We start from the raw sequence: 56,549 nt of genomic DNA, 5'->3' as shown, positions 1-56,549 counted from the left end.
TCTGCCGGTTTCCGTCGGTTTCCGCTGTCAGTAGGCGCGCGCGACGATCGCGATATTGCCGTCCTGGTCGTCCGTCTGCGGCACCGATCCGTCGGCGGCGACAATGCAGCGCACCGAGACGCCCTGCTCGGCCAGCTTGGCCTCGCCCTCCGGGCCCAGCTCGGCCCAGGAGATCCGGCCCCAGCCGGTGGCGGCGGCCTCGACGGCCTCGTCGAGGTTGGTCACGTCCACCGTGCGGGCCTCGCGGCGCTCGCGGGACTGGCGCAGCAGCAGCGCCTGGTCCTCCTCCAGGACGCCGGGCACCAGCTCCGCCAGGCCGTCGATGGAGACCGGCTCCTTGCCACCGGGGATACGGCGGGCCAGCATCGCGGTGCCGTTCTCCAGGTCGCGCGGGCCGACCTCGATGCGCAGCGGCACGCCCTTGAGCTCCCAGTCGACGGCGCGGCGGCCGAACGGGGTGTCGGTGCGGTCGTCGACGACCACGCGGATGCCGGCGGCCTCCAGCCGGGCGCCGATCTCGCGGACCTTGGCGATCACCGCGTCGTCGCCCTTGATGGCGAGGACGACGGCCTGGACGGCGGCCAGGCGCGGGGGAACCCGCAGGCCGTTGTCGTCGCCGTGGGACATGATCAGGCCGCCGACCATACGGGTCGAGACGCCCCAGGAGGTCTGCCAGACGTACTCGCGCTCGGCGCCCTGGAGCTGGTAGGTGGTGTTGAACGCCTTGGCGAAGTTCTGGCCCAGCTCGTGGCTGGTGCCCATCTGCAGCGCCTTGCCGTCGCCCATCATGCCCTCGAGGGTGAGGGTGTTGATGGCGCCGGCGAAGCGCTCCTTGGCGGTCTTGCGGCCGAGCACGACATCGATGCCGAGCACATTGGTCATGAAGTCGCCGTAGACGTCCGTGTGGATCATCGAGGCGTAGTCACGGGCGTCCTCGTAGCTGGCGTGGGCGGTGTGGCCCTCCTGCCAGAGGAACTCGGTGGTGCGCAGGAAGATGCGCGGGCGCAGCTCCCAGCGGACCACGTTGGCCCACTGGTTGATCAGCAGGGGCAGGTCGCGGTGGCTCTGGACCCACTTGGAGAAGTACTCGTTGATGATCGTTTCGGAGGTCGGCCGGACCACGATCGGCTCGTCCAGCTGCTTGCCGCCGCCGTGGGTGACCACCGCGAGCTCGGGGGCGAAGCCCTCGACGTGCTCGGCTTCCTTGGTCAGGTAGGACTGCGGGATGAACATCGGGAAGTAGGCGTTCTGTGCGCCGGCCTTCTTGATGCGGGCGTCCATCTCCTGCTGCATCCGCTCCCACAGGCCGTAGCCGTACGGTCGGATGACCATGGTGCCGCGCACCGGACCGTTGTCGGCCAGCTCGGCCTTGTTGATGAGGTCCTGGTACCAGCGCGGGAAGTCGTCCGCCTGGGGGGTGAGAACGGGTGCCTTTGCCATGGGGCGAATGGTACGGGGAGCGAGGCCCTGACTTCGAATCCGTTCTGCGGGACCGGTCGGCCTCCGGAGCGCCCGGGCCCGCCAGGGGGCGCACGACCGCGACACGCGCGCACCACCCCGCACCCCTCTGGACGCCACGCCCGAGCCGCTGTTCGCTGGAGTGGGGCGGGACTTTGGGGGAGCCGTAGCAGCACACCGAAGGACCGGATGGGAGGCCGCGATGGCTTCAGCTCGGACGACCGGCACGACCGTACGACCCACGGGCGCACGCCCGCACGTCCCGCACGACCCACCGCGCGCGATCGCGTGGCCCGCGCGGGCGCGCGACTGGGCGGAGATCCAGGAACGCATGCTGGTACCGCTCTACGAAGCCGTCTACAGCCGGTTGGAGGTCGGCCCGGCGACCAGCGTCCTGGGCCTCGGCTGCCGGTCCGGCCTGGCGCTGCTGCTCGCCGCCGGGCGGGGCGCGCAGGTCTCCGGTCTGGAGCCGCAGGACGAGCTGCGCGAGCTGGCCCGGGGCCGCCGGCTGCGGGTCGGAGCCGGTGCCCGGCCAACGACGGCCCTCCCCCACTCGGCCTATTCGCTGGTGACCGTTTTCGAGCAGCTGCCCGGATCCGCCGACCCGGCCCGGGTGGTGGCCGAGGCGGCCCGGCTGACGCTCCCCGGCGGGCACGTGGTGCTGGCCGCCTGGGGCCCGCCGGAGCGCTGCGAGAGCGCGTCCGTCCTGGACGTGGCCCGCCGGATGGCCGGCCGTACCACCGCGCGTGACCCGTTCGAGCTGAGTCCGCCCGGCGCGCTGGAGGATCTGCTCGCCGGCGCCGGTCTGCACCCGGCCGGCAGCGGCCGGGTGAGCTGCCCGTTCGCCTACCCGGACCTGGACAGCGCGGTGCGCGGGCTGCTCTCCACCGGCCTGTACGAGGCGGCGGCGGAGTTCTCCGGGCTGCCGCTGGTGGCCAAGGAACTGGAGGAGGCGCTGGCCCCGTACCTGCGCCCGGACGGCTCGGTCCGCATGGAGAACCTCTTCCGCTACCTGGTCGCCGAGCAACCCCGGTAGCCCGCCGAGCGAAAGAGCCCGCCGCGCGAACGAAGAGGGCGCCCGCCACCCGGCGAGCGCCCTCACTCGAACGGCTCACGCCTGGTCGAGCGACTTCCGCGGCACCCCGGCGGCCCGGTAGGCCGCCTCCTCGTCCAGCGTCTCGGCCTCCAGCAGCGCCGCCGCCAGCGCGTCCAGCCGGGCCCGCTGCTCGGTCAGCAGCCGCACCGCCTCCTCGTAGCACTCGGCGACGATCCGCCGGGCCTCCTCGTCCACCGCGTCCAGCGTGGTCGGTGCGGCGGACAGCCCGTACGCGCCCTGTGGGTCGGCGGGGACGGCGGTGAGCCGGCCGACCCGCTCGCTCATGCCCCAGCGGCCTGCCATGCCCCGGGCGATGTTGGTGACCTGCTCCAGATCGCTCTCCGCGCCGGTGGTGATCACGCCGTAGACGACCTGCTCGGCGGCCATCCCACCGAGCGCGCCGATGATCCGGCCGCGCAGATAGGCCTCGGTGTAGGAGTAGCGGTCGGTCTCGGGGGTGGAGAGGGTGACGCCGAGCGCCCGCCCGCGCGGCACGATGGTGATCTTGCGGACCGGATCCGCGCCCGGCTGGAGCATCCCGAGCAGTGCGTGGCCGCTCTCGTGGTACGCGGTGCGCTCACGCTCGGACTGCGGCATCACCAGTGGGCGGACGGCGCCGAGCTGGACCTTCTCCAGCGCGTCCGAGAGGTCGCGCTCCCCCACCGCGTCCTGCTTCCGCTTGACGGCCAGCAGGGCGGCCTCGTTGACCAGGTTGGCCAGTTCGGCGCCGGTCATGCCGGGGGTGACCTTGGCCAGCTGGTTGAGGTCGGTGTCCCCGGCGAGCGGGACGGTCCGGGTGTGGATGCGCAGGATGGCGGCCCGTCCGTTCCGGTCCGGCGGGCTGACGGTGATCCGCCGGTCGAACCGGCCGGGGCGCAGCAGGGCCGGGTCGAGCACCTCCGCCCGGTTGGTGGCGGCGATGACGATGACGCCCTCGGAGCCGGTGAAACCGTCCATCTCGGTGAGGATCTGGTTGAGCGTCTGCTCGCGCTCGTCGTGGCCGCCCATGCCGCCGCTGCCGCCGCGCTGGCGGCCGATGGTGTCGATCTCGTCGATGAAGATGATCGCCGGGGCGACCTTGCGGGCCTCGGCGAAGAGCTCGCGGACCCGGCTGGCGCCGACGCCGACGATCATCTCGATGAACTCGGAGGCGGAGGCGGAGAAGAACGGCACGTTCGCCTCACCGGCGACGGCCCGGGCGAGCAGGGTCTTCCCGGTGCCGGGCGGGCCGGAGAGCAGCACGCCGCGCGGCATCTTGGCGCCGAGCCGACGGTACTGCTCGGGGTGTTTGAGGAAGTCGACCACCTCGGTGAGTTCGGCCTCGACCTCGTCGATACCGGCCACGTCGGCAAAGGTGGTGCGGGTGCCGGCGTCACTGGTGACCGGTTTGGGCGGGGCCTTGCGGCCGAGCGCGCCGGCGCCCATGCCACCGGCCATCCGGCGGGCGAGCAGCACCCAGATCAGGATCAGCAGCAGCATCGGGGCGAGCGAGATCAGCAGGTTGGCGAGGAAGCTGCGCTGCTGGACCACCGGCGAGGCGGTGACCTCGACGCCGTGCTGCTGGAGGGCGGTCCAGAGGTTGTCCCCGGCGAAGACCGGCCGCTGGGTGTCGAACTCGGTGTAGGTGCCCTTGGCGCCGTCCGGCTTGGGCTCGGCGCTCTTCAGGGTGCCCTCGATGGAGTCGCCCTTGGAGTAGATCTTGGTGACGTTGCCCTTGTTCAACTGGTTGTCGAACTCGGTGTAGGAGATCGTGGTGGCCCCGGCGTTGCCGAAGAAGGACAGCAGCAGGTCGGAGATCAGGAACACCACGAGCGCGGTGAGGACGAGGCCCGGCCAGCCGCCGGGCATCCTGCGGCGCGGAGGCGGCGGAGGCGGGGCGCCTTCGGACCGCCAGGGCTGGTCGGGGGTCTGGCGCGGCGGTACGGGATCGGTCACCCGTCGGACAATACGGACATCCGCTCGGGTGATCCAACCGCAACGCCGCGCCCGGACGCCGCTGAGCAGGCCCTACTCCCCCAGGCCGGGCCACTCCTCGGCGGTCATCGCGAACCGCTCGTGGTCCCGCCAGGCCCCCTGCAGGTACAGCATCCGCGGGGTGGATCCCTCGTGCCGGAAGCCCAGCCGCCGGGCCAGCGCGATCGAGCGCTCGTTGTCCGGCTGCACGTTGATCTCCAGCCGGTGCAGGCCGAGCCCGCCGGAGGCCTGCGGGGCGAAGCAGCGGTCCAGCACCAGCCGCATGCCCTCGGTCATCCGGCCGGTGCCGGCGAACGGCAGGTACGAGTCGTAGCCGAGCGCGCCGTTGCAGAACCGGCCCATCACGATGTTGGCGACGTTCACCTTGCCGACCAGCCCACCGCTGGCCCGGTCCACGATCAGGAAGGTCCGCAGGCCGGCGCCCTGGCGCTCCAGGAGTTCCGGCAGCCCGTCCGGCTCGACCGGGTTCCACCGCCCGATGTGGTCGGCGGACCGTCGGACTGCCTCGGCGTACGCAGCTTCGTCCCCTGCCCGCGGGGCCCTGATCGTCACTCTCACGGCACCATCATCGGACATACGAACGGCCCACCGCCCCGGCGGTACCGGGAGGCGGGCCGTTCGCGGCGCCCTGGTTCGGGGAGGCGGGCCGTTCGCGGCGCCTCGGTTCCGCACCGGCCGCAGGGTCTACAGCAGGTCCTTGAACTCCTTGGGCAGCTCGAAGTCGGCCGGGCCCTTGCCCGCGCCGAGGCCGAACGCGCCGCCGCCGTCGGCCGGGGCCTGGCCGGCCCCCGGGCCCAGGGCGCGGCGCTGGGCGGCCGCGGCCTCCTCCTGCGCGCGCTTCAGCGGGTTGCCGCTCTTGCGCTTGCCCTTGGCCTGCGGGGCCTTCTTGGCGGACTTCTTCGAGCCGCCGCCCATGCCCGGGATCCCCGGCATGCCGGGCATGCCCTTGCCGGAGGCCATCGCGGACATCATCTTGCGGGCCTCGAAGAACCGCTCGACCAGGTTGTTGACCTCGCCGACGCCGACGCCCGAACCCTTGGCGATGCGCAGCCGGCGCGAGCCGTTGATGATCTTCGGGTCGGTCCGCTCGGCCGGGGTCATCGACTTGATGATGGCGCCGACCCGGTCGACGTCCTTGTCGTCGATGTTGTTGATCTGCTCGCGGATCTGGCCCATGCCGGGCAGCATGCCCAGCAGCTTGGAGATCGAGCCCATCTTCCGGACCTGCTCCAGCTGGTCCAGGAAGTCGTCGAGCGTGAAGTCCTTGCCGCCGCCCTGCAGCTTGGAGGCGATCTTCTCGGCCTCGGCCTGCGAGAAGGTCTGCTCGGCCTTCTCGATCAGCGAGAGCACGTCGCCCATGCCGAGGATGCGCGAGGCCATCCGGTCGGGGTGGAAGGCGTCGAAGTCGTCGACCTTCTCGCCGTTGGAGGCGAACATGATCTGCCGGCCGGTGACGTGCGCGACCGACAGGGCGGCACCACCGCGGGCGTCGCCGTCGAGCTTGGAGAGCACCACACCGGTGAAGTCGACGCCGTCGAGGAAGGCCTGCGCGGTGGTGACCGCGTCCTGGCCGATCATCGCGTCGACGACGAACAGGACCTCGTCCGGGTTGACCGCGGCCCGGATGTCGGCGGCCTGCTGCATCAGCTCGGCGTCGATGCCCAGGCGGCCGGCGGTGTCGACGATGACGACGTCGTACTGCTTCTGCTTGGCGTACTCGATCGAGTCCCGGGCGACCTGCACCGGGTCGCCCACGCCGTTGCCCGGCTGCGGGCCGTAGAAGGCCACGCCCGCGCGGTCGGCGACGACCTGGAGCTGGTTGACGGCGTTGGGGCGCTGGAGGTCGCAGGCGACCAGCAGCGGGGTGTGCTTCTGCGTCTTCAGCCAGTGGCCGAGCTTGCCCGCGAGGGTGGTCTTACCGGCACCCTGGAGACCGGCGAGCATGATCACCGTCGGGCCGTTCTTGGCGAACTTCACCCGGCGCGTCTCGCCACCGAGGATGGCGATGAGCTCCTCGTTGACGATCTTGATGATCTGCTGCGCGGGGTTCAGCGCGCCGGAGACCTCGACACCGAGTGCCCGCTCCTTGACCTGCTTGATGAAGGCCCGCACGACCGGCAGCGCAACGTCCGCCTCCAGCAGCGCGATGCGGATCTCGCGGGCGGTGGCGTCGATGTCCGCCTCGCTGAGGCGGCCCTTGCCCCGGAGGTTCTTGAACGTCGCTGCGAGGCGATCGGAAAGGGTGTCGAACACGTCGTCGCGGGTCCTCTGCGGCATCGGTATCGGTACGGTCGTCGCCCCCCAGGGTATCCGGCCGCCCCGGGTACGGTCTCCACCCGGGTTCACCCGGTGTTCAGTACGCCGTTCGGCCGGTGCTCGGCCCGGAGTCCCGGCCGGTGCTCGGCCCGGCGTCCGGTCCTCGGACCAGCGCGGCCCGCACGGCCGCCGCCACCTCCCCGGCCCGCCGGGCCGAGAGCGGCCGGCCCGCCGCGTCGGTCAGGTAGAAGGAGTCGACGGCGTCCGCGCCGAGCGTGCTGACGTACGCGGTCCTGACCCGGACACCGGCCCCGTCCAGCGCCCGGCCGATCCGGTGCAGCAGGCCGGGGGCGTCATGGGCGCGGACCTCCAGCACCGTCGCGGTGGCCGAGGCCGCCGCGGGCGCGACCGCGACCAGCGGCGGCGGGGTGGGGATGCCGGGTCGGCGCGGGGTGGCCGCGTCGCGCTCGGCGAGCCGGCGCGAGACGTCCAGTGAACCGTCCAGCGCCCGGCGCAGATCGGCCCGCAGCCGGGCTGCCTCCGGCAGCTCGCCGAACTCGGCGGCCACCGTCCAGGAGAGCAGCAGCACCGCGCCCGCGCCGATCGGGTCCAGCTCGCGCAGGCCTGCCGAGCGGACGGTCAGCCGGTGCAGCGCGAGCACCCCGGCGACCGTGCCGAGCAGACCCGGCCGGTCCGGTACGGCCAGGGTCAGCCGGACGCCCATCGGTTCGGTGCCCGTCGGCCCGGCACCCTCCCGGCCCGGCCCCGGGACCTCCGGCCCGGCCTGGGCCAGCAGCGTGAGCGCCGGCCCGCCGGTCCGGGCGGCCTCCACCGCGAGCCGCTCCTGCTCCGCGGTCGGCTCGGCCTCCGCCCGGCCCGGCTGCCCGCCGGCCAGCTGGGCCGCGGCCCGGGCGGCCAGGCCGTCCACCAGCGAGGCCCGCCAGCTGCTCCAGGCGGCGGGGCCGGTGGCGGTGGCATCGGCCTCGGTCAGCGCGTGCAGCAGCTCCAGCCGCGCCGGGGTGCCGACCGCCTTGGTGATCGCCTCCACGGTGGCCGGGTCGTCCAGGTCCCGCCGGGTCGCGGTCTCCACCAGGGCCAGATGATGGCGGACCAGCACCGCCAGGGTCTCCGTGTCGTCCTCGTCGAAACCCATCCGGACGGCCACATCGCGGACGATCACCTCACCCGCCTCGCTGTGGTCGCCGGGCAGGCCCTTGCCGAGGTCGTGCAGCAGCGCGGCGACCAGCAGCAGGTCGGGTCTGGCCACCCGGCGGGTCATCGCGGCGGCCCGGACCGCCGTCTCCACCAGGTGCCGGTCCACCGTCCAGCGGTGCACCGCGTTGCGCTGCGGCCGGCAGCGCACCCGCTCCCAGTCCGGCAGCAGCCGGGTGATCAGCCCCTCCGCCTCCAGCGCCTCCCAGACCGGGATGCACGCCTCGCCCGCGCCCAGCAGGGTGACCAGTTGCTCGCGCGCCTCGTCCGGCCAGGGCACCGGCAGCGGACGGCACTCGGCGGCCAACCGGCGCACCGTCGCGTACGAGACGGTCAGCCCGTTCTGGGCGGCGGCGGCCGCGGCGCGCAGCGGCAGCGCCGGATCGGCGGCCGGGCGGGCACCCTGGGCGAGCACCGCCTCGCCGTCCTGCTCGACCACACCCTCGGCGAGCGGGCGGCGCCGGACCGCGCCCCGGGCCACCGCGCCGGCGCCGCGCCCGGCGCCGGTGAAGGGGAAGGAGAGCCGCGACGACCGCCGGCCCCGGGTGGAGCGGGCGGCGAGCACCCGGTCCACCGCCCGCCAGGTGACATCGCTCGCGTAGGCGACGGTGCGGGCGGCCTCGTACACCTGGCGCAGCAGGGTGTCGGCGTCCAGCACCCCGAGCCGCTCGGCCACCTGGTCCTGGTCCTGGAGGCTGAGCCGCTCGGTGGCCCGGCCGGTGGCCAGGTGCAGGGCGTCGCGTACGTCGGCCAGCCGCAGCGCGGCGGCGTCCAGACCGTCCCGGGGGGCGTCGGCCAGCCAGCTGGCGGCGATCGCGTCGAGTGTGACCACGTCGCGCAGGCCGCCCCTGGCCTCCTTGAGGTCGGGCTCCAGCAGGAAGGACAGCTCGCCGTGCCGCTCGGCCCGCTCCCGGGCGAGTTCGCGCAGCTCGGGCAGGCGCCGGGGGGCGCTCGCGCGCCAGTCGCCGAGGACGGCGGAGCGCAGGGCCTCGGTGAGCGCCGGGTCCCCGGCGATGTGCCGGGCGTCCAGCAGGCCGAGCTGGGCCTTGAGGTCGGCGGCGGCGACGGTCCGGGCCTGGGCGAGGGTGCGCACCGAGTGGTCGAGGGCGGCGCCGCTGTCCCAGACGGGGTACCAGATGCGCTCGGGCAGCTCCGGGTCGAGCGGGCCGTCGTGCAGCAGCAGCACGTCGAGGTCGCTGCGGGGCGAGAGTTCGCCGCGTCCGTAGCCGCCGACGGCGACCAGGGCGACGCCGGCCGGGGCGCCGGCCGCCGTGAGCAGGCCGCCCAGCCAGTCGTCGGTGAGCGCGGCCAGCGCGGTGCGGCGGGCGTCACCGGTGGGACCGGGGGCGGCCAGCAGCCCGGCCCGGGCGGCGGCGTAGTCGGCGGGCGGGCCGGTCCCCTGGTGCCCGTCGCCGGGTGAGGGGGGAGGAGAGGTCTCGGCGGTCATACGGGTCCCCGTCCGTCGTCCTGGGCTGATGCGCCGTCAGCGGACCGGCGACCACCGGGTGGTCGCGGGCCCGCCCGCGGGTTGATCGAGCTGAATGCTAGAGGGCGTCGGGGCCGCGCTCGCCGGTGCGGACCCGGACGGCCGTGTCGACCGGGACGCTCCAGACCTTGCCGTCGCCGATCTTTCCGGTCCGGGCGGCCTTCACCAGGACGTCGATCAGCTGATCGGCGTCCTCGTCCTCGACCAGCACCTCGATCCTGGCCTTGGGCACCAGGTCCACCTGGTACTCCGCGCCCCGGTAGACCTCGGTGTGGCCGCGCTGGCGGCCGTAGCCGCTGGCCTCGATGACGGTCAGGCCGTGCACTCCGAAGGCCTGCAGGGCGGCCTTCACGTCGTCCAGGCGGTGCGGCTTGATGACTGCGGTGATCAGCTTCACTGGGCATCGGCCCCGTTCTTCTCGGCGGCCTCGGCGACGGACTCGACCGCGGCGACCACGGCCGCGGCGGGGGCGGGAGCGGGAGCGGTCCTGGCCAGACCGGCGACCACGGCCGCGGCGGGCGCCGGGGCGGGGGAGGTCCGGAGCGGGTCGGCCACCACGACCGCGGCGGGAGCGGAGACAGCGACGGAGACCGGTACGGAGACGAAGGCGGTCCTGGCCAGGCCGGCGCCCATCGCGCTGAAGTCGTAGGCGGATTCGGCGTGCTCGGCCTGGTCGATGCCGGCGAGCTCGACCTCGTCGGCGACCCGGAACCCGACCGTGCGGTCGATCGCCTTGGCGAGCAGCCAGGAGAGCACGAAGGAGTACCCGCCGACCACCGCCACGCCCATCGCCTGCTTGCCGAGCTGTCCCGGGCCGCCGCCGTAGAACAGGCCCTTGGCGGTCTGGCCGACCGTGCCGGTGGCGAAGAGGCCGACCAGCAGCGAGCCGATCGCGCCGCCGACCGCGTGCACACCGACCACGTCGAGCGAGTCGTCGAAGCCGAAGCGGTACTTGAGGCTGATCGCGGCGGCGCAGACCGCACCCGCGACCAGACCGATCGCCACCGCGCCGAGCGGGCTGACCGAGCCGCAGGCGGGGGTGATGGCGACCAGGCCGGACACCGCGCCGGAGGCGGCGCCCAGCGTGGTGAACGCGCCGTGCCGCAGCTTCTCGTAGACCAGCCAGCCGAGCAGCGCGGCCGCCGTGGCGACCTGGGTGTTGACCAGCGCCATCGCGGCGACGCCGTTGGCGGCCAGCGCCGAACCGGCGTTGAAGCCGAACCAGCCGAACCAGAGCAGCCCGGAGCCGAGCATCACCAGCGGCAGGCTGTGCGGGCGCATCGGGTCCTTCCGGAAGCCGATCCGCCTGCCCAGCACCAGACAGAGGGCCAGACCCGCGACGCCCGCGTTGATGTGCACGGCGGTGCCGCCGGCGAAGTCGATCACGCCGTTGCGGTCGCCGAGCCAGCCGCCCTTGCCGCCGTCGAAGAAGAACACCCAGTGCGCGACCGGGAAGTAGACCACGGTCACCCAGAGCGCGATGAACAGGCCCCAGGCGGCGAATCTGGCGCGGTCCGCGACGGCGCCGCTGATCAGGGCCGGGGTGATGATCGCGAACATCAGCTGGAAGGCGGAGAACGCGGTGACGGGAATCGTCCCGGTGAGGTCGTTCAGGCCGATGCCGTGCAGGCCGAGGAAGTCCAAGTTGCCGATCAGGCCGGCACCCGCGTCGGGGCCGAAGCTGAGCGAGTACCCGTAGAGGACCCAGAGCACGCTGACGATGCCGAGCGAGAGAAAGCTCATCGCCAGCATGTTGAGCGTGCTCTTGGCCCTGACCATGCCTCCGTAGAAGAAGGCCAGGCCCGGGGTCATCAACATGACCAGGGCCGCACTGATGAGCACGAAGGCGGTGTCGCCCGCGCTGAAGCCGTCCGGCATCGGCGTCTCCTCATGGTGGAAGCCGCTCCACACCCGGGTTACCCGTGTACCCGGGGTGTCGGCGATGAGATGGAGCGTGCCGAAGGCCGGTTTCAGCCGGTGCGGCCCGTTGTTTCGCGGCCGTGACGACGGCGACGCGGGGGTTACGCCTGCGTGAACCGCGGCCGCGCCGGGCCTCCGGACCGGCTATCGTGCCGCGCGCGGCGGGCCCGGGCGGTGCGGCGCGCCGGGCGCCGTGTGCCCGTGCGCCATGTGCCGGACATACCGCCGGAGCCGCCGGACATGCCGCCGACCGTGACGGCGGCGGCCGTCACGGTCGGCGGGGCGGGCGGGGCCTCGACGGAGGCCCGTGGGGGGGTGGCCCGGCGCGGGTCAGACCACCGAGACGTACTCCGGAATGTCCTGGACCACCCGCTCCTTGAGCCGGCTGACCGCGTCCACGCCCCTGAACCGGGAGGCGGCGGCCTCGGTGGTCTTGCGCACCCGGGAGTTGAGCCGCTCCGAGCGCACCTTGGTGGCGATGTCCACCGCCTGCTCGGCCATCGCCGCGGCCTGCTCCGGCTCCTTCTGCAGCAGGTGCACGCTGGCCATGCCGATCAGGTTGAAGGCGTACGAGCGGACGTGGTCACCGTCCTGGCGGAAGAGGTCCACCGCGCGCTCCATCACCGGGGCGGACATCGAGGCGTACAGCTCGGCCTGGTCGGAGTGGTAGGCGAGGTCGCGGAAGGAGTGCGCGTTCTCGGCGTTCAGCTCGGCGGGCGAGAAGAACTTCAGCCAGTCCGGGTCGCCGTCGCCCTCGCGGATGTCGGTGAAGGTGTCCTCGGCCAGCCGGACGGCCCGGGCGCAGCGGTTCACCTCGCCGATGGTGGCGTAGGCGCGCGCCTCCATCGCGTACAGCAGCGACTGCTGGCGCGGGGTGGCGGTGTCGCGGCTGCCGTACTGGGCGAGGTGGATCAGCTCCAGGGCGTCCTCGCCGCGGTTGAGGTGGATCATCTGGCGGCTCATGTCGGTGAGGATGAGCGCGCCGAACGGGCGGTCGCCGGCCTCCTTGGCGGCGTGCAGCGCCAGCACGTAGTACTTCTGCGCGCTGGGGTGCATCCCGACGTCGTACGACATCCAGCCGGCCAGGTGGGCCAGTTCGGCGGTGAGCCGGAACAGCCGCTTGGTGGTCTGCTCGGGGTACGTCTCCTGGAGCAGGTCGGTGACCTCGTGGAGCTGGCCGACGACGGCCTTGCGGCGCAGCCCGCCGCCGTTCTGGGCGTCCCACTGGCGGAACATGACGGTGGTCTGCTCCAGCAGTTCCAGCTCGGGCTCGGAGAGCCGGCCGGTGAACGGCTCGCCGCCGTTGGCCGCGGTGAGGATCGGGGTGGGCACGCCGCTCGGGCCCGGGGCGAGCCAGCGCTGCATGGGCTCGATCAGCGCGGCACCGGCGGTCAGGGCGAGCGAGGTGCCCAGGAAACCCCGCCGGTTGAGCATCAGGTCGCTGCGGGAGTAGTCGCTGATCAGCTGAACGGTCTGGGGCGCGCTCCACGGCAGGTCGACGCCGCCGCCCACGGTGGAGACCGGGATGGCGGCGCGCAGGCCGAGGTCCTCGATGGAGACCACCGAGCCGAAACGCTCGGAGAACAGTTCCGACATGATCTTTGGGATAGGTTCTCGGGGCTGCTCACCGTCGAGCCAGCGGCGCACCCGCGAGGTGTCCGTGGACACATGGTGGGCACCGATCTGACGGGCCCTGCGGTTGACCTGGCGGGCCAACTCGCCCTTGGACCAGCCGCTGCGGCCGAACCACGTGGTCAGCTTCTCATTGGGTTGCTTCTCTGCCATGGGAATGTCCCCATCCCGCCCGGCCCCTGCTGAGGGGCCCCCGATCGTGTCCGCCCGACGGTTGCGGGCTCTTGCCAGACGTGCCGTATCCGAGGTTGCTGCCGTATCAGTTGTCGTACTGGTGCGCCATCGCCACGGACGGTTCGTCAGTTCTCCCAACTCCCGTCCGTAGATGGCCCGGAGCGGACTCCCCGACGATGTCCGTGTGCTGAACGTAATGCCCCGCCGGCTGCCCGAGGGAGCGGCCCTGGCGAAACGCCACCTTTCGCCACCCCCAGGAGTGAACCGAAGCCAGGCCCCGCACGCTTCACTGGAGAGGTCCGACCGTCCGGCATATGCAGGCCGCCAAGTCCGCCCCGGCACACCCCGAAATCATCGCAACCCACAACAACCACAGGCGAGTTTGACACCCGACTCCTCGCCGGCCGCCCCACCCTCCCGACGATCGGGCATCGACACCGCCGGCCACAAGGCGGCGCCCGAGGCACACCGTCGCAACAGGCGCACGCCGCGCGCTGCGCGCCGCTACCGCACCACGCACGACGCAACCATCACGCAACACACAGTCACTATCCCGTAACCATCGGCTACCTGAATCTGTTGGGGGAGGCATGGACAACCTGTTCGGCGAACTTCGGCTGGGACACCTGCGGCTGACACAGCTGGGCGCGCGCCGCCGCACCCGCGTCACCGCGTCCCGGGCCGCCGCGGAGTACACCGGCCGCTGGGGCTGGGCGGTCGCCGTCGGCGGCCCGGCCGGCTCCGGCAGCGCCCCGGCCCGCTGCCAGTGCGGCACCCCCCGCTGCGGCGCGCCCGGTCTGCACCCCGGGTCCGGCCGTCGGCCCGCCGGGCGGCCCGACGCGGACGACTCGGTCCTGTTCCCCACCGGCCGGGCCTTCGACGTCCTGGACGTCCCCGAGCAGGCCGGCCTCCAGGCCCTGGTCCGGCTGGAGCGGATGGGCACCCAGATCGGCCCGGTGCTCGCCACCCCCACCGGCCGGCTCCAGTTCCTGGTCGCGGCCGGCACCGCCCGCCGGCTGCCCGACCTGCTGTACCGGATGGGATGGGACGACGCCGCCCTGGACCTCACCTGCCACGGCGAGGGCGGCTATGTCGCCGCGCCGCCCACCGTGCTCCGCGGCCTCGGCCCGGTGCGCTGGCTGCGCCGGCCCACCCGCGACAACGCCGGCTGCCCGCCCGAGGCCCGGCTGCTGCTCGGCACGCTCGCCTACGCCTGTCACCGCAGCCGCGAGCGCACCGCCGAACCCGCCTGGCTCGCCTCCTGACCGGGCGCCGGGCGCTCCGCTCCCCCGGGCGCCCGGACCGCGCCGAGGACGTCCGGACGGGCTCGCCCTGGTCCGGACAGCGCCGAAGGGCCCGCCCCTCGCGGAGCGGACCCTTCTTCACCGAGACGGGGGTCAGTCCCCGATCAGCGCGTCGACGAACGCGCCCGGCTCGAACGGCGCCAGGTCGTCGGCGCCCTCGCCGAGACCGATCAGCTTGACCGGGACGCCCAGCTCCCGCTGCACGGCGACCACGATGCCGCCCTTGGCCGTGCCGTCCAGCTTGGTCAGCACGATGCCGGTGATGTCGACCACCTCGGCGAAGACCCGGGCCTGGATCAGGCCGTTCTGACCGGTGGTGGCGTCCAGCACCAGCAGCACCTCGTCCACCGGGCCGTGCTTCTCGACCACCCGCTTGACCTTGCCCAGCTCGTCCATCAGGCCGGTCTTGGTGTGCAGTCGGCCGGCGGTGTCCACCAGCACGGTGTCGGCGCCCTCGGCGATGCCCTCCTTGACCGCGTCGAACGCGATCGAGGCCGGGTCACCGCCCTCCGGGCCGCGTACGGTCCGCGCGCCGACCCGCTCGCCCCAGGTCTGCAGCTGATCGGCGGCGGCGGCCCGGAAGGTGTCGGCGGCGCCGAGCACCACCTTGCGGCCGTCGGCGACCAGGACCCGGGCCAGCTTGCCGGTGGTGGTGGTCTTGCCGACGCCGTTGACGCCGACCACCAGGACCACGGCCGGGCCCTCCGCGTGCCTGGTGGAGTGCACGGTGCGGTCGGCTTCGGTGCCGATCAGCTCGACCAGTTCCTCGCGCAGCAGGCCGCGCAGGTCTTCCGGGGTACGGGTGCCGAGCACCTTCACCCGGGTGCGGAGCCGATCGACCAGCTCCTGGGTGGGGGCGACGCCGACGTCGGCGGTCAGCAGGGTCTCCTCGATCTCCTCCCAGGTGTCCTCGTCCAGGCGCTCACGCGAGAGCAGCGTGAGCAGGCCCTTGCCGAGCGAGTTCTGCGAGCGGGAGAGCCGGGAGCGCAGCCGGACGAGTCGGCCTGCGGTGGGCTCGGGGACTTCGAGGGCCGGAGCCTCCTCGGCCTCGGCCGGCGCGGGGACGGCCTCGGCCTCGGGGAGCTCCACCTCCTCGACGGTGCGTCTGGGCTCCTCGGTCGGCGGCGCGGACTCGTCGCCGACCTGGGGCTCCTGCGGGGTCGGGGGCGCCGTGATGACCGGCGCCGGCGACTTCGGGGGCAGCTGCTGGCGTCGTCTGCCGGAAACGACGAGGCCGGCGATCGCGCCGATGGCGACCACGGCGATGACTACGGCAAGGATCACGTATTCCATAACCCCCCCAGTATCCGTGACCGGGACCCCGGCGGACCGCAGGCGGCGTAGGGCCAGTCGTCGAACTGGCCCTAGACCGATGCGGGTCGGACCGTCTTCGGCCGCTCCCGGTGCTCTCCCCCGGTCCGGCGGCCGGGAGGCGCCCCCTCGCGCAGGCGCTGGCTGATCACCTGGGAGATGCCGTCGCCCTTCATGGTCACGCCGTAGAGGGCGTCGGCGGACTCCATGGTCAGCTTCTGGTGGGTGATCACGATCAGCTGGGAGCTCTCCCTCAGCTCCTCCATGATCCCGATCAGCCGGCGCAGGTTGGTCTCGTCGAGCGCCGCCTCCACCTCGTCCATCACGTAGAACGGGCTGGGCCTGGCCTTGAAGATCGACACCAGCAGCGCCACCGCGGTGAGCGAGCGCTCGCCGCCGGAGAGCAGCGAGAGCCGCTTGACCTTCTTGCCCGGCGGACGGGCCTCCACCTCGACGCCCGTGGTCAGCATGGAGTCCGGGTCGGTCAGTACCAGCCGCCCCTCCCCACCCGGGAAGAGCCGGGAGAACACGCCCTCGAACTGGGCGGCGGTGTCGTGGTAGGCCGAGGTGAACAGCTGCTCGACCCGCTCGTCCACGTCCTTGACGATGTCCAGCAGGTCGCGCCGGCCGCGCTTGAGGTCGTCCAGCTGTTCGCCGAGGAAGCGGTGCCGCTCCTCCAGCGCCGCGTACTCCTCCAGCGCGAGCGGGTTCACCTTGCCGAGCTGCTGGTACGCCTTCTCGGCCGCCTTCAGCCGCTTCTCCTGCTCGGCCCGGACGAACGGGCGCGGCTCGCCCTGCTCCTGGCCCTCCGCCGCGCTGCCGTCGGCGTCCGGCGCCGCGGGCGTCGGCGGGACGAGCTGCTCAGGGCCGTAGGAGGCGAGCAGTTCGTCGCCCCCGATGCCGAACTCCTCCAGCGCCCGGGTCTCCACCTGTTCGATCCGCAGCCGCTTCTCCGCTCGCAGCACCTCGTCCCGGTGCCCGGCGTCGACCAGCTTGTCCAGCTCGGCCTTGAGCCCGCGCCCGTGCTCGCGGTGGTCCCGCAGCTCCGTCTCCCGTTCGGCGCGCGCCTGCTCGGCGGCCGCCCGCTCGGTGTCCGCGCGGGCCAGCGACACCTCCACGCAGGCCAGCAGCTGCCGGGCGCCCGCCGCGACGGCGTTCGCCACCCCGGCGTCGTGCTCGGCGCGCCGGCGGCGCTCGGCGGCCCGGGCGCGCGCCTCGCGCTCGGCCCGGGCGGCCCGGTCCAGCTGGTCCGCCCGGCCGGTGAGGGCGCGGACCCGCTCCTCGTGGGTGCGTACCGCGAGTCGGGCCTCCAGTTCGGTCTGCCGGGCCCGGGCGGCGGCGTCGGCCAGCCGCTGCTGCTCGGTGGTGTCCGGCTCGTCCTCCCCCGCGTCCGCCGACTCCTCGGCCGCCGCGAGCCGTTCGGCCAGTTCCTCGGCGCCGGCCAGCAGCTGCGCCAGGCCGTCCTCGGCCCGGGCGGCGGCGGCCGCCAGCCGTTCGGCCTCGCCGGCGGCGGCGCGGGCCTGCCCGCCGAGCCGGCCGAGCGCGCCCGCCACCTCGGCCCGGTCCTTCCCGGCCTGCCGCCGCCGGGCCGCCAGCCGCTCCAGTTCGGCGGCCGACTCCCTTCGCAGCTCCGTGAGTTGATCCAGCCGCTCGGCGGACTCCGCGCACTGGACGGCCAGTTCGGCGATCGCCCGGGCGGTCTCGTCCACCGCGGCCTGGGTCTCCAGCAGACTGGGCGCACCACCGGATCCGCCGTGCGCGAACCCCGCGCCGAGCCGGTCGCCGTCGACCGTGACGGCGGTCAACCCGGGCCGCTCGTGGATCAGTTGCAGCGCCTCGTCGAGCGAGCCGACCAGCACGGTCCGGTCCAGCAGGGCGCGCGCGGCCGACCGCAACCCCGGCGGGCCGTCGACCAGTTCGGCGGCCCAGCGGGCACCTGCGGGCAACTCCCCCACGGCGTGGTCGGGTTCGGCGGCTCCGGCGATCAGCAGGGCGGCCCGCCCGGAGTCCTCCTCGCGCAGCAGGCGCAGCGCCTCGGCGGCCGTAGCGGGCGAGTCGGCGGCCACCGCGTCCGCGGCCACTCCGAGCGCGGCCGCGACGGCCGCCTCGGCGCCGGGTTCGATCCGCAGCAGCGCGGCCGCCGGGCCCAGCAGACCGGTCAGCCGGTCACCGGCCGCGAGCAGGGCTCCGCTGCCGTCCTTGCGGCGCAGCCCCAGGGCGAGCGTCTCGTGCCGCGCGGTGAGCCCGGCCCGCTCGCGTTCGGCCGCGCCGGCCGCCTCGCGGGCGGCGGTGAGGTCGCCCTCGACCCGGGCGAGCCGTTCCCGGGCGGCCTCGTGCCCGGCGTCGGCCTGGTCGTCGTCCACCGCCAGCGCGTCGACCTGCTCGCGCAGTTCCTCGTACTCGCGCTGGGCGGCCCCGGCCCGCAGCAGCGCGTCGTCCCGGGCCTCGGTGAGCCGGCCGATCTCGGCCTCGGCCGCCGCCGCCTTGGACCGCGCGGCCGCCGACTGCCCCTGCAGCCGGGCCAGGCCCTCCCGGCGGTCCGCGATGGCCCGGGCGACGCCCTTCAGCCGGCGTTCCTCCTCGGCCAGCGCGCGTTCCAGCGCTCCCCTGGTCTCGACCGCCTCGGCCAGCGCGTACTGGGCCTCCGCCAGTGCCTCGGCCAGTTCGGCCTCCTCCTCCCGGACGCGCCCCGCCTCCCGCTCCAGTTCCTCCGGGTCGCGCCCGCGCCGCTCCTCGGCCTGCCCGCCGGCGGCCGCGTGCCGGGCCCTGGCCTCGGCCAGTCCGAGGGTGCCGCGGGTGCGTTCGGCGAGGGCGGAGAGCCGGTACCAGGTCTGCCGGGCCGTCTCCAGGCTCGGGCCGAGCTGCTGGATCTGGGCCTCCAGTACGGCTTCGCGCCGCACCGCGTGGGCGAGTTCCCGCTCGACGGTGGAGCGGCGCAGGGTGAGCGCCTGTTCGTCGGCGGTCTCCGCCTCGACGGCCCGGCGCAGGGTGAGCAGGTCGTCGGCGAGCAGCCGCAGCCGGGCGTCGCGCAGATCGGCCTGGATGCCCGCGGCCCGGCGGGCGATCCTGGCCTGTCGGCCGAGCGGGCCGAGCTGGCGGCGCAGTTCGGCCACCAGGTCCTGGACCCGGTTGAGGTTGACCTGCATCGCGTCCAGTTTCCGCAGCGCCTTCTCCTTGCGCTTGCGGTGCTTGAGGACGCCGGCGGCCTCCTCGATGAAGGCCCGGCGCCCCATCGGGTCGGCGTGCAGTACGGAGTCCAGCTGGCCCTGGCCGACGATGACGTGCATCTCGCGGCCGATACCGGAGTCGGAGAGCAGTTCCTGGATGTCGAGCAGCCGGCAGGTGGTGCCGTTGAGCGCGTACTCGCTGCCACCGTTGCGGAACATCGTCCGGGTGATGGTCACCTCGGCGTAGTCGATCGGCAGCGCGCCGTCGGAGTTGTCGATGGTGAGACTGACCTCGGCGCGGCCGAGCGGGGCGCGCCCGCTGGTCCCGGCGAAGATGACGTCCTCCATCTTGCCGCCGCGCAGCGACTTGGCGCCCTGCTCCCCCATCACCCAGGACAGGGCGTCGACGACGTTCGACTTGCCGGAGCCGTTGGGGCCGACCACGCAGGTGATCCCGGGCTCGAAGCGCAGGGTGGTGGCGGAGGCGAAGGATTTGAACCCGCGCAGCGTCAGACTCTTCAGGTGCACGCGCCGGTCTCCTCATCGCTCGCCCGGGCCCCCAGCGGCGACTGTATCCGGCCGGACCCGCCGGTTCCGTGCGCGGACACGACGCGGACACGACGAAGGGACGCCACTCAGGGCGTCCCTTGCAAGCTGCGTCCCTTTCGGGGCGGCTCGGTGCACAGCGGCGTCGATCTGTGAGGACCGGGCGGGACTCAGGTGAGAGCCGGCTCCCGCTGATCCAGATCGATGCTGTTGAGCAGCGAGTGCTCGTCAGCGACAGCGGTGAGAGCGTCGTTCTCGGCCTGCATCCGAAGAAGCTCGGATTCAAGGTCCTGGACGCGCTGCTGAAGCCGTCGCATCTCGGAAAGCATTCGCGGGTCGGGGCCGCCGACGTACCCGAGAAGCGCCTTTGCCATGATGAATGGTCCTCCACGCTGAGTGACCGAACCGGAACGGTACTGGTCTAGGGGGAAGGGTGACGCACGCGCGGCGCTCCACCGGCAGTGCTGGCTGGGCACTGCGGCACACGCACCGTGAGCTGGGCTCACCGGGGCGTGCACCTACCGGGAAAACGCGGTCGTGTGCGCGGGTTTCCAGCGTCTCACCAAAGACTGTACGGGTCAACACGATCACCGCACGCTACCGCGCCCCTGTCACCTGCATGGCGGTGCTGTCACGCCAGACGGTCTCGGGCCGGTCCACCGCGTACTCGTGGATCATCGTTCGCTGCGGAGTCAACCACGAGTCTGCCCGGATGGCAACCGCATGACACCGAAGGTGGTCGGTTGTTTCGGGCGGCCCGGTGGGAGGCCCGGCCCAACCGCCCTGCCCGGCGGCCGGTTCGGCGGTCGGCTCAGCGGATCTCGAAGCCCTCGTAGCCGCTGCCGACGGCGGTCCAGATCTCGGTGACCCCGGTGACGGCGCCGGGGGTGTCGGGGCCGCGGAGCAGGGCGAGCAGTTCCTCGCAGTCGACGGCCGCCCCTTCGGCCACCACCTGGACCCGGCCGTCGCCGAGGTTGCTCGCATAGCCGGTCAGGCCGATCTCCAGCGCCCGCGCCCTGGTCCACCAGCGGAAGCCGACCTGCTGGACCTTGCCCCGCACCCAGGCGGTCGCCCGGACCGGTTCATCGCTGTGCGCGTCACGACCGTGCATGCCCCAGACCCTATCCGGCGCCCTCGCGGCCTGCCCGGTCAGGGCTCCACGGGCCCTTCCACCGTCCAGCCCGGGCTGTGGATCTCCATCTCCAGCTCGCCCCGCCGCCCCTCCTCGCCGCAGGTGCGGCAGACCCAGGCCGGGTCGTAGGGGTGCGGCTCGTGCCCTTCGGGGGCGTGCTCGAAGATCACGGGCGGCTCGGGGGCGAGCCAGCGGTCGCCCCAGCCGAGCAGCGCCTGGGTGAGCGGCGCGAGGTCCCGGCCCGCCTCGGTGAGGTGGTACTCGTAGCGCGGCGGCCGCTCGCTGTAGGCGCGGCGCTCCACCACGCCCGCCTCCTCCAGGGCGCGCAGCCGCGCGGTCAGCCGGTCGCGCGGGGCGCCGGTGTTACGGGCGATCCGGTCGAAGCGGTGGTTGCCGTAGAACAGTTCGCGGACGGCGAGCAGCGCCCACTTCTCACCGACGACCTGGAGGGCGGCGGCGATCGAGCAGGGCCGGCCGGGGAGGGCCGAAGGAGTGCGGGAGGTCACCCGGCCAGCCTGCCACACCGGGTTGTGTTCTCAAACTCAATCGGCCGGCGCTCCCGGCCGGCCTCCGGCAGCACGACGGCCCCGCCGTCACCGGCGGGGCCGTCCGTGGTCGACCGGGTGGCGGCTCAGAATCCTCCGCCGAAGTCCCCGCCCCCGCCGAAGTCCCCGCCGCCCCCGAAGTCCCCGCCGTCGAAACCGCCGCTGTCGAAGCCGCCGCCGAAGTCCTCGGAGCTGAAGTCCGCACCGGAGTAGTCGCCGCCCTCGAAGGACGAGCCGGCGTCCATCATCGGCGCGGCCGCGTAGGCCGGGCCGCTCATCATCGAGCCGAGCATGGTGCCGACCAGCAGCCCGGGCAGCAGCCCGCCGCCGAAGCCGCCGAAGTAGCCGCCCGCCCACGGCGCGTACGCCGGGCCGGCGTTCCAGTACGGCTGCGGGCCGTGCTCGGTCGGGACGGTCCGGATGTCCGGGTCCTGTCCGGCGGCGAGCCGGGCCGCGTCCGCCTGGCAGACCGGGACGGTGCGCGCCGCGCCGCCGGCCGGGGCCCAGTCGGCGTCCCGCACGGACGGGCCGTGCCGGGGGTCGAAGAAGCACGGCGGACGGCGCTCCGGCAGCGACCGCTTCTCCCGCCGGGCCGCCAGCGTGGCCAGCGAGAACCGGCCGTCCTCCAGCGCCTCGGTGACCGGCTTGACGTCCTCCGGCCCCTTCGCCTCGTCCATGCTCCGCTTGGCCCGCTCGTACGAGTCGAGGGCGTGCGCGTAGTCGGCGCGCTGGGTGTCGTCGGCGTCCGCCGCACCCGGGCTGAAGTCGAGCCGGTCCAGCTCCTCGCCGAAGGCGGTGATGTCCTCGTCCACCACCTGGCGCAGCTGGGCCAGGTCGGCCAGGCGCTGCTCCTCCTTGCGCCGCTTGGCCCGGCGGAAGAGCAGGAACACCCCGGTGCCGGCCAGCGCCAGCAGGGCCAGCGGGACGACGATCGCGGCGGTCGAAACGCCGCCGCTGTCGCTGTCGCCGTTCACGCCGTGGCCCTTGACCTGCGGGGCGGCGGTGTCGACGAAGTCGTTGAGGACGGCGTCGATGTCGCCCGGGTGGGAACGGAAGGACGCGCCCGCGATCCGCTCCGCGTTCACGCTCGGCAGCGCGGACTTGTCGGAGCGGGCCTTGAACTGGTCGCCGCTCCAGATGCCGTAGGTGCCGGTGATGCCGGTCTTGGTCCGCAGGTCGGTGAAGACCGTCGTGGCGCCGTACGGATCGGCGGCCGGAACCACCGCGATGAAGATCGGCTTGTCGGCCTTGCGGATCTTCGCGGTCAGGGCGTCGGCCTGGCTCTGGCCGAACCGGCTTTCCATCGCCGGGTCGACGTACACCCGGCCCTGCTTGAGAGCGGCGGCGGCATCGTCCAGCCCGCCGGCCGCCGAGGCGGTCGGCGCCAGCAGGAGCAACAGCCCGAGCACCGCCGCCACGAGGGCCAGCGGCCCGGCGCCCCGGGAACGTCGTCGAGCAAGGGTTCTCATGCCTTGACGCTACCCCGGCCGGCCTCCCGGCACGGCATACCCTTCGCGTACGGGGACCGCCGCGCACCCCCATCGTCCGCCGGGGGCGGCGCCCTCCTCCGGGATGATGTTCCCCCCGGCCGCCCCTGAGCCTGCCCGGGGGCGGGAACCCGGGCCCCGGCCCGGTCGTACGTCCCGGCGGGCCCACCGTGGTCACACCCGTCCTGACGCTACCCCGGCACCAGGCATAGTGGTGCCGGACCACCTGTCCCATGACCTTCTCTTGACCACTTCTCTCGATCGGAGCACTCGGTGTTCATCGGCCTCGTCACCGCCGTGGCGGCCTCCGCCTGTTACGGCACCGGCTCGGTCCTGCAGGCCGTCGGATCACGTCGCTCCGCCCGGGAGGAGGCCGCCCGGGGCTCCGCGGCCGGAGTCACCGAGCACGGCGGGCCCAGCCTCTCCTCGACCGCGAAGGCCGCGGTCACCTGGGAGTTCATCGTCGGCACCGTGCTCGACCTGATCGGTTTCGGGCTCGGGGCGCTGGCCGCCCGGCTGCTGCCGCTGTTCCTCTCGCAGACCATCATCAGCGCCAACCTGGTGATCACCGCGGTGCTGAGCATCAAGCTGCTCGGGATACGGCTGAAGCAGCTGGAGTGGGCGTCGATCGGCGTGCTCTGCTCGGCGCTGGTGCTGCTGGCCGTCTCGGCCGGCCCGGAGGGCGGCCACCACGCGTCGATGGCCTTCCACTGGGGGCTGCTGGCGATCACCACCGTGCTGCTGGCCGGCGGCGGACTGCTGGTGCGGCGGATGGGCGCCAACGGCGCGATCGTCGCCGGTCTGCTCTCCGGCCTCGGCTTCGGCGCCCTCGGCGTCGGCGTGCGCATCCTCAACGGCGTCGACCCGTTCGAACTCGGCAGGCTGCTCTCCGACCCGGCCCTGTACGCGATCCTGGTCGGCGGCCTCGGCGGGATGTACGTGCACACCGTCGCGCTGCAGATCGGCTCGGTGAACGGCGCGACCGCCGCCCTGGTGGTCGGCGAGACCGTCCTGCCCGGCGCGGTCGGCGTCCTGTGGCTCGGCGACTCCTCCAAGGCCGGCCTCGGCTGGCTCGGCGTCCTCGGCTTCCTGCTCGCCGTGGTCTCCGCCGTCGGCGTCGCCTACTTCGGCCAGGACACCCACGGCGCCCTCGGCGACACCGCCGCCGAGCCCGAACTCACCAAGCACTGACGGCTCGGAGCGCCCTTCAGCCCCCGCTGCGGGCCCGTGGCACGCGCTGGCAGCGGGGGCAGAAGTAGCTGGACCGGTTCATCCAGGCCGCGCGGCGGATCGGGGTGCCGCAGCGGCGGCAGGGCTCGTGCTCACGGCCGTAGGCGTCGAGGTCGCGGGAGAAGTAGCCGCTCTCGCCGTTCACGTTGACGTAGAGGCTGTCGAAGCTGGTGCCGCCGACGGCGAGGGCGGCGGTCATCACGTCCCGGGCGTGCGCCAGCAGTACGGCGGCCTGGGGGCGGGTGAGCGAGCCGGTCGGGCGGTCGTAGTGCAGCCGGGAGCGCCAGAGCGCCTCGTCGGCGTAGATGTTGCCGACGCCGCTGATCAGGGTCTGGTCCAGCAGGGCCCGCTTGACCGTGGTGCGCCTGGCGCGCAGCGCGGCCACGAAGGCGGCGTCGTCGAAGCGCGGGTCGAGCGGGTCGCGGGCGATGTGCGCGAGGGAGACCGGGGTCCCCTCCGGGTCGCCGTCCTCGGCCTCCTCCACCGCGAGACCGCCGAAGGTCCGCTGGTCGACGAAGCGCAGTTCGCGCCCGCCGTCGGTGAACCGCAGCCGCACCCGCAGATGCGTCTCGTCGGGCACCGCCGGGTCCTGGACGAGCAGTTGGCCGCTCATCCCGAGGTGGCCGAGCAGTGAGAATCCGGTTCCGGCACCGGAGAGCGGCACCCAGAGGTACTTGCCGCGCCGCTGCGCGCTGCCGAGCGTGGTGCCGGTCAGCCGGGCGGCGAAGTCGGCCGGCCCGGCGGGCTGGCGGCGCACCGCGCGCGGGTGCAGCACCTGGACGCCGGCGACGGTCCGGCCGGCGACCCAGTTCGCCAGCCCTCGGCGGACGACCTCTACCTCGGGGAGTTCGGGCACGTGAACTGGCCTCCTGCGACGGGGATCTGCAGGAGGAAGGCTACTGCGAACTCAGGCGCCACCGGGCAGGCGGTTGGCGTACTTCTCCTTGATCGCCCGCCAGGCGCTCTCCGCGGCCTTCTGCTCGGCTTCCTTCTTCGAGCGGCCGACACCGGTGCCGAAGTCCTCGCCGGCCACCCGGGCAGCGGCGGTGAAGGTCTTCTCGTGGTCCGGACCGGACTCCGCGACCACGTACTCCGGGACTCCGATACCCGCCGAGGCGGTGAGTTCCTGAAGGCTGGTCTTCCAGTCCAGGCCGGCCCCCAGCTGAGAGGACTCCTCGATCAGCGGGTCGAACAGCCGGTGGACGAACTCGGTGGCCGCGTCCAGGCCCTGGTCCAGGTAGACGGCGCCGATCACGGCCTCGACGGTGTCGGCGAGGATCGACGACTTGTCGCGACCGCCGGTGCCCTCCTCGCCCTTGCCGAGCCGGATGAAGACGCCGAGGTCCAGACCCCGGCCGACGTCCGCGAGCGCGCGGGAGTTCACCACCGCGGCGCGCAGCTTGGCGAGCGTGCCCTCGGGGACGTCCGGGTGGACGCGGTAGAGGGTGTCGGTCACCACCAGGCCCAGCACCGAGTCGCCGAGGAACTCCAGGCGCTCGTTGGTGGGCAGCCCACCGTTCTCGTACGCGTACGAGCGGTGGGTCAGGGCACGTACCAGAAGGGCGCGCTCAAGTGTGTACCCGAGGCGCCCTTCCAGGACGTCGTATTCGGTCGAAGCCGGCCCGCCGGCCTTTCCGCCGCCCGAAGGACCCTTCGGGGCGATGGCCGCCTTGCGGGAGGGATTACCGTCCGACATCGATCCGTGCACCCCGCCGATCAGACCGAGAGGACCTGGCGGCGGTTGTACGTGCCGCAGCTCGGGCACGCGATGTGGCCGAGCTTCGGCTCGTGGCAGCGGTCGCACGCCACGAGGGCCGGAACGACGGCCTTCCAGTTGGAACGGCGGTGGCGCGTGTTGCTGCGCGACATCTTCCGCTTCGGAACAGCCACGGCTACTTCTCCTGGTTCTCGGCGGCACCCTCACGGGTGTCGCTGTTCTTGATCCCGTCACCCTCGTCGCCGGGGGCGGCGGAGAGTCCCTGCAGAGCCGCCCACCGGGGGTCGGCGGCCTCGTGGTGGTGCGCCGGGTCGTCGCTCAGGCGCGCTCCGCATTCGGAGCACAGGCCCAGGCAGTCGTCCTGGCACACCGGCTGCAGCGGCAGTGCGAGCACCACCGCGTCACGCAGCACCGGCTGGAGGTCGAAGAAGTCGCCCTCCAGACGGTAAGTCTCTTCGTCCGAGTCCTCGTCGAGGTCCTCGGCCCCGGCGGTCCGGGCGCGGTGGCGCTCGTCGGACTCCGGGTAGTAGTACAGCTCCTGGAAGTCCACCTCGAGGTCGTCCTCGACCGGCTCCAGGCACCGTGCGCACTCGCCCTCGACCCGGGCCTCGGCGGTGCCGGTCACCAGCACACCCTCGACCACGGACTCCAGGCGGAGCTCCAGCCGGATCTCGCTCTTCTCCGGGACGCCGATCACATCGATGATCCCGAGGCCCTCGGGGGCCTCCAGGGTGCGGGACACCTTGCGCAGCGAGCCCGGGCGACGTCCCAGCTCGTGCGTGTCGAACACGAGGGGGTCGCGGTGGTCGAGGCGGTTCAAGGTGTCCTGACTTCCTGAGGAGACTGAGGTGCGGCGCTGCTCATCGGATGATGCGCGGGCAGACCGACGGCCCGACACGGAGAGGCCGGAGTGGTCAGACTACCGGAGTCTCCCGTCAGGCCCAACTTCGGTCCCGGCCGGGCTCCCCGCCGGGGCCCTCGCCGGGCACCCCGTGAGGCACCCGGCCGGGCGGCCGGGATCAGCGGCCGCCGAGCTCCCTGAGCCTGGTCATGTCGATCATGCTGGTGTCGAAGAAGCTGGTCTCGTCCAGCCCCTGCTGCTGCTGCGGGAGCTGCGGCGGGGCGGCCGGCGGCGGCGGGTAGCCGCCCCCGGCGGTCTGCTGGGGCTGCCCCCACGCGTCGTACTGCTGGGCGGCGAAGCCCTGCTGCTGGGGGTAGCCGTCCGTGCCGTCCGGCTGCGGGTTCCCCCAGGCGTCCTGCCGCCCGGCCGGGTAGCCCGGCTGCTGGGGCGGCTGGGGCGGCTGCTGCGGGTAGCCGTACTGGGCGCCGTAGGGGTCGCCCTGCACGGCCGGGTCGAAGCCGCCGCCGTAGACCTCGGCGTACTGCCCGCCCTGCTGCTGGGCGGCCGCGTACTGGTCCGCGCCGGGGGTCTGCCAGCCGGCCGCGGCCGGGGTCTGCTCGGGCCAGGTCTGCTGCTGCGGCACCTCTTCGCGGTACCAGGGGATCTCCTCGCCGTCGGCGTCGGCGGCGAAGCCCGCCGCGACCGCCTCGGCGCGGTTCTTGGCCTGCTGGGCCTGGTCGGCGGCGGCCAGGTAGGCGCCCAGCTCGTCGATCGGGGCCTTGCCGAGCAGCTTGTCGCGGCCCTTGCCGACGGCCGCCAGCGTCTTGCCGAGGACGGCCTCCAGGGTGGCGAGCTTCACATCGACGTACTCGTCGACCTCGGGGCTCGGGCTGATCCGCTGCTGCGGCCGGAACTCCTCGCCGTCGCTCTCGCCCTCGTACTCGGTCTCGAAGACACTGGCGTCGCCGCGCAGCTTGGTCCGGCCGCGGCCGACCGCGCCCAGCGTCTTGGTGAGCACGACCTCGAAGTTGGCGAGCTTGCTGTCCACGTAGTCGTCGGCCTCGCTGAGCTTGGCCTCGACCTCGGCCCGCGCCTCCGCGAGGATGCGGTCCGCCTCGGCCTGGGCCCGGCGGACCACCTCGGTGTCGGAGATCAGCGAACCGCGCTCGGCGTGCGCGCCCTGGATGATCCGCTCCGCCTCGGCCTGCGCCTCGGCCACCACCTGCTCGTGGTCCGCCATCACGGACTGCGCCTGGGCCAGTTCGGCGGGCAGGGCCGCCCGCAGGCCCTGGAGCAGACCGACCAGCTCGGCTCGGTTCACCACGCAGGAGGCCGACATCGGCATCGCGCGGGCGTTCTCGACGGCCGCGACGATCTCGTCGACCTTGTTCTGCACGTCCACGGGGCTTCGTCTTTCCGTGTGCCGCCGACGGTCCGGCGGAGGCAGGCCCAGCGCGGTGGACCTCACCGCAGGGCAGGAACACAGACTTTACGGCCACCGCCGCGCGAGGTCACAACGCCCGGACCGGACCGCCCGCCCGGACCGGGGACAACTCATGACGAACCGGCAGAAACGGACTCCGAGCGGACGGGCGGGCGAACGGACGGACGAGCGGAAAGCCCGCGCGTTACTGCGCGGCCCTGCGCTCCGCGATCCGGTCGACCAGCCGGCGGTGCACCGTCTCCGGCAGCAGGTGCGAGACGTCGCCCCCGTACGAGGCGACCTCCTTGACCAGGGTGGACGACAGGAAGCTGTACGTCGGCGAGGTCGGCACGAACAGCGTCTCGACGCCGCTGAGGCCGTGGTTCATCTGCGCCATCTGCAGCTCGTAGTCGAAGTCGCTGACGGCACGCAGGCCCTTGATGATCGCCGGGATGTCGCGCTCCCGGCAGAAGTCCACCAGCAGGCCGCTGTGCGACTCCACCACGATGTTCCCGTACTGGGCGGTGGTCTCCTCGATCAGGCCGATCCGCTCCTCGATGGTGAACATGCCCTGCTTGTTCCGGTTGATCAGGACCGCGACATGCACCACGTCGTACAGCTTCGAGGCCCGCTCGATGATGTCGAGATGACCGTTGGTGATCGGGTCGAACGATCCGGGACAGACGGCGCGACGCATGGCGTGGGTGCTCCCTCATCGGGTGACGGCTGCTGCGGGCCTCGGCCCGTTACGAGTGTTGGCGAGCCTCGGCGGCGGCGCGACCGTACCAGAGCGTGCCCTCGCCGTAACGGCGCGAGCGCACCCCCTCGAAGCCCTCCGGCCAGCCGAACCCGCCACCGCGGGTGCTGCGCTCCACGGTGACGAGTGCGCCGTCCGCGAGCCAGTCCCCGGCCAGGAGTGTGATCAGCATCTCGCGCACCTCGTCGTCGGTGACGACGTACGGCGGGTCGAGAAAGACCAGGTCATACGGGACCTCCGGGGCCGGCCCCACGATCACCTTCTCGGCCCGGGCGGCCCGCACCTCGGCCCCCGGGAGGTTGACGATCCGGACGTTCTCCCGGATCACCCGGGCCGCCTGGCCGTCCGCCTCGACCAGCAGCACGTGCTCGGCGCCGCGCGACAGCGCCTCCAGACCGACCGCGCCCGATCCGCCGAACAGGTCGAGCATCCGGACCCCGTGCAGGGTCCCGCGCAGCGACTCCAGGGTGGAGAACATCGCCTCGCGGGCCTTGTCGGAGGTCGGGCGGGTGCCCCGGCCGGGCGGTACGGCCAGCCGACGGCCGCCGGCCGCCCCGGCGATGACGCGGGTCATGGTGGTGGGAGGTCCTTTCGTCGCTGCCCACCACGCTATCCCCTGCTCCGCGCTCGGCTCGCCTCCGGGGCGCTGGTGCCCGGTACCGCCGCCCTCCCTCCCGCGCCCCTTCGGCTCGCTCGCGTCGTCGGCCCCTCGACTCAGCCCGGTCCGGGGGGAGGGGCCGGGTGCTCAGCTTGCGTCGGGGACCGCGGTCTGGGCCGGAACGGCCGCGCCGAGCAGTGTCGGCGAGGCGTAGCGGGACCAGGAGAGGCAGCCGTCGGGCGGGCAGAACTCGGGGCGGCGCGGGTCGTGGCCGAGCTCGCGCAGCTTGGTGCGGACGGAGTCGGGCGTGCGGCCGAAGCGGGCGGCGATCCGGGCGATGGTCTCGCTGTCGTGGAACCGCCGGACCAGCTCCTCCTCGTGCTGCGGCACCCAGGGGGCGCCATGGCCGGGGTAGAGCTCGCGCAGCACGTCACGGTCGGGGATGGGCTCGGAGACATCGGCGACGATCGCCAGCGCCCGCAGCGCGCGGTTGAGCGCGATCCGCAGCGAGGCGACGTCCTCGACCGGCAGGCGGAGCCGGCCCGAGGCGAGCGGCGAGGCCGCCGCCCCCTCCCGCCAGCCGGTCAGGGTGAGGGTGACCTCGCGGTCGTCGTCGCTGGCGAGTTCGATCCGGAAGACCTTGTCGCCCAGCGGGAGCTCGTTGAGATGACGGAATGCCATGGCATGACCCCCAAATGTCGCGCCAGGTACGCACGTTGGGAGTGCGCCCTGAACAACTCCATTCTCTCCCGGGGGTCTGACAATCGACCCTGGACGAACGCGCTCAGCCCTTCTCCATGTAGGCCGCGCGGTCCTCGTCGATCAGGCTCTCCAGCGCGGTGCGCAGATCCGGATGGGCGGCCAGCCCGGGATCCTCGGCGACCAGCCGGGTGGCCTCGGTGCGGGCCGTCACGATGACGTCCTCGTCCTCCAGCACGGACAGCACCTTGAGCGAGGACTTCACCCCGGACTGCGCCTGGCCCAGCACATCGCCCTCGCGGCGCTGTTCGAGGTCGATCCGGGACAGCTCGAAGCCGTCCAGCGTGCCGGCGACCGCGTCCAGCCGGGCCCGGGCGGGGCTGCCCGTCGGCATGTCGCTGACCAGCAGACAGAGGCCCGCCGCGCTGCCGCGCCCGACCCGGCCGCGCAGCTGGTGCAGCTGGGAGACGCCGAACCGGTCCGCGTCCATGATCACCATCGCGGTGGAGTTGGGGACGTTGACGCCGACCTCGATCACGGTGGTGGCCACCAGGACGTCCACCGCGCCGGCCGTGAACCGGCGCATCACCTCGTCCTTCGCCTCGGGCGCCAGCCGGCCGTGCAGGATCTCCACCCGCAGCCCGGCCAGCGGCCCCTTCTCCAGCATCTCGGCGGTCTCGACCACGGACAGCGGGGGCCGGCGCTCGTCGCTGTCGGCGCCCAGGTCCTCCGGGTCGTCCGGCGCCGGCTTGCGCTTCTTCTTCGCGTTCTTCGGGTCGGTGGGTTCCTCGTCCCCGATCCGGGGGCAGACCACGTACGCCTGGTGGCCCTTGGCCACCTCCTCGCGGACCCGCTCCCAGGCACGGGCCAGGAAGTTGGGCTTCTCGACGGCCGGGACGACATGGGTGGAGATCGGCGAGCGCCCGGCCGGCAGCTGGTCCAGCACGGACGTCTCCAGGTCCCCGAAGACCGTCATCGCGACGGTGCGCGGGATCGGGGTGGCCGTCATCACCAGCAGGTGCGGCGGCTGTTCGCCCTTGGCCCGCAGGGCGTCCCGCTGCTCGACGCCGAAGCGGTGCTGCTCGTCCACCACGACCAGGCCGAGGTCCTGGAACTGCACCTTGTCCTCGATCAGCGCGTGGGTGCCGATGGCGACGCCCGCGTCACCGCAGGCCATGTCCAACAGCGCCTGCCGCCGGGCCGGAACGCCCATCGAGCCGGTCAGCAGCACCACCTTGGTGCCGAGGTCCGAGCCGCCGAGCATGCCGCCCTCGGCCAGGTCGCCCATCATCTCGACGATCGAGCGGTGGTGCTGCTGCGCCAGCACCTCGGTGGGCGCGAGCAGGACGGCCTGGCCGCCGGCGTCCACCACGGCGAGCATGGCGCGCAGCGCGACCAGCGTCTTCCCCGAGCCGACCTCGCCCTGGAGCAGCCGGTGCATCGGGTGGGAGGTGGCCAGGTCGGCGGCGATCTCGGCGGAGACGGTCCGCTGGCCGTCGGTGAGGGTGAACGGCAGCCGCGCGTCGAAGGCGTCCAGCAGGCCGCCCGCCCGGGGCAGGCGCGGGACGGCGGGCAGCGCGGAGTCGGCGGCCCGGCGCTGGGCGAGCGCGACCTGGAGGACGAACGCCTCGTCCCAGCGCAGCCGGCTCTGGGCGCGCTCGCGGTCGGCCTGGCTGCGCGGGCGGTGGACCAGCTCCAGCGCCTCGGGCAGCGGGATCAGGTCGTGCCGCTCGCGCAGTTCGGCGGGCAGCGGTTCGCCGACGTCGGCCAGGTGCTTGGTGAGCGCCGTCTCGACGCAGATCGACAGCTTCCAGCTGGGCATCTGGGCGCTGGCGCCGTACACCGGGATGAGCCGGCCGGCGAACTGCCGGGCCGCGTCGGACCCGGCGTCCTCGTCGAGCAGCTGGTAGTCGGGCGAGACCAGCTGGCGGGTGCGGTTGAAGACGCCGACCTTGCCCGCGAACAGGCCCTGGGCGCCGGTCCGCAGCTCCTTCTGCCGCCAGCCCTGGTTGAAGAAGACCAGGGAGAGCCGGCTGCGGCCGTCGGTGACGACGACCTCCAGGCGGTCGCCCTTGCGGCCGCGGAACGGGATCAGGGTGACCTTCTCGATCCGGGCCAGCACGGTCACGTGCTCGTCGATCTCCAGCTCGTCCAGGCTGGTGAGCTGGCCGCGTTCGACGTAGCGGCGCGGATAGTGGTGCAGCAGGTCCCCGACCGTGCGCAGCTTGAGGCTGTCGGCGAGCACCTTGGCGGTACGGTCGCCGACCAGTTTGGTCAGTGGTTCATCGAGAGCGCCCATCACGCCCTGTTTACACCACCGGGCCGACAGAACCACCGGAGCGGCGGTGCGTCAGCCCGGCGGACCGGCGGGCCGGCGGGCCGGCGGCTCACTCCACCCCGATCAGCAGCGGCGCGGACTCCTGGCCGCCGTGGAAGACCACCGCGTCGACCTCGGGGCGCCGGTGCCGGGCGTGCGCGACCAGCCGCTCGGCCAGGCCGGCGGGCGCGCCCTCGCCGAGGACCAGGGTGACGAGTTCGCCGCCCGCGCCGAGCATCCGGTCGAGCACGCTCTCGCCGACCTCGGCCAGCCCGGTGCCGATCACCGCGACGTCGCCGTCGATCAGGCCGAGCACGTCCCCGGCCTGGCAGACCCCGGCCATCGTCCAGGACTCCCCCTCGGCGAGGGCGAGTTCGGCGTGCCGGGTGGCACCGGCGGCGGACGTCATGGCCACCACGTCCTCGTCGAACCGGCGGCCCGCCTCGTGCACGGCCAGCGCGGCCAGGCCCTGGACCGGCGAGCGGGTGGGCAGCACCGCGATCCGTATGCCCTCCTCGCGCAGCTGGTCGGCGGCGGCCCCGGCGGCGGCCCGCAGTTCGGGGTCGTTGAGCAGCAGGACGACCTCGCGGGCGGCGGCCCGCCGGACCGCCTCGGCGAGTTCGGCGCTGGCGGGCGGGCGGTCCGGGTCGGCGCGCAGCACGGCGGCACCGGCCTGTTCGCAGAGTTCGGCCAGGCCCGCGCCGGAGACCACGGAGAGCACCGCCCGGGCGCGCTCCGCTCGCTCGCCCCGCTCGGCCGCGGTGCCGGAGCGTGCGGCGGCCTCGGCGAAGTGCGTGATCCGGATCTGGTGCGGGCGCCCGGCCTCGACCCCGGCCTCGACGGCGGCGCCCGCGTCGTCCACGTGGACATGGACGTTCCACAGGCCGTCGCCGCCGCCGACCACCAGCGAGTCGCCGAGCGCGCCGAGCCGCGTCCGGAGCGCGGGCAGCGCCTCGTCGGGCGCGTCCAGCAGGTAGATCACCTCGAAGGCGGGGTGGCCGGGGCCGGGCGGCCGAAGGTGCGCGCCCGCGCAGCTCTCGGCGGTCCGGACGTCCCCGCGCAGCGCGACCGGGCCCATCGGCTGGTGCCCGGCCACCGCGTCGGCGAGGGCCCCGAGCACGGCGACCAGGCCGCGCCCGCCGGCGTCCACCACCCCGGCCTCGGCCAGGACGGAGAGCTGCTCGGGGGTGTGCCGCAGCGCGTCGCGGGCGGCGCGGTGGGCGGTGTCGGCGACCTGGGCGAGCCCGCCGCCGACCCGGGCCGCCTCCCGGGCGGCCACCCGGGCGACGGTCAGCAGGGTGCCCTCGACGGGTTCCGCGACGGCCTGGTAGGCGGACTCGGCGGCGCGCTGGAGCGCGGCGCGCAGCTGCTCGGCGCCGCCGCCCCCGGCCAGGGTCTCGGCGGTGCCGCGCAGCCACTGGGCCAGGATGACGCCGGAGTTGCCGCGGGCGCCGATCAGCGCCCCCCGGGCCATCGCCCGGGCGGCCTCGGCGAGCCCGGGCTCCGGGTCCCCGGCCGGGTCGGTGAACCGGCTCTCCACCGCGGCCGCGGCCGACTCCACGGTCAGATAGAGGTTGGTGCCGGTGTCTCCGTCCGGGACGGGGTAGACGTTGAGTGCGTCGATCTCCTCGCGGGCCTGGCCGAGCGCGCGCAGAGCCAGCTGGCACCAGGTGCGCACGGCCGGGGCGTCGAGCGTGTGCAGCACCAGGTCTCCTCCGGATGGGACGCCGTGATGGCCTGAGAGTGAACGGCGAGGGGTGATACCGGCAGGTTATCGGGGGCCGGGGGGCGGCGCCGGGGGGCCGTGAGCGAAGCGATCACCCGCGTGGTCGTGGTAGTTTCGTCGAACGGAAGCAAGCGTTGTATGCTCTTCCGGTTGCCTGGAACAATCCGGGCTCACCCTTCGGTCCGGTCCGGTTCACGAGAGTGCTCCGCTGGTCCAGCGGGGTTTTCGAACGTAAATGATCTGAAGTCTTGGAGTGACTCCTGTGGCTGCCAACTGCGACGTCTGCGGCAAGGGGCCGGGCTTCGGCAACAGCATCTCCCACTCTCACCGCCGTACCCCCCGTCGTTGGAACCCCAACATCCAGACGGTGCGCGCTGTGATTGGGCGGACGCCGAAGCGGCTCAACGTCTGCACCTCGTGCATCAAGGCCGGTAAGGTCTCGCGCTGACGCGCAGACCGGTAAGCCGGTCCTCCAGTCAGCCGGTTCATCTTCGGATGAACCGGCTTTCTGTTTTTCCGCACCGTCATGGGCGGGCCCTCGGGCCCGCCCATGACGGTGTCAGCGCCAGCGCCAGGCGTGGTCGACCGGTCCGATCCCGGCGCCGAGCGCGAACCCGCCGGCGATCGCCCCGGTGATGTACTCCTTGGCGGAGGCCACCGCCTCGGGCAGCGACTCGCCCTTGGCGAGGCCTGCGGCGATCGAGCTGGCCAGGGTGCAGCCGGTGCCGTGGGTGTGCCGGTTGTCGAAGCGCGGAGCTCGGTACCAGTACTCCTCCCCCGCCCCGCCGTAGAGCAGGTCGGCGGCCTCGCCCTCCAGGTGGCCGCCCTTCACCAGCACCCAGCGCGGACCGAGGTCGAGCAGCGCCTTGGCCGCGTCGAGCATCTGCGCCTCGCGCTCGACGGTCCGGCCGGTGAGCTGCGTCACCTCGTGCAGGTTGGGCGTGGCGAGGGTGGCGACCGGCAGCAGTCTCTCCCGGACGGTGGCGACGGCCTCGGCGGCCAGCAGCGCGTCCCCGTGCTTGGAGACGCCGACCGGGTCGACCACCACCGGGGCGTCCACCCCGGCCAGCAGCTCGGAGACGGTCTCGACCAGCTCGGTCGAGGCGAGCATGCCGGTCTTCACGGCCTGCACCCCGATGTCGTCCACCACACTGCGGAACTGGGCCCGGACGGCCTCGGCCGGCAGCTCCCAGTAGCCCTGGACCCCGAGCGAGTTCTGTGCGGTGACGGCGGTGATGACGCTCATGCCGTGGACGCCGAGGGCGAGCATCGCCTTGAGGTCGGCCTGGATGCCGGCGCCGCCGCCGGAGTCGGAGCCGGCGACGGTGAGCACACGCGGAGGAGCGGTGGCGGGGGTGGGGGACGCAAGAGCCATGCGCCCAACCTACCCGGGCCGGTTCAGAGCACGGCTTCGGATTCCAGCCAGCGGTCCTGCGGCACGGTCTTGAGACGGGTGACGGCCTGCGCGACCGGCACCAGCTCGATGGAGTTGCCGCGCAGCGCGGTGAAGTACCCGAACTCGCCCCGGTGGACGGCCTCCACCGCGTGCCAGCCGAACCGGGTGGCGAGCACCCGGTCGCGGGCGGTGGGGGTGCCGCCGCGCTGGGTGTGGCCGAGGATGACCGGCCGGGCCTCCTTGCCGAGCAGGTTCTCCAGCTCGTTGGCGAGCCGGTTGCCGATCCCGCCGAAGGTCTGGTGGCCGTACTGGTCGACGGTGCCGTGGTCGAAGCGCATGGTGCCGGGCAGCGGGGCGGCGCCCTCGGCGACGGCGATGATGGCGAACTTCTTGCCCCGGGAGAAGCGGTCCTCGACCATCCGGGCCACCGCCTCGATGTCGAACGGCTTCTCCGGGATGAGGATGCCGTGCGCACCGCCCGCCATACCGGCGGTGAGGGTGATCCAGCCGGTGTGACGGCCCATCAACTCCACCACCATCACACGCTGGTGGGATTCCGCGGTGGTCTTCAGCCGGTCGATCGCGTCGGTCGCGACGTGCACCGCGGTGTCGAAGCCGAAGGTGACGTCGGTGGCGTCGATGTCGTTGTCGATGGTCTTCGGGACGCCGACCACCGGCAGCCCGGCGTCGCTGAACATCTTGGCGGCGGTCAGCGTGCCCTCGCCGCCGATCGCGATCAGCGCGTCGATGCCGATGTCCCGGGCCAGGGTCTGCGCGTTCTCCACCGCCCAGGCGATCCGGTCGCGCTGCACCCGGGCCGAGCCCAGGATGGTGCCGCCGAGGGTCAGCAGGCCGGTGACGTCGTCGTGCGAGATCGGCCGGGTGCGGCCCTCGATCAGGCCGAGGAAGCCGTCCTCGATGCCGACGATCTCGTCGCCGTGCACATCCGTGCCGCGGTGCACCACGGAACGGATCACCGCGTTGAGGCCGGGGCAGTCGCCGCCGCTGGTCAGGACACCGATGCGCATGGTGGCTGTGCTCTCCCGCTCCGCAAGTGGTTCAGACCACCCGCGCCGAAGGGCGGGCGGGCCCGGTCGTCCGCAAGCCTACGCGGTCCGTCCCCCCGTGCCCGTCCACCGCACTCGGGGAGCGTCCCGGACGTCGTCCCCGCCCGTCCCCGCGCCGTCCGCACCACCCGCGCCGGGGCGTCGTCCACCCGGCCGGACAGGTCACTCGGCGAAGTGGTCCCAGCCGCCGACCCGGTCCCAGGCCTCGCCGTCCACCGTCACCCGGCCGCCGCGGGCGGGCCTCGCCCGGCCGGCCACCACGCCCACCACCCGCCAGCGGGCGGGCAGTTGGGCCCCGCGCGGGAAGGTCGCCACGATCGCGTGGTCCTCGCCGCCGGAGAGCACCCAGACCAAGGGGTCCACCCCGACCGCCTGGCCGATGTCGGCCATCTGCGCCGGGACGTCGAAGTCGGCGGCCCTGAGGTCGATGTCCACCCCGCTGGCCCGGGCGACATGGCCGAGGTCGGCGACCAGCCCGTCACTCACGTCGATCATCGCGGTGGCGCCCAACTCGGCCGCGGCCGGGCCCGCGTGGTACGGCGGCTCGGGGCGGCGGTGCGCCTCGACGAAGGCCCGCGGGGAGCGGAACCCGCGCTGCAGCACGGTCAGTCCGGCGGCCGACCAGCCGAGCCAGCCGGTGACCGCGACCACGTCGCCCACCTGTGCCCCGGCGCGCGTCACGGGCGCACGCCCCTGAAGGTCCCCGAGCGCCGTGATGGCCAGCGTGATGGTGTCACCGCGCACCACATCGCCGCCGACCACCGTCGCACCGGCCACCTGGCACTCGTCGCGCAGCCCGTCCATCAGCTCGGTGGCCCAGGTGGTGGGCAGATCGGCGGGGGCGACCAGCCCGAGCAGGATCGCGGTCGGCACGGCACCCATCGCGGCCACGTCGGCGAGGTTCTGCGCGGCGGCCTTGCGGCCCACGTCGTAGGCGGTGGACCAGTCCCGGCGGAAGTGCCGGTTCTCGATCAGCACGTCCGTGGTGGCCACCACCCGGCCGTCCGGCGCCTTCACCACCGCGGCGTCGTCACCGGGACCGAGGTCGACGGCGTCGGTGAGCGGTACCCGGGCGGTCAGCTCCCTGATGAGGCCGAACTCGCCAAGCTCGCCCACGGTCCCCTGCATCTGCGTCCTCTCGCGTTCCAGCCGGAAGCTTGTCGCCGTACGGCACAAGCGGCCCCCGCGCGCAGCGTACGCCCTTCCAGAGCGCCGAGGTCTCCCCTCCTCGGCCCGCTGCGGGGTAGCGTGGTGATCAGACTGCCGGTGAGCCCGTTCCCACCCTCGCGCCTGACCGGGCGATCACGGCGGCGATCCCCGTAACCAGCCGCCGGGAGGTCCCCGTGGTACAGGCATACATCCTGATCCAGACCGAGGTCGGCAAGGCCACTCCCGTGGCCGCGGCCATCTCCGAAATCCCAGGTGTCATCCAGGCCGAGGACGTGACCGGTCCCTACGACGTGATCGTGCGGGCCGAGTCCGAGACCGTCGACGACCTCGGCCGGCTCGTCGTCGCCAAGATCCAGAAGGTCGAGGGCATCACCCGGACCCTCACCTGTCCGGTGGTGCATCTGTAGGCCCGGCTACCATCGGCGGGTGGCCAGAGAACTCCGTGTCCCCCGCGTCCTGGCGGCACTGCCGGCCCCCGTCCGGTGGCTGGCGGTGCCCGTCGCGCTGACCTGCACCGTGGTGGTGCTGCTCGGCAGTTGGAGCGCGCCCGAGAAGATCGAGGCGCCGACGCCGACCAGCCGCCAGGCCGAGTACTGCCGCGCGCTGGTCGCCGCGCTGCCGTCGACCCTGCTCGGCCACCAGCGCCGGGACCCGTCCCCCGCCTCACCGTTCGTCGCGGCCTGGGACACCAGCCCGCGCACCGTGCTGCGCTGCGGCGTGCCGCACCCCGAGGGGCTCACCGGCGACCGCCAGGCCGAGATGTCCCCCACGGTCAACGACGTCACCTGGTGGCCGGAGCAGCTGAACGACGGCGGCTACCGGTTCACCGCCACCCAGCGCGCCGCCTTCGTCGAGGTGACCGTCCCCGGCGGGGTCACCGCCAACCCGCTGGACGCGGCCGCCGCCCTCTCCGACGTGGTGAAGGCCAACATCCCGTAGCGACACGGTAGGTGCGAGGGCGGGCCGGGAGCTTCCCGGCCCGCCGTCGTCCGTCGTCCGTCGCCGGTCCGGACCGGCTACCGCAGGCCGGTCGAACGGCGCAGCGCCGCCTGGAGCAGCCGGTCGACCAGCTCCGGGTACGTCAGCCCGCTGGCCTCCCACATCTTCGGGTAGGCCGAGATCGGGGTGAAGCCGGGCATGGTGTTGATCTCGTTGATCATCCAGCTGCCGTCGTCCAGCAGGAAGAAGTCCACCCGGGCCAGGCCCTCGCAGCCGAGCGCCTCGAAGGCCTCGACCGCCTGGCGCCGGATCTCGGCGGTCTCCGGCTCCGGGAGCCCGGCCGGGATCCGCACCTCGGAGGAGTCGATGTACTTGGCGTCGAAGTCGTAGAACTCGTAGCCGCCGCCGACCAGGATCTCGGCCGGCACGCTCGCCCGCGGCCCGTCCTCGAACTCCAGCACCGCGCACTCGATCTCGCGGCCGGAGACACCCGCCTCGATGATCAGCTTGGGGTCGTGCCGACGGGCCTCCTCGATCGCCGCGTCGAGGTCGGCGAGGTCCTTGACCTTGGTGATGCCCATGCTGGAACCGGCCCGGCAGGGCTTCACGAACAGCGGCAGGCCCAGCTCGGCGGCCCGCTCGCGGACGGCGGCGCGGCCCGCCTCGCTCTCCCACTCGCGCGGACGGACGACGGTGTACCGGCCGACGCCCAGGCCGTGCGAGGCCAGGACGCGCTTGGTGAACTCCTTGTCCATGCCGACCGCGCTGGCGAGCACGCCGTTGCCGACGTAGGGCACGCCGGAGAGCTCCAGCAGGCCCTGCAGGGTGCCGTCCTCCCCCCAGGGGCCGTGCAGCAGCGGGAAGACCACGTCGACCTCGCCGAGCACCTTGGGAGCGGAGCCCGGCTCGCTCCAGACCACCTCGCGGCTGCCCGGGTCGAGCGGCAGCGCGACCCGGCCGTCGAGGGCCTCGGCCACGTGGGCGACGTCCGGCAGACGGCCGTCGGTGATCGCCATCCGGGCCGGTTCGTCGCTGACCAGCGCCCAGCGGCCCTCGTGGGTGATGCCGATCGGCAGCACGTCGTACTTCTCGCGGTCGATCGCCCTGAGCACGCTGCCCGCGGTGGAGACCGAGATGGCGTGCTCGGAGCTGCGGCCGCCGAAGACGATCGCTACGCGCGGCTTCGCGGACGGATTCGGGGAGGTCTGTTCGATGCTCATATCGGGTTTGAGACTACCGTGCGAAAGGTTTCCGGAAAGTGCGCCGCCCCGGAATCCCCGGCGCCCGGGCGCCGGGGACGGGGGTGGGGACGGACGGCGGGAACAGGCCGCGGGGACGGGCCGTCAGTGCCGTTCCGGCTTGGCCGACCGCGCCATCAGCGCGGCCAGCGCCTCCTGGGTGGGCCGCCCGTTGTGCACCACGTCCACCACGGCCTCGACGATCGGCATGTCGACGCCGTTGCGCCGGGCCAGGTCGAGCACCGACTCGCAGGACTTCACGCCCTCCGCGGTCTGCCGGGTGGCGGCGATGGTCTCCGCCAGCGACATGCCCCGGCCGAGGTTGGTGCCGAAGGTGTGGTTGCGCGACAGCGGCGAGGAGCAGGTCGCCACCAGGTCGCCCATCCCGGCGAGCCCGGCGAAGGTGTACGGGTCGGCGCCGAGCGCCAGCCCCAGCCGGGTGGTCTCGGCCAGCCCGCGGGTGATCAGCGTCGCCTTGGTGTTGTCGCCGAGCCCCATGCCGTCGGCCATGCCGACCGCCAGGCCGATCACGTTCTTCACCGCGCCGCCCAGCTCGCAGCCGATCACGTCGCTGTTGGTGTACGGGCGGAAGTACGGGGTGTGGCAGGCCGCCTGGAGGCGCTTGGCGACCGACTCGTCGGTGCAGGCCACCACGCTCGCGGCGGGCTGCCGGTTGGCGATCTCCCGCGCCAGGTTGGGGCCGCTGACGACCGCGACCCGCTCCGGGCCGACCCCGGCGACCTCGGCGATCACCTCGCTCATCCGCTTCGCCGTGCCCAGCTCGATGCCCTTCATCAGGCTGACCAGCACGGTCCGCGGGCCGAGCAGCGGCGCCCAGGCGGCCAGGTTCTCGCGCAGCGTCTGCGAGGGCACCGCGAGCACCGCGAACTCCGCGCCGGCCAGCGCCTCGGCGGCGTCGGTGGTGGCCCGGATCGACGCCGGCAGCTCGACCTGCGGCAGGTAGTCCGGGTTCACCCGGGTGGTGTTGATGGCGTCCACCAGCTCCTGGCGGCGCCCCCAGAGCACCACCTCGCTGCCGGCGTCGGCCAGCACCATCGCGAACGCGGTCCCCCAGGAACCCGTCCCGAACACGGCACATCGGGTCACTTGCCGGCCTCCTCGGTTCCGTTCGTGCGCGTGCCCGCGGCCCGTTGCCGCTCGGCCGCCGCGGCGGTGGCCCGGCTCCGGGCGGCCGCGCGCATGTCGTACCGCTCGGCCGGCGGCTCCTCGCCGCGGATGTCGGCCAGCACGGCGGTGATCGCCGCCATGATGTCCTCGGTGGCGTCCCTGAGCACCTGGGCGGTCAGCTCCTGGCCCTGGTACTTGCTCAGGTCCACCGCGGGCCCGGCCGCCACCGTCACCCTGTGGCGCGGGAACAGGTTGAACCTGCCCCGCCCGGAACCGCCCCTGCCGTACGGCGGGATGATCTCGTGCGCGCCCCAGTGCGCCACCGGGATGACCGGCGCGCCGGTCATCAGCGCGACGCGGGCCACCCCGCTCTTGCCGGTCATCGGCCACAGGTCCGGATCCCGGGTGAGCGTGCCCTCCGGGTAGAACTGCACACACTGGCCGTTGTTGACCGCGTCGATCGCCGCCCGGAACGCGGCCGCGGCGTCGGTGGACTCGCGGAACACCGGGATCTGGCCGGTCTTGCGCAGCATGAACCCGATGAACGGCACCGAGAACAGCGAGGACTTCCCCAGGATGCGCGGCGGGCGCCCGCTGTTGTACTGCCAGTGCGCGTACACCACCGGGTCGATGATCGAGTTGTGGTTGACCGCGGCGATGAAGCCGCCCTTCTCCGGAAGGTGCTCCCAGCCCCGCCAGTCGGGCTTCACCAGGGCGGTCGTCACCGGCTTCACCAGCACGGCCGCGAAGCGGTACCAGATGCCGTAATCGGCGTTGCCGAAGCCGGCGTACGAGCGGCGGGCCACCCCAGGTCCTCCTCATCCGGTGCGGCACCCGGGGTGCCGCAGTCATAACCTTCCGGTGCCGCGCACCGGCGAACCGCTGCCCGGAACCCGGGCGCGGAACAGTCTCGCCCGACCGCTCACCGCCTGTCGAGCAACCCCGCCAGCACATCCGGCAGGCGTGATCAAACGCACGTCCGCACAGCTGGGACGGCCTGGCGAGAGCTCCTGGACCGGCGTCACAATGACGCCGATGACCCAGGACACCGTACGCCCCAGCGGGCCCGTCGCGCCCCCCGCACCCACCGGCGGCTGGTCGCTGGTGCTGCCGCTCAAGCCGCTCGCGCTGGCCAAGACCCGGCTGGCCCCGTTCGCCGGGCCGCACCGGGCGGACCTGGCACTCTCCTTCGCCCTCGACACCGTCGCCGCCGCCCTGGCGACCTCCGGGGTGTCCCGTGTACTGGTGGTCACCCGGGACCGGGACGCCGGCGCCCGGCTGGCCGCGCTGGGCGCCGTCGTCGTCGACGACGAGCCCGGCGGCGGCCTCAACCAGGCGTTGACGCACGGTGCGTCGGCCGCGCTGGCCCTCGCCCCGCACGCGCCGCTGGCGGCGCTCTCCGCCGACCTGCCGGCCCTGCGCCCGGCCGAACTGGCCCGGGTCCTGCGCGCCGTCCCGCCGACCGGGCGCGCCTTCCTGGCCGACAGCCCCGGGCTGGGCACCACGCTGCTCGCCTGCGCCCCCGGCAGCCCGCTCTCCCCCGCCTTCGGCGACGGCTCCCGGGCCCGGCACGCGGCCGGCGGCGCCCGCGAACTGCGGCTCGCGGGCGTGGAGTCGGTCCGTCGGGACGTCGACACCGGCGCCGACCTCACCGAGGCCCTCGCCCTCGGTGTCGGCCCGCACACCGGCGCCCTCGCGGTGCGGCTCGGACGCCCCTGAGCGGCGCCCCCGGACCGCGTTCCCGGCCCCGGGCCGGGCTCCGGACGCCGCCCCGGCCTGTCGGTACCGCTCGCTATGCTGCTTCCATGCAGGCCACCGCGTTCACCTTCGACCCCGCCACCCGGGCCGGCTCCGTGCTGCTCGACGACGGGACCCCGGTGCCGTTCGACGCGGCCGCCTTCGACGCCGGCGGCCTCCGGCTGCTGCGCCCCGGCCAGCGGGTGCGCATCCGCACCGAGGGCTCCGGCGAGGCCCGCCGGGTGGTCTTCCTCACCCTGCAGACCTTTCCGGACCCGGCCGCCGGCTGACGCCTCCCTCTTTTTTTCCGCTGGTTCCCGCCCGTTCCCGCCCGCGCGCCGGTCACTGCGCGCCATCGGATGCTGACTGAGGGCCCGGAAAAACGGAAGAGCCGTGGCGGCCCGTCCACCCGGAATTCCGGGAGGGGGTACGCCACGGCTCTCGAAGGCCGTCCTGCGACTACTTCGCGCTGGTCTTGCGCGCGGTGGTCTTGCGGGTGGTGGTCTTCTTCGCCGGAGCCGTCTTCTTGGCCGTGGCGGTCGCCTTCTTGGCGGTGGCCGTGGTCTTCTTCGCGGCGGCGGTGGTGACCGTCTTCTTGGCAGCGGCCGTCTTCTTGGTCGCGGCGGCGGAGGTCTTCTTGGCGGCGGCCGTGGTGGCCGTCTTCTTGGCGGGAGTCGCCTTGGTGGCGGTCGCCTTCGTGGCGGTCGCCTTCTTGGCGGCGGCCGTGGTCTTCTTGGCGGCGGCCGTGGTGGCCGTCTTCTTGGCGGCGGCCTTCTTGGTCGCGGCCGGAGCGGCGGCAGCGGCAGCGGCCCGCTTGGTGGCGGCGCGCTTGGCGGCCGGCGTCGCGGCGACACCGCTCTTGCCCGGGGTGAGGGAGCCCTTGGGCGCCTTCTTCACCGAGGGGCCTTCCTTCGGCAGCTTCTTGGCGCCGCTGACCAGGTCCTTGAAGCCCTGGCCCGGACGGAAGCGGGGCACCGAGGTCTTCTTGACCTTGACCTTCTCACCGGTCTGCGGGTTGCGGGCGAAGCGCGCGGAGCGCTCCACCTTCTCAAAGGTGCCGAAACCGGTGACCGACACCCGGTCACCCGCCACAACGGCACGCACCATGGTGTCGAGCACTGCGTCGACGGCCTCTGCGGCAGCCTTGCGACCGCCCAGCTGCTCGGCCACCGCTTCGACAAGCTGAGCCTTGTTCACGTCTTCCCCTTCGGAAACGGGCGCCGGATGATTCCATCCGTTCATTTCGCACGTTAGGTATGTATCTGCGGACTTTCAATTACCAAACGCGCGAATCACCCTAGTGTCGCAATGGATTTGCGCGTCGGCGACCTCAGTCGACGGGCGGGCGCCCCTCGTCGAGGTCCTGCACAAAGCGACTCAACCGCCTTGCCGCCCCCGGAAGATCGCGCTTGGCGGTCTCGGTGACGATGAGGAGTTGACGGGTGAGAGCGGTCTTTGCATCGGCAGACACGTTCAGCGCATGCACGCGGGCGTGAGCTTGCTTCAACCGCTCGGCCACAAGCGCGTAGAGCGCTGCGACTTCCGGGTCGTCCGGCCCCTCAGCAGGTGAGGCGGCGGCGTCCGGCCGATCGTCAATTCGGCGTTCGGATCCCCGGCCCGTGGACTCCGGTGACGCGGGTTCGCCGCCCGCGTACGGAGGTTCATGGTGCCGGTGCATGTACTGATTGTGCCATCTACCCGCAGTTGTACTTGCGCGGGGCCCTCTGCGGCAATCCCAAATCGGCAATCGGGGGGCTGCTGCGGACCCGAACTCCTCGTTCGGAACGGCGGATGGCCCGCCCCCCCGAGGGGGGACGGGCCATCCGGCGGATCGTCAGAATGCTTGTTCTCAGCGGACTCTCAGGCAACCGGCAGAGTACGCGGCTTGAACGACGGCCGGGTCGCCTCGAAGGCCGCGATGTCGGCCTCGTTCTGCAGTGTGATGCTGATGTCATCCAGGCCGTTCAGCAGCCGCCAACGGACATTGTCGTCCAGCTCGAACGAGGCCGTGACGCCTTCGGCGCGCACCTCGCGGGCCTCCAGGTCGACGGTGATCTCGGCGGTCGGGTCGGCCTCGGTGAGCGCCCACAGCCGCTCCACCGTCTCCTGCGGCAGGACGACCGTGAGCAGGCCGTTCTTCAGCGAGTTACCGCGGAAGATATCGGCGAAGCGGGACGAGATCACGGCGTGGAAACCGTAGTTCTGCAGTGCCCAGACGGCGTGTTCACGGGACGATCCGGTGCCGAACTCGGGGCCGGCCACCAGCACCGTGGCGCCCTGGCGCTCGGGCCGGTTGAGGATGAACGACTCGTCCTTGCGCCAGGCCTCGAACAGCCCGTCCTCAAAACCGGAACGGGTGACCTTCTTCAGCCAGTGCGCCGGGATGATCTGGTCGGTGTCGACATTGCTGCGGCGCAGCGGCACGGCCGAACCGGTGTGGGTGGTGAACTTCTCCATGCTGCTCAGGCCTCCACAGCGACGTCGGCGGTCAGATCGGCGGGTGCGGCCAGTCGGCCGAGCACCGCGGTCGCGGCGGCGACCTGCGGCGAGACCAGGTGGGTCCGGCCGCCCTTGCCCTGCCGGCCCTCGAAGTTGCGGTTCGAGGTGGAGGCGCAGCGCTCGCCGGGGGCCAGTTGGTCGGGGTTCATGCCCAGGCACATCGAGCAGCCCGCGTGGCGCCATTCGGCACCGGCCGCGGTGAACACCTTGTCCAGGCCCTCCTCGACGGCCTGCAGGGCGACCCGCACCGAGCCGGGGACGACCAGCATCCGCACGCCGTCGGCGATCCGGCGGCCCTCCACGATGGCCGCGGCGGCCCGCAGGTCCTCGATCCGGCCGTTGGTGCAGGAGCCGACGAAGACGGCGTCGACCTTGACCTCGCGCAGCGGGGTGCCGGCCTCCAGGCCCATGTACGCCAGGGCGTTCTCGGCGGCGGTCCGCTCCTGCGGGTCGGCGAAGGACGCCGGGTCGGGCACGGCGGAGCCGAGCGGCGCGCCCTGGCCCGGGTTGGTGCCCCAGGTGACGAACGGGGTCAGCTCGGTGGCGTCGATGAAGATCTCGTGGTCGAAGACCGCGTCCTCGTCGGTGGCCAGGGTCTTCCAGTACGCGACCGCGGCGTCCCAGTCCTCGCCCTTGGGCGCGTGCGGACGGCCTTCCAGGTAGTCGAAGGTGGTCTGGTCGGGGGCGATCATGCCGGCCCGGGCGCCCGCCTCGATGGACATGTTGCAGATGGTCATGCGGGCCTCCATGGAGAGGCCGCGGATGGCCGAGCCGCGGTATTCCAGGACGTAGCCCTGACCGCCGCCGGTGCCGATCCTGGTGATGATCGCCAGGATCAGGTCCTTGGCGGTGACGCCCTCGGGCAGCTCGCCCTCGACCGTGATCGCCATGGTCCTGAACGGCGCCAGCGGGAGGGTCTGGGTGGCCAGCACGTGCTCGACCTGGCTGGTGCCGATGCCGAACGCCAGGGCGCCGAACGCACCGTGGGTGGAGGTGTGAGAGTCCCCACAGACGACGGTGGTGCCGGGCTGGGTCAGGCCGAGCTGCGGGCCGACCACGTGGACGACGCCCTGCTCGATGTCGCCCAGCGAGTGGATCCGCACCCCGAACTCGGCGGCGTTGCGGCGCAGCGTCTCCAGCTGTACCCGGGAGACCGGGTCGGCGATCGGCTTGTCGATGTCCAGGGTCGGGGTGTTGTGGTCCTCGGTGGCGATCGTGAGATCGGTGCGGCGGACCGTGCGTCCGGCCAGCCGGAGGCCGTCGAAGGCCTGCGGGCTGGTCACCTCGTGCAGCAGGTGCAGGTCGATGTAGAGCAGGTCGGGCTCGCCCTCCGCGCGCCGCACGACGTGGTCGTCCCAGACCTTCTCTGCGAGTGTCCGTCCCATCGGGTTCCCTCCAGCCGGCCGCGTTGCCGGCCTTCTCGTGTCGTCGAGGTCAGTGCTTTCGCCGCCCTGTGAGGCTTGCGCCGCGCGACCTGCACGCCGGATCGGTGTCCACCATGCGGACGCTCTGTCGAGGCCGCATCCTGGACGTCTCCCGGGCTGCTCTCTCCAGAGTGGCGCTTTTCCCGGAAGATTGAACTTGCGTCTCGCGGAATGAGACTGCAGTCTTAGGGCATGGACAACTCTAGCGGCGTCGGCGTTCTCGACAAGGCCGCTCTGGTGCTGAGCGCACTGGAGTCGGGCCCCGCCACGTTGGCGGGGCTGGTCGCCGCCACCGGTCTGGCGCGGCCCACAGCCCACAGACTCGCCGTCGCACTCGAACACCACCGTCTGGTCACCAGGGACATGCAGGGGCGGTTCATCCTCGGCCCCCGTCTCTCCGAACTCTCCGCCGCGGCGGGCGAGGACCGGCTGCTCGCCACCGCGGGCCCGGTCCTGACCCACCTGCGCGACGTCACCGGCGAGAGCGCACAGCTCTACCGCCGGCAGGGCGAGATGCGGATCTGCGTAGCCGCCGCCGAGCGGCTCTCCGGTCTGCGGGACACCGTCCCGGTCGGCAGCACCCTGCCGATGAAGGCCGGCTCGGCCGCCCAGGTCCTGCTGGCCTGGGAGGAGCCCGAGCGGCTCCACCGCGGCCTCCAGGGCGCCCGTTTCACCGCCACCGCGCTGAGCGGCGTCCGGCGCCGCGGCTGGGCCCAGTCCATCGGCGAGCGCGAGCCGGGCGTGGCGTCCGTCTCCGCGCCCGTCCGCGGCCCCTCCAACCGCGTGGTGGCCGCCGTCTCCGTCTCCGGCCCGATCGAGCGCCTGACCCGCCACCCGGGCCGGCTGCACGCCCAGGCCATCATCGAGGCCGCCAACCGCCTCACCGAGGCACTCCGCCGCGGCTGAGCGGCACCGGCGGACAACGGAAAGGGCCCGCACCGGAAACTCCGGTACGGGCCCTTTTCCGCTGCGCCCGGGAAAGTCACCCGGGGTCGGGGCGCCCCGGGAAAGCCACCGGGGAAGGCCGCTCCGGAAAACGCAAAAGCCCCGGATCTCCGGGGCTTTTATTTCTGGCTGGGGTACCAGGACTCGAACCTAGACTAAATGAACCAGAATCACTCGTGCTGCCAATTACACCATACCCCAACAAAGCATTCAGCCGATGGGCGAGCCCACCGGCCTTCCTGCTCTGGTACCCCCGACCGGATTCGAACCGGCGCTACTGCCGTGAGAGGGCAGCGTGCTAGGCCGCTACACAACGGGGGCTTTCTTGGCGATCCCTTGCGGGATCAGTACCCCCGACCGGATTCGAACCGGCGCTACTGCCGTGAGAGGGCAGCGTGCTAGGCCGCTACACAACGGGGGCTTGTACTGCTTCGGTACTGCTGGGCACTGCGGTTACTGCAAGGGTACTGCGCTGGGGTACCAGGACTCGAACCTAGACTAAATGAACCAGAATCACTCGTGCTGCCAATTACACCATACCCCACCGGAGTTCAACCCCCTGACGGGGTCTTGCTCGGCGCTGCTCCGCCTGCTTGGTCCTGACGAGGTTTCTGGTCCCTCGCCGTTCCCTCCCGGGCGGCGCAGAAAGAACATTACCCGATGCCGGGCGCGGCTCCAAAATCGATAACCGCAGGCCGGGCCGGGAACGCCGCGGGCCCGGCCTGAAGCCGGGCCCGCGACCTGCTCGGAGGCTGCCTCAGGCGGCCGGAACGGCCGCCAGGGCGGCGGTCAGCCGACGCAGCGTCTCGGGGCGCCCGAGCAGCTCCATCGACTCGAACAGCGGCGGGGAGACCCGCCGGCCCGTGACGGCCACCCGCAGCGGCGTGAAGGCGAACTTGGGCTTGATGCCCAGCCCCTCCACCAGCGCCTCGCGCAGCGCCGCCTGGATCGGCTCCGGGGAGAAGTCCTCCAGCGCCTCCAGTGCCTTGATGCTGGCCTCCAGCACCGGGCGGGCGTCCGCGGTGAGCACCTTGGCCGCGTCGTCCGGGTCGAGCGTGAAGTCGGCCGGGTCGACGAAGAGGAAGCCCGCCATGTTGACGATCTCGCTCAGCACGACCATCCGCTCCTGGGTGAGCGGTGCCACCTTGGCCAGCAGCTCCAGCTGCGCGGCGGTCGGCTCGGCCGGGAGCAGGCCGGGGGCCTGCAGGTACGGCACCAGCCGGCGGACGAAGTCCTCCGGGGCCAGCCGGCGCAGGTGCTCGGCGTTGACGTGCTCGCACTTCTTCAGGTCGAAGCGGGCCGGGTTGGCGTTGACGTCCGCGATGTCGAACGCCTCGACCAGCTGCTCCACGCTGAAGATGTCGTCGTCCGCGGAGAGCGACCAGCCCAGCAGGGACAGGTAGTTGAGCAGGCCCTCACGGATGAAGCCGCGCTCGCGGTACAGGTTGAGCGAGGCCTGCGGGTCCCGCTTGGAGAGCTTCTTGTTGCCCTCGCCCATCACGTACGGCAGGTGGCCGAAGCGCGGGGTGCTGCCGTCGCCGACACCGATCTCGGCGAGCGCCGCGTACAGCGCGATCTGGCGGGGGGTCGAGGAGAGCAGGTCCTCGCCGCGCAGCACATGGGTGATGTTCATCAGCGCGTCGTCCACCGGGTTGACCAGGGTGTAGAGCGGCGCGCCGTTGGCCCGGACGATCCCGTAGTCCGGCACGTTCTCCGGCTCGAAGGTGAGCGTGCCGCGCACCAGGTCGTCGAAGCTGATGGTGGTGTCGGGCATCCGGAAGCGCAGGATGGGCTCGCGCTTCTCCAGCTTGTAGACGGCGATCTGATCGTCCGTCAGGTCCCGGCAGTGGCCGTCGTAGCCGGAGGGCCGGCCGGCCGCGCGGGCGGCCTCGCGGCGGGCGTCCAGCTCCTCGGTGCTGCAGTAGCAGTAGTAGGCGTGGCCGGCCTCGTGCAGGCGGCGGGCGACGTCGGCGTAGATGTCCATCCGCTGCGACTGCCGGTACGGCTCGTGCGGGCCGCCGGTCCCCGGGCCCTCGTCCCAGTCGAAGCCGAGCCACCGCATGGCGTCGAGCAGCTGGTTGTACGACTCCTCGGAGTCGCGGGCGGAGTCGGTGTCCTCGATCCGGAAGACCAGCGTGCCGCCGTTGTGGCGGGCGAAGGCCCAGTTGAAGAGGGCGGTACGGACCAGGCCCACGTGCGGGTTCCCGGTCGGGGACGGACAGAAACGGACCCGGACGGTGGGGTCGGTGTTAGCCACGCTTGATCACCTTGTTGGTGAGAGTGCCGATGCCTTCGATGGAGACGGCGACCTGGTCGCCGACGTTGAGGGGGCCCACCCCAGCGGGTGTACCGGTGAGGATGACGTCGCCGGGCAGCAGCGTCATGGCCTCGGAGATGTGGACGATCAGCTCGGCGACCGAGCGGACCATCAGGGAGGTGCGGCCGGTCTGCCGCGGCTCGCCGTTGACCGTGCAGGTGATGGCGAGGTCGGCCGGGTCGAGGTCGGTCTCGATCCACGGGCCGAGCGGGCAGGCGGTGTCGAAGCCCTTGGCGCGGGCCCACTGGCCCTCGCGCTGCTGGACGTCCCGCGCCGTGACGTCGTTGGCGCAGGTGTAGCCGAGGATCACCTCGGGCACCCGGTCCAGCGGGACCTCGCGGCACATCCGGCCGATCACCACGGCCAGTTCGGCCTCGTAGTGGACGTCCGAGGAGAACGGCGGGTAGGCGATCGACTCGGTCGGGCCGATCACCGAGGTGGACGGCTTGAAGAAGGTGAGCGGGACGTCCGGGACGTCGTTGCCGAGTTCGGCCGCGTGCGCCGCGTAGTTGCGGCCGACCGCGATGATCTTGTTGGGCAGCATCGGGCTGAGCAGCCGCACGTCCTGGAAGCGGTAGCTCTCGCCGGTCGGCTGGGGCTGCCCGAAGGGGTGGCCGGCCAGGGCGTGGACGACCAGTGACTCGGGCTGGGCGGGGTCGCCCTCGACCACGCCGAAGGAGACGCTGCCGGCGGCAGGGCTCCCCTCCCGGACGGAAAACCTGGCAATGCGCACGGCTGGGCTACCCCTCGCTTCGTCGGCCGCCCGGGGCGCGCCCGGGCGCTGGTGGGCGCCGCGCCCGTTGGGCCCGGCCCCGCTCAATCGTCGTCCAGGCTATCGCGTGAGCCCCCGGCTGACCGCTTTGCCCCTGTTCAGCGCGGTTGCGTCCGGCCCGCGCCGGGCCTGCCCGGGGACGCCGAAGGGCGCCTCGGCCGCACGGTGGGGTGCGGCCGCGACGCCCTTCGGCGAAGCGGGTCCGGTCAGTCCTGCGGGACGGCGGCCACCGGCGCGACCATCAGCGTGGTGCGGCGCGGGTTGGCCGTGCTGGCCGGCAGCTCGGTGGAGTAGACGACGACCTGCTCCGCCCGGCGGGCGCCGGGGATCTTGCTGAAGTCCTCGACCGAGGCCAGCGTGGTCCGGCGCGGGTTCGCCGTGGAGCGGCAGGACAGCGTGGACTTGGTGGCGGCCTTCTTCGCCTGGGACATCGCGTCAGCACCTCGGGGTCGCGGCCCGGCGCGTCCACGGGGAATCGACGCCGGCCTGAGTGATTCGGGGGATTCTGGGCAGGCTGATCGGGGCCGTGCTCCGGATGCAGCCAGATTACGGATCTCTTTCCACAGCCACCGTGACCAAAGCTACACATTCACCTGTGATTTTGCTCACAAATTGAAGAGCAATTCTCTTATATCCGACATATCGCTGCATCAGATTTTGCCGACATACCGGAAATAACGGGCATTCGGGAAGCTCTGTGACTCTTGTTGATCTCGGGTCAGGTTGGCATGTATCCGGCGAGTGTCCGAAAAAGGCGGTATTCCGGTCCGGTTGGCACACAGTCAGTGAAGTCATGCGCGCGTTCGGTAGCGCCACGCGGGGTGCCCTGTCGGCCCTTGTTGGGATTCCGCCGCTGTGCTGGAATGCCACGGACCGTGGGTAGGGAGCAGTCCACCCCGGCGACCCGCTCTCCCGGACCGGCCGGGGTGCGGATGGAAACTCCACACCGTCCAGGCTGCGGCGACGCGGCGGGACGCCCGGTCCAGAGGTTGCGACGCCAGTGCAGGGACGTTTCAAAAGGGGTAGCGGCGCCGCGGGTGACCCGGAGTCGCGTGAGCCCACAGCAGGCCCCCAGCAGGCGGTAGCGCCCGGCGGCCCGGCCGAACCGGCCCTCGAGGCGCCCGGCCGGCCCGGCCCCGGTGGCCCCGACTCCGGCCACCCTGGCTCCGGTGGCCCCGACTCCGGCCGGCAGGAGGACGACGGGCAGCAGGACCGGAAGTCGACCCGGGACAAGCTCCGCAAGACCCTCACCCGCCGGCGCGCCAAGGGCATGAGCCGGCTGGCGCTGCGCAACTGGCGGATCCGTACCCGCCTGATCGCCCTGCTCGCCCTGCCCGTGCTCGTCGCCCTCGTCCTCGGTGGCCTGCGCATCCAGACCTCGCTCGAGGCCTCGCAGCAGCTCGCCCAGATGGCCAACCTCTCCGATCTGGCCAAGAAGGCGACCAACCTCGCCGACGCCCTGCAGAACGAGCGGGACATCAGCGCCGGGCCGATCACCCACGACCCGGCCGCCCCGCTCGACGACGACATCGTCGCCGCCCGCAAGAAGACCGACGATCTGAGCCGCACCTTCACCGCCTCCTCGGAGAAGTTCGAGAACCTGGAACTCTCCGGCGGCAAGGCGCTGCTCTTCCAGATCCGCAAGGACCTGAACTCGATCTCGGACGCGCGCAACACGCCGTACCAGAACAACCAGAACATCCAGTCGACGATCACGGCCTACGACGTGATCATCCGCGACCTGCTGTCGATCACCCAGGACATCGCGCTCGGCTCCAACAACAAGGACCTGGTCCGCGCCACCCGCGCCCTCCAGCAGTTCTCGCTGGCCAAGAACACCACCTCGCAGCAGCGCGCCCTGATCAGCGCCGCGCTCGCCAACCCGAAGGCCCCGAACCTCAGCCTGAGCGACGAGTCCTTCGGTATCCGCCTGCGCGCCTCCTACGACAACGCGCTCACCAGCTTCAACAACATCTACACCTCGCACGACCTGGACAACCTGCGCGGCCAGCTCAGCTACAACTCGGTGGTCGCCGACGCCGACCGCTACGCGCGCTCGATCCTCCAGCAGAGCGGTATCCAGCAGACCGACCCGGTCTCCTACAAGGACTGGTATGAGAAGGCCAGCGCCAAGATCACCGCCGAGCGGCGGATCGAGAGCAAGCTGATCGAGGACCTGGACGGCAAGGCCCAGGACCTCCAGTCCGCCGCCGACACCGAGGCCCTGATCATCGGTGCCGCCGTCGCCCTGGTGCTGCTCGTCGCCCTCGGTGGCGCCGGTCTGATCGCCCGCTCGATGGTGCGCTCGCTGACCAGGCTGCAGGCCGCGGCCGAGGACGTCGCCGAGCGGCGGCTGCCCGAGCTGGTCAAGACGCTCTCCGAGAGCGACCCGCACGACGTCGACGTCACCGTCGAGCCCGTCGGCGTCGACTCCGCCGACGAGATCGGCCACGTGGCGCACGCCTTCGACATGGTGCACAGCGAGGCCGTCCGCCTCGCCGCCGAGCAGGCCCTCCTGCGCGGCAACATCAACGCGATGTTCACCAACCTCTCGCGCCGCAGCCAGGGCCTCATCCAGCGCCAGCTGTCGCTCATCTCCGAGCTGGAGAGCCGCGAGGCCGACCCGGACCAGTTGGCCAACCTCTTCAAGCTGGACCACCTCGCGACCCGTATGCGCCGCAACGGCGAAAACCTCCTCGTCCTCGCCGGTGAGGACCCGGGCCGCCGCTGGACCCGCCCGGTCCCGCTGGTCGACGTGCTCCGCGCCGCCGCCTCCGAGGTGGAGCAGTACGAACGCATCGAGCTCGCCACGGTGCCGTCGGCCGAGGTCGCCGGCCGCGTCGTCAACGACCTCGTCCACCTGCTCGCCGAGCTGCTGGAGAACGCCACCTCGTTCTCCAGCCCGCAGACCCGGGTCCGGGTCACCGGCCACGCCCTGCCGGACGGCCGGGTGCTGGTCGAGATCCACGACACCGGCATCGGCCTGAGCCCCGACGACCTCGCCGACATCAACGAGCGGCTGGCCAGCCCGCCGACCGTGGACGTCTCGGTCTCCCGTCGCATGGGCCTGTTCGTGGTCGGCCGCCTGTCGCTGCGTCACGGCATCCGGATCCAGCTGCGCCCCAGCGACTCCGGCGGCACCACCGCGCTGGTCATGCTCCCGGTGGACGTCACCAACTCGGCCGACCGCCGCGGCGCCGGCCGGCCCGGCTCCGCGCAGGCCAAGCAGCAGCGCGGGGCCGCCCCGACGCCGCGTCAGCAGCGCCAGATGCCCGGCAACCCCAACGGCGGCCCGAACGGCGGCCCGGCCGCGCTCGGCCAGGGCCCGGCGGGCGGTGCCCCGCAGGGCCGTCCGCAGCTCGGCCAGGGCGGCCCCGGCGGCCAGGCGGGCCCGGGTGCGCCGGGTGCGCCCGCCGGCCCGGGTGGCCGGCCCGGGCAGGGCGGCCGCAACGGTGGCGGTCTGCCGACCCGGCAGGCCGGCCAGTCGCTTCGCGAGGGCCAGCAGCCGCAGGGCAAGCAGCCGCAGGGCCAGCCGGCACCGAACCAGCAGGGCGGTCTGCCCCCGCAGGGCCCGGGCTGGCAGGGCCCGCCGCAGGGCGGCCCGGGCGGTCTGCCGCGCCGCGGCGGCCAGCAGCCCGGCCGGCCGCAGCCCGCTCAGGGCCGGCCCGCCGACGGCGGCCGCCCCGGCCAGGAGCGTCCGCGCGCCGAGTTCGACGGCGGGCCCGGTGCCCGGACCGCCGAGCAGCCGCAGCACGGCTGGGCCGACCAGCCGGGCCGTCCGGGTGGACCCGGCGGGCCGCAGGGCCAGGGGGCCCGTCCGGGCAACCGCCCGCAGGACGGGCTGCCGCAGCGCCGCCAGCCGGGGCAGGCTCCGCAGGGACCGGGTGCCCCGGGCGGCCAGGCTCCGCAGGGGCCGCGCCGGCCGCAGCGTCCCGGCCCCGGCCCGGAGGCGCCGCAGCGCGCCCAGCAGCCGCAGCTCCCGCCGCAGCAGTTCCAGCCGCAGCCGCCGCAGCAGGCCCAGCCGCTGCCGTCGGCCGAGCCGTCGTCGATGGAGAGCACCGCGCAGTTCGCCCGGCCGCGCTTCGAGGCCAGCGAGATCGACCCGCGTGACCCGCTGGGCCTCGGCCTGGTCGAGCCGGTGCTGCCGAACGTGCCGACCCCGCCCCGTCCGGAGCCGGTCCGCCAGGAGCAGGCGCGGCCCGAGCCGGTCCGGCAGGAGCAGTTCCGCCAGGAGCCGATGGCGCTGCCGACCGGCCCGTCCGAGGGCGGTGCCCAGGGCGGTCTGCCGGACTTCGGGCAGGACGGGCAGTCGTGGGCCCGCGAGGACGGCCGGGCCCGCTCGTACCAGCCGCGCCGGCCCGGGACGACCGCGCCGGGCTTCCAGGAGCCGGCACCGGGTCAGCAGGCCCAGGCCCAGCAGGCTCCGGCCCAGCAGGCCCAGCAGGCCGAACAGGCTCAGCAGCCGCAGCCGCAGCCGGGCCAGCCGGCCGGTCCGGACGACGCCCCGTGGCGCCCGTCCGCGAACGACGAGCGCTGGCGCCGGGCCGAGCAGGTCCGCGAGCCCTCCACCAGTGGCGTCACCATGTCCGGCCTCCCCCGGCGGACCCCGCAGGCCAACCTGGTCTCCGGCACCGCCGAGGCGTCCCCGCTGACCGGTCCGCAGGTCTCCCGCGCCCCCGAGGAGGTGCGCGGCCGGCTGACCAACCTGCGGCGCGGCATCCAGCAGGGCCGCCGGGCCGGTGCGGAACAGGCCGGCCAGGGCAACCCGGCGGGCTTCAACCATGGTGTCCAGCAGCCCGGCTTCGACGGTTTCGGAGGCCGGGAAGACGGCAACGGCGCAGATCATCAGGAGCGTTGAGTTGAATCAGATGAGCCAGGCCGCACAGAACCTGAACTGGCTGATCACCAATTTCGTGGACAACACCCCCGGGGTGTCGCACACGGTGGTGGTCTCCGCGGACGGCCTCCTGCTGTGCATGTCCGAGGGATTCCCCCGCGACCGCGCCGACCAGCTCGCCGCCGTCGCCTCCGGCCTCACCTCCCTCACCTCCGGCGCCAGCCGGATCTTCGAGGGCGGCGAGGTCAACCAGACCGTCGTCGAGATGGAACGCGGATTCCTCTTCCTCATGGCGGTCAGCGACGGCTCCGCCCTCGCCGTACTCGCCTCCCCCGACTCCGACATCGGCCTCGTCGGATACGAAATGGCCCTGCTCGTCGACCGGGCCGGCGCCGTCCTCACCCCCGCACTCCGCGCAGAGCTTCAGGGCAGTCTTTTGCACTGAGCGGACATCCCCCCGTCCCACCTCCCCGCCGGGTCTGACCCGACCAGGCCCGGCGTCTCACCCTCAGCTACCCTCAGGCAGCTGATTTCGCCTCGGCTGGCACCGCCCCAGCTGGAACCGGCTGCCCAAGGCTGCAGCACAAGGAGGACCCATGACCCCGCCTTCGACACCCGCCGGCTCGTACGGCAGTGGGTACGGCAGCGGCTACGGCGGGCAGCAGTCCGACGGCTACGAGCAGCAGCCGCTGGTCCGCCCGTACGCGATGACCGGAGGCCGTACCAGGCCCCGGTACCAGCTCGCCATCGAGGCGCTGATCTCGACCACCGCCTCGGCCGACCGGACCGGCGGCCTGCTGCCGGAGCACACCCGGATCGTCAGCCTCTGCCGTGAGGTCAAGTCCATCGCGGAGATCTCCGCACTGGCCGGCGTGCCACTCGGTGTGGCCCGCATCCTCGTGGCCGACCTGGCCGAGGCCGGCCTCGTCGCCATCCACCAGCCCGCCGCCGCGGGCGAGTCGGGCGGAACGCCCGATGTCACGCTGCTCGAAAGGGTCCTCAGTGGACTTCGCAAGCTCTAACGCGGCCGCCCCCACCCGCGCCACCACCTCCGCGAAGATCGTCGTCGCCG

Annotated in this window: 49 protein-coding genes and 4 tRNA genes; 12 read left to right on the top strand and 41 right to left on the bottom strand. The window is 73.0% G+C overall.

Features of this window, described 5'->3' with window-relative positions:
• Window positions 1–27: 27 nt before the first annotated feature.
• Complete coding sequence (gene proS, locus ACIQIB_RS28525; protein ID WP_400761500.1) at window positions 28–1,440, bottom strand: proline--tRNA ligase; 1,413 nt, start codon at window positions 1,438–1,440, stop codon at window positions 28–30.
• A gap of 220 nt (window positions 1,441–1,660) precedes the next feature.
• Here proS and ACIQIB_RS28520 point away from each other — a divergent pair, with 220 nt between their 5' ends.
• A complete protein-coding gene (locus ACIQIB_RS28520; protein ID WP_400761497.1) occupies window positions 1,661–2,494 on the top strand; it encodes a class I SAM-dependent methyltransferase in 834 nt (277 codons plus the stop codon).
• 75 nt (window positions 2,495–2,569) lie between these two features.
• Here the strand turns inward: ACIQIB_RS28520 and ftsH are convergent, their stop codons facing one another.
• From ftsH to ACIQIB_RS28485, 7 genes are all read right to left on the bottom strand, one after another.
• Entirely contained in the window at window positions 2,570–4,489 is a 1,920-nt protein-coding gene (ftsH, locus tag ACIQIB_RS28515; RefSeq protein ID WP_363608928.1) for an ATP-dependent zinc metalloprotease FtsH, read from the bottom strand.
• Window positions 4,490–4,561: 72 nt separating this feature from the next.
• A complete protein-coding gene (locus tag ACIQIB_RS28510; RefSeq protein ID WP_363608926.1) occupies window positions 4,562–5,104 on the bottom strand; it encodes a GNAT family protein in 543 nt (180 codons plus the stop codon).
• 108 nt (window positions 5,105–5,212) lie between these two features.
• Complete coding sequence (ffh, locus tag ACIQIB_RS28505) at window positions 5,213–6,781, bottom strand: signal recognition particle protein (protein WP_363608996.1); 1,569 nt, start codon at window positions 6,779–6,781, stop codon at window positions 5,213–5,215.
• Window positions 6,782–6,881: 100 nt separating this feature from the next.
• Entirely contained in the window at window positions 6,882–9,443 is a 2,562-nt protein-coding gene (locus ACIQIB_RS28500) for a [protein-PII] uridylyltransferase (protein ID WP_400761495.1), read from the bottom strand.
• A 97-nt stretch (window positions 9,444–9,540) separates the two neighbouring features.
• Window positions 9,541–9,879: a P-II family nitrogen regulator gene (locus ACIQIB_RS28495; RefSeq protein WP_363608924.1), complete on the bottom strand. Its 339-nt coding sequence runs from the start codon at window positions 9,877–9,879 to the stop codon at window positions 9,541–9,543.
• Entirely contained in the window at window positions 9,876–11,360 is a 1,485-nt protein-coding gene (locus tag ACIQIB_RS28490; protein WP_400761492.1) for an ammonium transporter, read from the bottom strand. Before ACIQIB_RS28490 ends, ACIQIB_RS28495 begins: the two co-directional genes overlap by 4 nt.
• Before the next feature lie 372 nt (window positions 11,361–11,732).
• Complete coding sequence (locus ACIQIB_RS28485) at window positions 11,733–13,187, bottom strand: hypothetical protein (RefSeq protein ID WP_363608922.1); 1,455 nt, start codon at window positions 13,185–13,187, stop codon at window positions 11,733–11,735.
• 611 nt (window positions 13,188–13,798) lie between these two features.
• Between ACIQIB_RS28485 and ACIQIB_RS28480 the strand changes: the two genes are divergently transcribed.
• Window positions 13,799–14,473: a bifunctional DNA primase/polymerase gene (locus ACIQIB_RS28480; protein WP_400658677.1), complete on the top strand. Its 675-nt coding sequence runs from the start codon at window positions 13,799–13,801 to the stop codon at window positions 14,471–14,473.
• Window positions 14,474–14,605: 132 nt separating this feature from the next.
• Here ACIQIB_RS28480 and ftsY read toward each other — a convergent pair whose 3' ends face one another.
• From ftsY to ACIQIB_RS28450, 6 genes are all read right to left on the bottom strand, one after another.
• The gene (gene ftsY, locus ACIQIB_RS28475; RefSeq protein WP_363608918.1) at window positions 14,606–15,805 is read right to left on the bottom strand and encodes a signal recognition particle-docking protein FtsY; all 1,200 of its coding nucleotides are present in this window, start codon (window positions 15,803–15,805) and stop codon (window positions 14,606–14,608) included.
• Window positions 15,806–15,876: 71 nt separating this feature from the next.
• A complete protein-coding gene (gene smc / locus ACIQIB_RS28470) occupies window positions 15,877–19,518 on the bottom strand; it encodes a chromosome segregation protein SMC (RefSeq protein WP_400761489.1) in 3,642 nt (1,213 codons plus the stop codon).
• 188 nt (window positions 19,519–19,706) lie between these two features.
• Entirely contained in the window at window positions 19,707–19,910 is a 204-nt protein-coding gene (locus ACIQIB_RS28465) for a hypothetical protein (protein ID WP_030243474.1), read from the bottom strand.
• A 437-nt stretch (window positions 19,911–20,347) separates the two neighbouring features.
• Window positions 20,348–20,647, bottom strand: coding sequence for an acylphosphatase (locus ACIQIB_RS28460; protein WP_363608914.1), 300 nt, complete (start codon window positions 20,645–20,647; stop codon window positions 20,348–20,350).
• A gap of 38 nt (window positions 20,648–20,685) precedes the next feature.
• A complete protein-coding gene (locus ACIQIB_RS28455) occupies window positions 20,686–21,174 on the bottom strand; it encodes a helix-turn-helix domain-containing protein (protein WP_363608912.1) in 489 nt (162 codons plus the stop codon).
• A 125-nt stretch (window positions 21,175–21,299) separates the two neighbouring features.
• Window positions 21,300–22,682, bottom strand: coding sequence for a transmembrane domain-containing protein (locus tag ACIQIB_RS28450; RefSeq protein WP_400761487.1), 1,383 nt, complete (start codon window positions 22,680–22,682; stop codon window positions 21,300–21,302).
• Window positions 22,683–22,973: 291 nt separating this feature from the next.
• Between ACIQIB_RS28450 and ACIQIB_RS28445 the strand changes: the two genes are divergently transcribed.
• Window positions 22,974–23,891, top strand: a complete 918-nt coding sequence (locus ACIQIB_RS28445; protein WP_363608908.1) for a hypothetical protein — start codon at window positions 22,974–22,976, stop codon at window positions 23,889–23,891.
• Between the two features lie 16 nt (window positions 23,892–23,907).
• Here ACIQIB_RS28445 and mutM read toward each other — a convergent pair whose 3' ends face one another.
• From mutM to ACIQIB_RS28395, 10 genes are all read right to left on the bottom strand, one after another.
• Window positions 23,908–24,786, bottom strand: coding sequence for a bifunctional DNA-formamidopyrimidine glycosylase/DNA-(apurinic or apyrimidinic site) lyase (gene mutM, locus ACIQIB_RS28440; protein WP_363608906.1), 879 nt, complete (start codon window positions 24,784–24,786; stop codon window positions 23,908–23,910).
• Between the two features lie 51 nt (window positions 24,787–24,837).
• Window positions 24,838–25,626: a ribonuclease III gene (gene rnc / locus ACIQIB_RS28435; protein ID WP_363608904.1), complete on the bottom strand. Its 789-nt coding sequence runs from the start codon at window positions 25,624–25,626 to the stop codon at window positions 24,838–24,840.
• 20 nt (window positions 25,627–25,646) lie between these two features.
• A complete protein-coding gene (gene rpmF, locus ACIQIB_RS28430; protein ID WP_030056747.1) occupies window positions 25,647–25,820 on the bottom strand; it encodes a 50S ribosomal protein L32 in 174 nt (57 codons plus the stop codon).
• A gap of 2 nt (window positions 25,821–25,822) precedes the next feature.
• On the bottom strand, window positions 25,823–26,467 hold the full coding sequence (locus ACIQIB_RS28425; protein ID WP_363608902.1) for a DUF177 domain-containing protein: 645 nt from the start codon (window positions 26,465–26,467) through the stop codon (window positions 25,823–25,825).
• Between the two features lie 199 nt (window positions 26,468–26,666).
• A complete protein-coding gene (locus ACIQIB_RS28420) occupies window positions 26,667–27,890 on the bottom strand; it encodes a cell division initiation protein (RefSeq protein ID WP_400658664.1) in 1,224 nt (407 codons plus the stop codon).
• Window positions 27,891–28,116: 226 nt separating this feature from the next.
• On the bottom strand, window positions 28,117–28,608 hold the full coding sequence (gene coaD / locus ACIQIB_RS28415; protein WP_363608898.1) for a pantetheine-phosphate adenylyltransferase: 492 nt from the start codon (window positions 28,606–28,608) through the stop codon (window positions 28,117–28,119).
• A gap of 49 nt (window positions 28,609–28,657) precedes the next feature.
• Window positions 28,658–29,242: a 16S rRNA (guanine(966)-N(2))-methyltransferase RsmD gene (rsmD, locus tag ACIQIB_RS28410; protein ID WP_363608896.1), complete on the bottom strand. Its 585-nt coding sequence runs from the start codon at window positions 29,240–29,242 to the stop codon at window positions 28,658–28,660.
• Window positions 29,243–29,413: 171 nt separating this feature from the next.
• Window positions 29,414–29,947: a hypothetical protein gene (locus tag ACIQIB_RS28405; RefSeq protein ID WP_363608894.1), complete on the bottom strand. Its 534-nt coding sequence runs from the start codon at window positions 29,945–29,947 to the stop codon at window positions 29,414–29,416.
• A gap of 103 nt (window positions 29,948–30,050) precedes the next feature.
• Window positions 30,051–32,264: an ATP-dependent DNA helicase RecG gene (gene recG / locus ACIQIB_RS28400; RefSeq protein WP_400761484.1), complete on the bottom strand. Its 2,214-nt coding sequence runs from the start codon at window positions 32,262–32,264 to the stop codon at window positions 30,051–30,053.
• Between the two features lie 88 nt (window positions 32,265–32,352).
• The gene (locus ACIQIB_RS28395; protein ID WP_400658659.1) at window positions 32,353–33,987 is read right to left on the bottom strand and encodes a DAK2 domain-containing protein; all 1,635 of its coding nucleotides are present in this window, start codon (window positions 33,985–33,987) and stop codon (window positions 32,353–32,355) included.
• A 283-nt stretch (window positions 33,988–34,270) separates the two neighbouring features.
• On the opposite strand from ACIQIB_RS28395, the gene rpmB reads away from it, so the two are divergent.
• Window positions 34,271–34,456: a 50S ribosomal protein L28 gene (gene rpmB, locus ACIQIB_RS28390; RefSeq protein ID WP_014138233.1), complete on the top strand. Its 186-nt coding sequence runs from the start codon at window positions 34,271–34,273 to the stop codon at window positions 34,454–34,456.
• A 111-nt stretch (window positions 34,457–34,567) separates the two neighbouring features.
• Here rpmB and thiD read toward each other — a convergent pair whose 3' ends face one another.
• The 3 genes from thiD to ACIQIB_RS28375 all read right to left on the bottom strand — a co-directional run bounded on the left by thiD (window position 34,568) and on the right by ACIQIB_RS28375 (window position 37,599).
• Complete coding sequence (gene thiD / locus ACIQIB_RS28385) at window positions 34,568–35,383, bottom strand: bifunctional hydroxymethylpyrimidine kinase/phosphomethylpyrimidine kinase (protein WP_363608888.1); 816 nt, start codon at window positions 35,381–35,383, stop codon at window positions 34,568–34,570.
• Between the two features lie 23 nt (window positions 35,384–35,406).
• Window positions 35,407–36,432 carry a 6-phosphofructokinase gene (locus ACIQIB_RS28380; RefSeq protein ID WP_363608886.1) on the bottom strand — a complete coding sequence of 342 codons (1,026 nt, stop codon included), beginning with the start codon at window positions 36,430–36,432 and terminating at the stop codon, window positions 35,407–35,409.
• A gap of 201 nt (window positions 36,433–36,633) precedes the next feature.
• The gene (locus ACIQIB_RS28375; RefSeq protein ID WP_400658654.1) at window positions 36,634–37,599 is read right to left on the bottom strand and encodes a thiamine-phosphate kinase; all 966 of its coding nucleotides are present in this window, start codon (window positions 37,597–37,599) and stop codon (window positions 36,634–36,636) included.
• A gap of 215 nt (window positions 37,600–37,814) precedes the next feature.
• On the opposite strand from ACIQIB_RS28375, the gene ACIQIB_RS28370 reads away from it, so the two are divergent.
• Window positions 37,815–38,048 (top strand): Lrp/AsnC family transcriptional regulator, encoded by a 234-nt coding sequence (locus ACIQIB_RS28370; protein WP_400658652.1) that lies wholly within the window; start codon window positions 37,815–37,817, stop codon window positions 38,046–38,048.
• Window positions 38,049–38,067: 19 nt separating this feature from the next.
• Window positions 38,068–38,580, top strand: a complete 513-nt coding sequence (locus ACIQIB_RS28365; protein ID WP_400761482.1) for a DUF3515 family protein — start codon at window positions 38,068–38,070, stop codon at window positions 38,578–38,580.
• A gap of 77 nt (window positions 38,581–38,657) precedes the next feature.
• Here ACIQIB_RS28365 and ACIQIB_RS28360 read toward each other — a convergent pair whose 3' ends face one another.
• The 3 genes from ACIQIB_RS28360 to ACIQIB_RS28350 all read right to left on the bottom strand — a co-directional run bounded on the left by ACIQIB_RS28360 (window position 38,658) and on the right by ACIQIB_RS28350 (window position 41,752).
• Complete coding sequence (locus ACIQIB_RS28360; RefSeq protein WP_363608878.1) at window positions 38,658–39,800, bottom strand: D-alanine--D-alanine ligase family protein; 1,143 nt, start codon at window positions 39,798–39,800, stop codon at window positions 38,658–38,660.
• A 123-nt stretch (window positions 39,801–39,923) separates the two neighbouring features.
• Window positions 39,924–40,925 carry an NAD(P)H-dependent glycerol-3-phosphate dehydrogenase gene (locus tag ACIQIB_RS28355; protein WP_363608876.1) on the bottom strand — a complete coding sequence of 334 codons (1,002 nt, stop codon included), beginning with the start codon at window positions 40,923–40,925 and terminating at the stop codon, window positions 39,924–39,926.
• Window positions 40,922–41,752 (bottom strand): lysophospholipid acyltransferase family protein, encoded by an 831-nt coding sequence (locus ACIQIB_RS28350; protein WP_363608874.1) that lies wholly within the window; start codon window positions 41,750–41,752, stop codon window positions 40,922–40,924. Before ACIQIB_RS28350 ends, ACIQIB_RS28355 begins: the two co-directional genes overlap by 4 nt.
• 229 nt (window positions 41,753–41,981) lie before the next feature.
• On the opposite strand from ACIQIB_RS28350, the gene cofC reads away from it, so the two are divergent.
• Entirely contained in the window at window positions 41,982–42,665 is a 684-nt protein-coding gene (cofC, locus tag ACIQIB_RS28345) for a 2-phospho-L-lactate guanylyltransferase (RefSeq protein ID WP_363608872.1), read from the top strand.
• Between the two features lie 86 nt (window positions 42,666–42,751).
• Entirely contained in the window at window positions 42,752–42,973 is a 222-nt protein-coding gene (locus ACIQIB_RS28340) for a hypothetical protein (protein WP_363608870.1), read from the top strand.
• A gap of 169 nt (window positions 42,974–43,142) precedes the next feature.
• Here the strand turns inward: ACIQIB_RS28340 and ACIQIB_RS28335 are convergent, their stop codons facing one another.
• From ACIQIB_RS28335 to leuC, 4 genes are all read right to left on the bottom strand, one after another.
• On the bottom strand, window positions 43,143–43,880 hold the full coding sequence (locus tag ACIQIB_RS28335; RefSeq protein ID WP_363608868.1) for an HU family DNA-binding protein: 738 nt from the start codon (window positions 43,878–43,880) through the stop codon (window positions 43,143–43,145).
• A gap of 133 nt (window positions 43,881–44,013) precedes the next feature.
• Window positions 44,014–44,202, bottom strand: a complete 189-nt coding sequence (locus tag ACIQIB_RS28330) for a hypothetical protein (protein WP_363608995.1) — start codon at window positions 44,200–44,202, stop codon at window positions 44,014–44,016.
• Between the two features lie 341 nt (window positions 44,203–44,543).
• Window positions 44,544–45,140: a 3-isopropylmalate dehydratase small subunit gene (gene leuD, locus ACIQIB_RS28325; RefSeq protein ID WP_363608866.1), complete on the bottom strand. Its 597-nt coding sequence runs from the start codon at window positions 45,138–45,140 to the stop codon at window positions 44,544–44,546.
• 5 nt (window positions 45,141–45,145) lie between these two features.
• Entirely contained in the window at window positions 45,146–46,567 is a 1,422-nt protein-coding gene (gene leuC / locus ACIQIB_RS28320; protein ID WP_363608864.1) for a 3-isopropylmalate dehydratase large subunit, read from the bottom strand.
• Window positions 46,568–46,798: 231 nt separating this feature from the next.
• Between leuC and ndgR the strand changes: the two genes are divergently transcribed.
• Window positions 46,799–47,512 carry an IclR family transcriptional regulator NdgR gene (gene ndgR / locus ACIQIB_RS28315; RefSeq protein WP_148642806.1) on the top strand — a complete coding sequence of 238 codons (714 nt, stop codon included), beginning with the start codon at window positions 46,799–46,801 and terminating at the stop codon, window positions 47,510–47,512.
• Window positions 47,513–47,677: 165 nt separating this feature from the next.
• On the opposite strand, the gene ACIQIB_RS28310 is transcribed toward ndgR, so the two are convergent.
• From ACIQIB_RS28310 to ACIQIB_RS28280, 7 genes are all read right to left on the bottom strand, one after another.
• Window positions 47,678–47,752 (bottom strand) — tRNA-Gln (locus ACIQIB_RS28310).
• A gap of 44 nt (window positions 47,753–47,796) precedes the next feature.
• Window positions 47,797–47,872 (bottom strand) — tRNA-Glu (locus ACIQIB_RS28305).
• 27 nt (window positions 47,873–47,899) lie between these two features.
• Window positions 47,900–47,972: transfer RNA gene (locus tag ACIQIB_RS28300), tRNA-Glu, on the bottom strand.
• Window positions 47,973–48,023: 51 nt separating this feature from the next.
• A tRNA-Gln gene (locus ACIQIB_RS28295) sits at window positions 48,024–48,095 on the bottom strand.
• A gap of 213 nt (window positions 48,096–48,308) precedes the next feature.
• On the bottom strand, window positions 48,309–49,808 hold the full coding sequence (gene gltX / locus ACIQIB_RS28290) for a glutamate--tRNA ligase (protein WP_400761479.1): 1,500 nt from the start codon (window positions 49,806–49,808) through the stop codon (window positions 48,309–48,311).
• Complete coding sequence (locus ACIQIB_RS28285; protein ID WP_363608860.1) at window positions 49,801–50,601, bottom strand: fumarylacetoacetate hydrolase family protein; 801 nt, start codon at window positions 50,599–50,601, stop codon at window positions 49,801–49,803. The genes gltX and ACIQIB_RS28285 overlap by 8 nt, the downstream gene beginning before the upstream one ends.
• Window positions 50,602–50,846: 245 nt before the next feature.
• The gene (locus tag ACIQIB_RS28280; RefSeq protein ID WP_400761476.1) at window positions 50,847–51,071 is read right to left on the bottom strand and encodes a hypothetical protein; all 225 of its coding nucleotides are present in this window, start codon (window positions 51,069–51,071) and stop codon (window positions 50,847–50,849) included.
• Between the two features lie 569 nt (window positions 51,072–51,640).
• Between ACIQIB_RS28280 and ACIQIB_RS28275 the strand changes: the two genes are divergently transcribed.
• From ACIQIB_RS28275 to ACIQIB_RS28265, 3 genes are all read left to right on the top strand, one after another.
• The gene (locus ACIQIB_RS28275; RefSeq protein WP_400761474.1) at window positions 51,641–55,498 is read left to right on the top strand and encodes a nitrate- and nitrite sensing domain-containing protein; all 3,858 of its coding nucleotides are present in this window, start codon (window positions 51,641–51,643) and stop codon (window positions 55,496–55,498) included.
• Between the two features lie 10 nt (window positions 55,499–55,508).
• Window positions 55,509–55,922: a roadblock/LC7 domain-containing protein gene (locus ACIQIB_RS28270; protein ID WP_030057391.1), complete on the top strand. Its 414-nt coding sequence runs from the start codon at window positions 55,509–55,511 to the stop codon at window positions 55,920–55,922.
• Window positions 55,923–56,073: 151 nt separating this feature from the next.
• Window positions 56,074–56,499 carry a DUF742 domain-containing protein gene (locus ACIQIB_RS28265; RefSeq protein ID WP_400658640.1) on the top strand — a complete coding sequence of 142 codons (426 nt, stop codon included), beginning with the start codon at window positions 56,074–56,076 and terminating at the stop codon, window positions 56,497–56,499.
• Window positions 56,500–56,549: the final 50 nt, after the last annotated feature.

The organism is Kitasatospora sp. NPDC092286 (assembly GCF_044755565.1).
Lineage (GTDB): Bacteria > Actinomycetota > Actinomycetes > Streptomycetales > Streptomycetaceae > Kitasatospora.
This window is presented reverse-complemented; position numbering and strand designations above follow the sequence as displayed.

Coding starts and splice junctions, on each gene's coding strand:
- coaD (WP_363608898.1), bottom strand. CDS start 28,608: ATGCGTCGCGCCGTCTGTCCCGGATCGTTCGACCCGATCACCAACGGT.
- proS (WP_400761500.1), bottom strand. CDS start 1,440: ATGGCAAAGGCACCCGTTCTCACCCCCCAGGCGGACGACTTCCCGCGC.
- ACIQIB_RS28480 (WP_400658677.1), top strand. CDS start 13,799: ATGGACAACCTGTTCGGCGAACTTCGGCTGGGACACCTGCGGCTGACA.
- ACIQIB_RS28490 (WP_400761492.1), bottom strand. CDS start 11,360: ATGCCGGACGGCTTCAGCGCGGGCGACACCGCCTTCGTGCTCATCAGT.
- ACIQIB_RS28265 (WP_400658640.1), top strand. CDS start 56,074: ATGACCCCGCCTTCGACACCCGCCGGCTCGTACGGCAGTGGGTACGGC.
- leuD (WP_363608866.1), bottom strand. CDS start 45,140: ATGGAGAAGTTCACCACCCACACCGGTTCGGCCGTGCCGCTGCGCCGC.
- ACIQIB_RS28270 (WP_030057391.1), top strand. CDS start 55,509: ATGAGCCAGGCCGCACAGAACCTGAACTGGCTGATCACCAATTTCGTG.
- thiD (WP_363608888.1), bottom strand. CDS start 35,383: ATGGCTCTTGCGTCCCCCACCCCCGCCACCGCTCCTCCGCGTGTGCTC.
- ACIQIB_RS28510 (WP_363608926.1), bottom strand. CDS start 5,104: ATGTCCGATGATGGTGCCGTGAGAGTGACGATCAGGGCCCCGCGGGCA.
- ftsY (WP_363608918.1), bottom strand. CDS start 15,805: ATGGAATACGTGATCCTTGCCGTAGTCATCGCCGTGGTCGCCATCGGC.
- ACIQIB_RS28460 (WP_363608914.1), bottom strand. CDS start 20,647: ATGCACGGTCGTGACGCGCACAGCGATGAACCGGTCCGGGCGACCGCC.
- ACIQIB_RS28500 (WP_400761495.1), bottom strand. CDS start 9,443: ATGACCGCCGAGACCTCTCCTCCCCCCTCACCCGGCGACGGGCACCAG.
- rnc (WP_363608904.1), bottom strand. CDS start 25,626: ATGTCGGACGGTAATCCCTCCCGCAAGGCGGCCATCGCCCCGAAGGGT.
- ndgR (WP_148642806.1), top strand. CDS start 46,799: ATGGACAACTCTAGCGGCGTCGGCGTTCTCGACAAGGCCGCTCTGGTG.
- ACIQIB_RS28405 (WP_363608894.1), bottom strand. CDS start 29,947: ATGGCATTCCGTCATCTCAACGAGCTCCCGCTGGGCGACAAGGTCTTC.
- leuC (WP_363608864.1), bottom strand. CDS start 46,567: ATGGGACGGACACTCGCAGAGAAGGTCTGGGACGACCACGTCGTGCGG.
- ACIQIB_RS28485 (WP_363608922.1), bottom strand. CDS start 13,187: ATGGCAGAGAAGCAACCCAATGAGAAGCTGACCACGTGGTTCGGCCGC.
- ACIQIB_RS28450 (WP_400761487.1), bottom strand. CDS start 22,682: ATGAGAACCCTTGCTCGACGACGTTCCCGGGGCGCCGGGCCGCTGGCC.
- cofC (WP_363608872.1), top strand. CDS start 41,982: ATGACCCAGGACACCGTACGCCCCAGCGGGCCCGTCGCGCCCCCCGCA.
- ACIQIB_RS28380 (WP_363608886.1), bottom strand. CDS start 36,432: ATGCGCATCGGTGTCCTGACCAGCGGCGGCGACTGCCCCGGCCTCAAC.
- ACIQIB_RS28280 (WP_400761476.1), bottom strand. CDS start 51,071: ATGTCCCAGGCGAAGAAGGCCGCCACCAAGTCCACGCTGTCCTGCCGC.
- rsmD (WP_363608896.1), bottom strand. CDS start 29,242: ATGACCCGCGTCATCGCCGGGGCGGCCGGCGGCCGTCGGCTGGCCGTA.
- ACIQIB_RS28520 (WP_400761497.1), top strand. CDS start 1,661: ATGGCTTCAGCTCGGACGACCGGCACGACCGTACGACCCACGGGCGCA.
- ACIQIB_RS28465 (WP_030243474.1), bottom strand. CDS start 19,910: ATGGCAAAGGCGCTTCTCGGGTACGTCGGCGGCCCCGACCCGCGAATG.
- recG (WP_400761484.1), bottom strand. CDS start 32,264: ATGGGCGCTCTCGATGAACCACTGACCAAACTGGTCGGCGACCGTACC.
- ACIQIB_RS28340 (WP_363608870.1), top strand. CDS start 42,752: ATGCAGGCCACCGCGTTCACCTTCGACCCCGCCACCCGGGCCGGCTCC.
- ACIQIB_RS28360 (WP_363608878.1), bottom strand. CDS start 39,800: ATGAGCATCGAACAGACCTCCCCGAATCCGTCCGCGAAGCCGCGCGTA.
- ACIQIB_RS28375 (WP_400658654.1), bottom strand. CDS start 37,599: ATGCAGGGGACCGTGGGCGAGCTTGGCGAGTTCGGCCTCATCAGGGAG.